Raw genomic sequence first — 56,977 nt, 5'->3', positions numbered from 1 at the left:
CAGGCCTCCTGCTCACGGTCTCCCGCTCACGGCTTCGCCGGGCGCGGCCAGTCCAGGACGGAACGCACCGTCCCCGCGAGGAGCCACTCCTTGTCCTCGGCGCCGAGCCGGTCGGTCTCCCGCAGGGCGAAGAGCTCGTCGGCCCAGCAGTGGTCGCCGCTGATCATGGTGTGGTCGCTGGCCCACATGACGCGCTCGCGGCCGAAGGCGTCCAGCACGCGCAGCAGTTTGTCGAGCGCGGGCGTGAACGGGTAGTCACCGGCGTGGAACAGCTCCGGGCCGTGCCCCCACTTGATCATGATGTTCGGCTGGTCGGACAGCCGCAGGACGTCCTCGAACTCCTCGTCGTTCACCGGCATTCCGACGTGGTCGAGGACGATCGGGGTGTCGGGATGGGCTTTCGCGTAGGGGCGCAGCAGGTGCCCGTTGCGCGCCGTCATCGCGAAGACGGGCAGGCCGTGGTCGGCGGAGGCGTCGAACACCGGCCCGTAGTCGCCCCGGGCCAGTTCCCTGACGTCCTCGTCCTCGCGTGCCACGATCCGCACCGCCCGGGCATACGGCGCGTCGGCCACCGCCCTGATACCGGCCGCGAGTTCGGGATCCCGGTGGTGGATGCGCAGCAGGTAGCAGAAGCGCTCGGGGTACCGGATCGACGCCATCTCGGCCCCGGGCGCGACGGCACGGAACGCGCGGGCCCCCGGTAGCGCGATGCCCGGCTCGCCGTGGCCGGTCCGGGCCTCGAACCCCCAGAACTCGTCGATCACCGCCGCCTGGATACCCAGGGCGTTCATGGCGGCGAGGGTCTCCTCGGCGCTCATGGTGAGGTGGAGGTGGATCTGAGCGTCGACGATGTCCATCGGCATGGGTACGTGCCTTTCGCGAACCCGGCCCGGGCCCGGGGGCGAGGTGCGGCGCCACGGTGCCGGTGTCCGCGCCGGACGTCCTCGCAGCCTCACCGTAGGGAACAACGAGGCTGGGACGACAACGACACTTCGGGAAACGGATCATGAGTCCTGATCATGTCCCGGCGGCGACCCGGCGACAGAAGACCCGTGGCCAGGAACGGGCGTGGTCCGGGGGTCCTCATCAGCCGCCCGGAGACCAGCGCGGCCGCGGCGACGGCCAGGATGACGGGAAGGACCGCGAGGCCCGAGGCGGCCGGGACATCCCACGCACCTGCTGGAGGTAGGGCGGCAGCAGGAACAGCGACCCGGTGACGCACAGGTAGAACGCGCCTGCCACCACCGCCGCGGTCCGCACGCCGGGCGTGCGCAGCAGATCCCGGTCCAGCAGGACCGCGTCCCCGCCGCGGGTGCGCCCGCGACGCCACCACAGGCAGCCGCCGGCCGCCTCGACCTCGACTGCACCGCCTCCGTCATCCCCGGAACCCACACCCTCGAACTCGTCGTCCTGACCGCGGCCGAGGACTCCCCCACCCACAGCGCGCTGCGGCAGGCCGCTTCGCAACGCCGAGTCGGCCCGCGAGAGCGGACATCGGTGGTGGGGCGGCGGTGTCAGTGGAGACGCCTAGGGTGCCTCGTACCCGAGACCAGGAGAAGGACATGCCCTTTGTCGACGACGTGGCTGCACCGGTGTCGGGCGGGTGGGAGGCATGGCTCGCCTACGCGGACGCGCTCACCGCGGCAGGTGACCCACGGGGCGAGGCGATCCGGCTGGAGCACCTCCACCGGAACGGCGGCGAGGACGTGCCGGAGCCGGCCGCCGCGTACGCCGAGGTGGAGCGTGCGCTCGGGCTCGATCCTCTGCGCGCTGACGGCTCCTGGCAGTTCACCTGGTCCCGCGGCTTCATCGACAAGGCCGTCTTCCGGCTGGTGGCGGAGACCGCGCCGCAGCGCCGGGCGATGCTGGAGCGGCTCCTCGCGGACCCGCCCCACGCCGGGGCCTTCGATCCGACCGATCCCGAGCAGTGGGAGGCGGCGCTGATCGATGTCCTGCTGTCCCACCCGGCAACCCGCCTGCTGGCCGACCTGGAACTGCACCTCACCGACTACCACCACTCCGCCGAACGCGCCGCGGCCGCCCTCTCCCGTCGACCGTGGCCCCGACTGCAGGCCCTGTATTTCGGCCACGACTTCGACACGCTCTTCGAGCTCCACGAGACCTCGACGGGAAACCGGGTCGACCCCGAGAAGTACCTGCACGATGCGGTGGTGCCCAAGGAGGTGGAGCGCGCCCTGTGGACGTCCCTGCCCGCACTGCGCACCCTGGAACTCGAAGGCGCTTTCCTGTTCGACGACGTGGAACACGACACCCTGACCCATCTGCGGACCCGGGGGGCCGTCTTCTCGGACGGTTCCCTGTTCGCGTTCTCGGCACCCGGTCTCACCTCGCTGGAGGTGGAGATCGGCCATGACGTCCACGGCACCGTGGGTACCAACGCCCAGCTGGAAGCGCTGGAGGCGTCCAGGTATCCCCGACTGAGAAGCCTCGACCTGAGCGAGGCGCACTTCGACCCTGACGAGGCCGGCGACTTCGTCGTCCTCGCGGAGAGCTCGCTGCTCCCCCAGCTCACGCACCTGGGCATCAGGGACCTGGTGATCGAGGACACGGACGACGACCGGGACCCGCTGACCGTTCTGACCGAACTGGCCCCCCGGTTCGCCCACCTCAACCTGCACGTGGAGGGCGACATCGACATCGAGGGAGCCGACGACCAGGACGTCGACCACATACTCTCCGGTCTCGGCTTGGGCGAGCACGCGGACACCGGCGACGCGGACGTTGACTGAGCGATGCGCGAGACCCGCACGCCGGGCACGGTGATGGCGTCGAGCGTGACATCGGCGGCCCTCGGCCAAGCCGTCCCGGAGTGCCGACGGAGACGTGGCCGGTCAGTCACCGATCCCGAGATGCAGGATGGTGGCCCAACTGTCGCTCACGGCCAGGGCCTTGGCCAGCGCAGTGGCGGGGGCTTCCCGTCTGAACACCGGAGGCTGGAAGAGAACGACGCGCATCAGCCCATGATGCCCGTCCGGTGCCACCGGGCTCTGACCGCATGCCGTCGAACCTTGACGGACGCGCGTTCGCTTCGTCGACCGTTGCTTCCGCCGATCTGCTAGCCTTCCGGAGGCCGTGCGAGAGAACAAGGAGGTGGTACCCGTGAACGTATCGACATGGGTGCTCTCCTCCGGGGTCACGGTCGGGCGATAGGTCGTCGTCCGGGAGCGCCGTTCCAGCGCATTCCCGAAAGGCACGACCATGAACTTCACTTCCGAACAGCGCCTCGACGACGACATCCTCGAGCGCGAGTTCACCCTCGGCGAGATCCCCGGCATCCTGTGGACGCCCGCATCCGCCTCCGCGTCCGAGCCGGTCCCGCTGATCCTGCTCGGCCACCCCCCGCTCGGCCTGCACAAGATGTACCCCCGGCTGGTCGCCCGGGCCCGACGCTGCGCGGCGGACGGCTTCGCCGCGGCCACCATCGAACTCCCCGGGAGCGGTGACCGGCCCCGCTGGGCCGCGGCCGAACAGGCCCGCGCCGACCTGCGGCAGGCCATGGCCGCCGGTGAGCCGGTCGGTGACGAGATCATCGACGCCCTCATCCTCCCGCTCGTCGACCGGGCCGTCCCGGAATGGCAGTCCGCCCTGGACTCCCTCCTCGCACTACCCGGGATCGGCGGCCCGGTCGGGTACTCGGGGGGAATCATCTCCATCGGCATCCGGCTGGCGGTGGTCGAGCCGCGCATCGTGGCCGCCGGCCTCTTCGCCGGGAGCTTCGTGCCCCGCGCCATGTTCGAGGAGGCCCGCCGGGTCACCGTTCCGCTGCACGTCCTGCTGCAGTGGGACGACGAAGGGAACGACCGGCAGGCGTCCCTGGACCTGTTCGACGCCTTCGGCTCCCAGGAGAAGACGCTGCACGCCAACATGGGCGGGCACACGGGCGTCCCGCAGTTCGCCGGGGAGGACGCGGCCGGGTTCTTCGCCCGGCACCTGCGCTGATCACGGGCCGGACCAGCGGCCGGACCAGTAGGCAGGAGGCGGTGCCGGCCGGCACACCACTCGTCAAGGACGGCCTGGGCTCTCCGTGATGGCCCCGACCGGGTGCGGTCCCGATCGGGGCCGCGCCCGGTCACCAGCCGAACCGGACCCGACTCCAGCCCGTACGAACCTGCTGTCAGCTCCGCTCGGCGGACCCCTGGGGGCCGAGGGCCCGGGCTGTATCGGCGTCAGGCCTTGCGGATCCGGTCGCCGATCTCCGGCCTCGCCTCGAATCCGGCCGCCCTGTAGGTGGCGACGCCACCGACGTTGGAGCTCGGAGTGCACACACGAACGCTCGACGAGCCCATCTCCCGCAGCGCGGCCGCCCCGGCGACGGTGATCGCCCGGCCGTACCCGCGACCGCGGTGGTCCTCGTGGACGCCCATCGGCTCGACCAGTCCCGGCTTCCCCGGGCCGGCCGACCAGACCGTCACCACCGCCGCCGGGTTGCCCTGGGCGTCGTAGGCGCCCAGGCAGCGGGCGTCGGCGGAGAACGGCCCCGCCGACATCGCGTGCCAGTACTCGCGCGTAGGCCGCGAGGTGTTGAACGCCGACCGCAGAACGTCGGCGAAGTCCTGCGCCTGCTCCGGGCCGATCGCCCTGATCCGCACGCCGGGGTCCTCCACCGCGTCCGCGAGGTCGCGGAAGAGCGGCGTCCACGGCTCGTCGACGCCCCAGCCGTCCTCGGTCAGCAGGTCGTGAAGCAGCAGGCCCAGCGGCGCCTCGACGGACACCGCTCCTTCCGGCAGCACGCCGCGCTCGGGCAGCGAGATGTCCTCGACAAGCCGCCGCGCCAGGTCCTCGTCCTGGAACGCGCCGGGAGCGACCGTCATCCGCAACACCGTCGGCGAGTCCAGCATCCCGACGGCGAGGATCCGTCCGCCCCGGCTCCAGGTCCGAACCGCCGCGGCCGTCTCAGGCGTTCCGAGCCGATGGTTCCAGCCGATGTCCCCCGGGTGCAGTTGCATCGGCGCTCCGTCGTCCTGCCACTCCCGCAGTGCGCCCATGGCCTCGCGCACCCCGCCTGCCGTCGGCGTTCCCAGCACAATCGTCATGGCCGGGATCCGACACCCCATCCCGGAGATCTGCAACCCATTAACCGGGAATCCTGCCGTTCACGGTGGCTCTCCGGTCCGGTTGCTGAGCGGTCGCGGGACGTCGCACACTGACAATAGGCACCTCCACAGGCCTGACGGCCCCCTCCGACTCTGAAACCTCACCCGCACCCGGTCTCCGGCGGACGAGACAGCGAAATGATGCGCATCACCGAGAGTTCGCGGACACCGCAGGTGAATCGCAGGAATTCAAGAAGTAGGCACCATGAAGCTGCTAGCGGAAATCGACAAGGTAGTCGCCACCGGAAAGGTGGTGGCTTCAGCGGACGACGAAGCCGTCGCGGACATCGTCATCGCCACGATCGCGGGTGGCATCTCGGCTTCGTTCTACCTGACCCGCACCCAGGCCGCTGTCATCAAGGAGCGGTTCTGGACTCCGGAGCGGATTCGCCGCACGGGGCTCCGCCCGATATCCCCTGAGGAGACCGAAAGGATTCGAGTGGAGCTGGGCGTCAGGGTCGCGAACTTCAGATGCGCCCCGATCACGTGCGCCTGCGGCCACGTCTACGACGCATTCGACTTCATTCAGCAAGGGATTCGCGAACACGGCCTCGATGTCGTCAATTCTGTGTTCTCCCTGAAGGATTCGACGTTCCTCCAGGTCAATCCGTCGTTCACCCCGATCTGCCCCGTGGACGACCAAAAGCTGAGCCGTACCCACGGCGCCGACGACGGCTTCGAATACGACTGCGACGAGTACGGCGGGTGCTGCTACCAGGAGTGACGCGAGGACGTTCCGCGAGTGTCGGCGGTCGTTCCTCCGTCACTCGGCCAGGGCCGCGCGGAGGAACGCGAGGATCTCGGCCCGGGCGGCCTCGGCCTGCGGTTCCAGGCCGGGCAGGGTGAGGAACGCGTGCTTGGCTCCCGGGTATTCGGAGAGCCGCACGGGGGTCCCTGCTTCGCGCAGCCGCTCGGCGTAGCTGCGGCCGTGGTCGGCGACCGCGTCCCGGGTGGGCACCACCACCAGCGCCGGGGCGAGCCCGCTCAGGTCGTTCGCGTGCAGCGGTGAGACCGCACCGGCGTCGGCTCCCGGCGGAACGGCGAGCCGCTGGAAGAGCCGCAGCAGCGGCAGGGCCGGGGTCGGGTTGTCCGCGTACTCGGCGATCGAGGGGTGGTCGAACATCCCCGTCCCGGTCACGTCGGCCACCGGATTGACCAGCACCTGCGCCTTGAGCTCCACGCCGGCCTCCCTGGCCCTGATCGCCGTCAAGGCGCTGATCAGCGCGCCGCAGCTCTCACCGAAGACGGCCGTGCGCGCCGGGTCGACACCCCACCGCACGGCATGCCGCACCACGTGCTCCAGCACGCCCCAGCCGTCGTCGGCGGCGTCCGCGAGCGGGCTGCCGGGGGCGAGGAGGCGGTGCTCGACCGAGACGACGAGGGCGGGCAGTGCCGCGGCGAGGTGGCTGTTGGCCCAGTCGCACTGGGTCGCCGTGCCCACGAAGCCGCCGCCGTGGACATGGACCACGAGTGGCAGGTCGGTTCGGGTGCCGGCCTCGCCCTCCCCCGTCGACTGCGGCCGGTACACCCGGACCGGGAGGTCACGGCCGGGCAGCGCCACCTGCTGCCAGGCGATCGCGGCGCCGGGATCGGGTTCCCCGAGGACGGCCCGAGCCGCGCCCGACGCCCGCCAGCGGTTCTCCGTGTCGCGGTGGGCGAGCAGTTCCTCGGTCGTGATCACCGAGTAATCCGGCTCCGACGGCCGTGTCGCGAAAGCGCTCCCACTCATGCGTCCTTCTCCCCCTCCCGGCCGGGTGCCGGGGTCTCGTTGTGGTCGGACTGTGCGTTGCACCGATTATGCACGCAGTGCGTGCAACAGCAAGTGCACAAGCAAGCGCATGAGCAAGTACAAGAGAAAGTGCATGAGCTAGGCTGACTCCGGACGAGCGACGGGAGGGCGGGATGACCGGCCGAAGGCGATGGTCGACCGAGGAGATCCTGGACACGGCGGCGGAACTGCTGCGCACGAGCGACGCCGAGTCGTTCAGCGTGCGCAAACTCGCCGCGGCCCTCGGAACCGACTCCTCCAGCCTCTACCGGCACTTCCGGAACAAGACCGAACTGCTGCGCGCGGTGGCCGACCGGATCCTGCTGGCCTCCATGGACGGCTACCGCCCCGAGGGCGACTGGAAGCAGCGCATCACCGCCCTGGCCCTGCGCCTGCGCGAGGCCTTCGGCGAGCAGCTCCAACTCGCCGCGGTGTGGGGACGCTACGGGTCCGGCGGCACCGGATCCCGCATGGTCATGGAGGAACTGCTGCAGGCCCTGCGCGCGTCCGGCCTGCCCGACGAGGAGGTCGCGGTGCGGTACCACCGCATCGTCATCCTCCTCGCCGCGCTGATCTCCTCCGAGGCCGGCATCAGCACCGTCACCCCCGAGGAGTACGAGCAGGGCATGGAGCAGTTCCGTGTCGCCGTCCTCGGCGCCGACCCCGAACGCTTCCCCGCCCTGGCCCACTTCGCCCGCGACATCCGCCCCCTCGGAGCGGACCGCCGCGCCGCATTCGAGGAGATCCTCGCCGCCCACCTCGCCCGGATCGAGGCCCTGCTCCCCTGACGTGCCGGACCGTGGGTGCCGTGCGGTCGCCGAATACGCCTGGACCCTTGCCCCCGCCGCCAACCGCACCCGAGAATTCGGCTTCCGCCTCGACGGCCTCCTCGGCCGCGACATCCACGGCATGACCGTCGGCGTCATCGGCACCGGCAAGATCGGCGAATGCTTCGCCCGCGCCGCCGTCAGCCCCTGGACTCAGCGGACCGGTCATCACGAGACAGCGAAGCGCCGGGAGAGTCGGACGCCCACCGCTTGCCAGAGACCCCTTGACCCCCAGTCAAGGGGTTCAACTACTGTCGACAGCCTGGCCCTCAAGGCCTCGGCTTTTTTGCTGCCCAACCATCCTGGGGAACAAGTGAGTTGGGACTTCTCGACGGAATCGCCGCCACACGTGGAGCTGACAGTTGCTCAATGTTTACTTCGTGCACAAGTGTCCGTTTCGGACCATCGGCACCCATAGGCGCTCATCAGGTGTGGTCCCAAAGTGGTCCCCGGGTCGACCGCCCCGCCACAGCTACTGCCTGTGATCGAGACCTGCAGACCCTTCAGCTTTGGCCCGGGGGCGGTTGAGACGCAGGACGTGGTCGGTGCCGACGAACGGGACGCCGAGGAGTTCGTGGTCCGCGTCCTGGACGCTGCCGATCGCGGCGTGCGAGATGCCCTCGTACCGCTTGCGGCCCTGCCTGCCGGTCAGATGCGGGACGGTTGCTGCCGCGTCGCCGGCGAAGGCCGTCAGGCCCGCCGCTCCGGTGCGCGCGAGGGCGTGCTGGAACCAGGAAGGCCTGGAGCCTACCGCCTGCCCCCGGCTCGTCTTCTCGCCGCTGATCGCGTCCAACGCGGTCACCTATGGCTCGTTCGGGACCGTCCTGGTCATCCAGTCGTGGCTGGTCGGCGTGGGAATCGTCGTCTTCGGCGGCGCACTGGTCGGCCGGCTGCTCCACGAGGAACTCCTCCGCGTGACACGCGCGCCGAAACGACACGACTGAGGCCCGCTCCGCCGGCGGCCGACGGCAGGCGGGGCCGCGGCGCGGTCCACCGGTCGCGGTTGATCCGCCCGGCCCATACCGTCGTGTCCGGGGCCAGGGATCGTCGGCACGGAGGTCAGGATGCGGCAGTACCGGTGGGTTCTGGAGACGCAGGACGACGACGGCCGCTGGTCCCGGCAGCGCGGCGCTCCGGTGCAGGATCCACTGGAGTACAACGGGCCGCCCCAGCGGGCGGCCAACCACCTGCGGGAGGTGTTCGTGCGTACGCTCTCCCGGCCCGCGCCCGGCCCCCGAGCGATCAGGATCCGCCTCTGGGAGGGCGCCGGTGTCGCCGGCCCGCCGCACGCCGAGGCCGAGTGGTCCCGCGAGTGACACACGCGGCCCCGCGGCCGGAGCGGGCGGCTGCCGTCCCGCCGGCTACGCGGGTACCGGCCAGGAGGCGGCCCGGCTGCGGGCGACATCCGCCCGTCGGTCCGCCTCGCCGACGGCGTCGGAGGGAGTGACGGCCGACGGCAGGAAGTCGGAACCGGACCTCGGCCGCTGTGCGCCGCCTCGCGTCTCCACGGCGAGGAGACCGCTCGCGGCCATGGTGTTCGCGGGGTCGGCGGCTTCGGCCATCAGCCGGGCGGCATCGACGGCATCCGTCTCCGGCGGGACGACCAGCAGGTTCAGCCGGCGCGGGGCGTACGAGAACACCGCGACCGTGTGCTGGTCCTGCTCGGTGGTGAACCACCCCGCGTGGACGGTGTGCCCGGCGACCGGGATGCGCCGGGGGATGACGGGCCACTGCGCGGGGTTCACGGTGATCCGGGTGATCCGGCCCCACCGCTCGTCGATTTCGGCGGCCAGGACGGGGAGTTCGAGAAGAAGATCACGCGAGCGGGGCCACCAGGCTCCGTCCAGGCGGCCGGGCCGCACGCCACCGGGCGTGAGGGAGAGCCGTGCAGTGGAATCCCGGGCGGTGGGCGTCGTCGCACGATCGAGGGTCGTGGTCATGATCCGGGACCTGTCCCCGGACCCGGGCCGAGAGGCCGGGTCCGGCCTTGCCGTTCGCCGGAGACGACGCCAGTATCCGGTGCCGGCATGCGAAGTGCCTTCGGTGATGCCCAGGCTACTCCGGGTTCGGCCCGGACCCGACAGGGCCGCGGTGGTCGGGTCCGATGCCGGGCTCGCGTCGGCCCGGAGCGGCCGGAGCGGGAGCGGTCCGGGCACGCGGCGCTGCCCGCGTCTGCCCGCGTCTGCCCGGACCGTTCAGCCGAGCAGGAGTTCCGCGGCCGGGGTGCGGTTCCCGGTCGTCGAGGCGCGGCCATGGCCGAGGTGTCGAGGCCGACCCGGGCGATGCGCCCGAGGTGGGCGCCGAGCGCGGTGACCAGGCCCGGAAGTCGGCGAGGACGTGATTCGAGCAGGGCCACCGGGCCCCGTCGAGGACGCCCGCCCGCGCCATCGTCGGCTCCAGCTCCAGGCGCGGCAGCAGCGGGACACCGGGCACGGTCCACGACACCCCGTCCTCGTCGACGGCGTCGGCGAACTCGCCGAAGCCCATGTTCGCGATCGACACGTTGATCTCGATCCCCCGAAGCTCCGCGGCAACGACCCGGATGAAGCGCCCCGGCTCGTCCCGCAGGTCCACGACGGCGACCGGCAGCCCGATCGAGCTCAGCGTCACCGTGTCCGCCAGGACGAGGAACCGGTGCTGGTGGTCGCCCGGCAGCAGATTCCTCGCCTCGGCGCAGGTCATGCCCGCGAAGCGGGGATCGTCGACAAGTTCGACGTGGGGCAGGAACCCGTCCTCGTTCGGGGCCGCCAAGGCCTCACGCGGACGCTCCCGCGACGTGGGTCCGGAGAAGTCGGTACGCACCACCAACGCGCCCTATCAATTGGGCACTTGAGTCATCCCACGACCGTACCGCGAAGCCGGCGAACCATCCCGATCACGGCGCCACCGGTTCCCTGGGGCCCGGCGATGCAGGCGGTGCACGATGCGAGGACGGCACCCATGACAACGATGGCAACGGGCTGGCGCCAAGGCCGCTCCCGCCAGAACCGGAAACGGCCTGCTACCTGCAGTTTTGCAGGTCGGGACAACCGGATTCGAACCTGCGATCCGTTGGCCGTCACCGCGCCTCGTGGGTTGTCCGGAGCAGGATCGCGCCCGTCGTCGCCCGGCAGACCCGGCCCGAGAGCATCACCGGCCTCCGCTCGGGCGAGGGCAGGAGCCTCCGGCCCCTCCCGGGGGCGCGACACCCTCCTCGGCCCTACGGTGTACGGCGTTCCACGCCGTCGAGCAGCAGGCCGAGCCCCAGCTCGAACCCGCGGTCGTCGAGGCCGGTCGCGCCGCCGCCGCGGGCGAAGGAGCCGTCCAGGGCGTCCGCGAGCGCCGGGTACTGCGGTCGGTACGCGGCCGGTGCGCGGGTGAAGCTGGCGGCGAAGGTCTCCATCGCGGAGCCGAGTACCAGGTAGTCCAGTGCCGCGGCGACCTCCGCCGCGTCCGCGGGGCCGAGGCCGGCCCGGCCGAGGAGGGCGAGCAGCGCGTCGTAGCCGCGCAGCGCGCTGGCCGCTTCGACGCGGCGGCGGGCGAGCAGGGCGACGGCGTTCGGGTGCCGCCGGAAGACCGCGCGGTAGCCGCGCGCGTACGCCGCGAGGCCGGCCCGCCAGTCGGGATCGCCCAGCGGCGCGTGGTCGATCTCGTCGTTGACCAGCTCGGAGACCGTGTCGACCAGTTCGTCCTTGCCCCGGATGTGGTTGTAGAGCGACGCCGCCTTGACCCCGAGCCGCTCCGCCAGTGCTCGCATGGTCAGGCCGTCGGCGCCGTCCTCGTCCACGACCTGGAGCGCGGCGCGCGCGATCCGCTCGCGGGTCAGCACTGCCCTGCTCGGTCGGCCCACCGAAATCCCCTCTTCCGCTCTCCGCGTCCGGGAGCTATCGTGCCAGACCGACAGCAGTTGCTAACAAAGTTAGTTTTATCAGGAGGGCGCAGCCCGTGGCCGAGAACACCCCGGCCGGCGCCGACCATGACCACGGAGGCACCCGCATGACCCGCGCATTCGACGTCGTCGAGACAGGTATCGCCGACCTGCGCGCAGCGTTGGAGAAGGGCGAGACCACCGCGGTCGCCCTGCTCGACGCCTACCTCGCCCGGATCGAGGCCTACGACCGGCCCGGCACCACCACGGCGCTCAACTCACTCGTCGTGATGAATCCGGACGCCCGCGCCGACGCCGAGGCCTCCGACGCCCGCCGCGCCCGCGGCGAGACGCTCGGCCCCCTCGACGGCATCCCCTACACCGCGAAGGACAGCTACCTCGCCAAGGGCCTGACCGCCGCCGCCGGCTCACCCGCGTTCGAACACCTCGTCGCCCAGCGCGACGCCTTCGCCATCGAGCGGCTGCGCGCCGCCGGTGCCGTGCTCATCGGCCTGACCAACATGCCCCCGATGGCGAACGGCGGCATGCAGCGCGGCGTCTACGGCCGCGCCGAGAGCCCCTACAGCGCCGACTGGCTGACCAGCGCGTACGGCTCCGGCTCGTCGAACGGCTCGGGCACCGCCACGGCGGCCTCGTTCGGCGCGTTCGGCCTCGGCGAGGAGACCTGGTCCTCGGGCCGGGCGCCCGCCTCGTACAACGCCCTGTGCGCCTACACCCCCAGCCGCGGCGTGATCTCGGTGCGCGGCAACTGGCCGCTCGTGCCGACGATGGACGTCGTGGTCCCGCACACCCGCACCATGGCCGACCTCCTCGAACTGCTCGACGTCGTCGTCGCCGACGACCCGGACACCCGCGGCGACCTGTGGCGGTCCCAGCCCTGGGTGCGACTCCCCGCACCGTCCCGGGTCCGTCCGGACTCCTACCCGGCGCTGGCCCCGGCGGACGCGGCGGCGGCGCGCGCGACGCTCGCCGGCAAGCGCGTCGGCGTGCCCGGGATGTACATCAACGCCGACCCCGACGCCGGGACCAACCCCGACGGCGGCATCGGCGGCCAGACCGGGCAGCGGATCGACACCCGCGCCTCGGTCATCGCCCTGTGGCAGGCCGCCCGCCGCGACCTGGAGGCCGCGGGCGCCGAGGTCGTCGAGGTCGACTTCCCCGTGGTGACCAACTACGAGTCCGACCGCCCCGGCGCGCCCTCGCTGCCCACCCGCGGCCTGGTCGGCCGCGACTTCCTCGCCGTCGAGATCGAGGACCTGTCCGCCTGGGCATGGGACGACTTCCTGCGCGCCAACGGCGACCCGCGGCTCGCCACCCTGACCGAGGTCGACGGCGACCGCATCTTCCCCAAGCACCAGGGCGAACTCCCCGACCGCTACGCCGGCTTCGACGACACGATCGGCGACTACCCGCGCTTCGTTCGCGAGCGCCCGTACGCGTCCTTCACCGACATGCCGCACCTCGAAGAGGGCCTGCGCGGCCTGGAGGAGACCCGCAGGATCGACCTGGAGCAGTGGATGGACGGGCTCGGCCTGGACGCCGTGGTCTTCCCCGCCGTCGCCGACGTCGGCCCGGCCGACATGGACGTGAACGAGGCCTCCGCCGACCTCGGCTGGCGCAACGGCGTGTGGGTCGCGAACGGCAATCTCGTCCCGCGCCACCTCGGCATCCCGACCGTGACCGTGCCGATGGGCACCATGACCGACATCGGCATGCCGGTGGGGCTGACCTTCGCGGGCCGCGCCTACGACGACAACCTGCTGCTCCAGCTCGCCGCCGCCTTCGAGACGACCGGGCGCCGCCGCACGGAACCGCCGCGCACCCCGCGCCTTCCGGCCGGCTGACGGACCGCCAGGGAGCCGAGGGTTCGCGGGTTCACGCCCACCCGACCGCGATTTCACAGACCGAAGAGGCCGTTTCCACCAGCAGGTGGAGGCGGCCTCTCCGGCTCTTCGCTCCATCGGCGGGTCGGTTCGGAACCTTGAGCCGAGTCGCAGGTGGTGGCGCCGTCGGCGCCCACCTCCGCACCGACGGACCCGCTTCGAGACCCCCGCCGCGGTCACCAGCCCCGCCCAGCGCCTTGAGGACTTCCAGCACACCGTCCTCGGCGACCTGCTCACGCGCTCGCTGCTGCTCGCCGCCTTCACCGTCGTCGCCGCGCTGCTCGCCTGGTGGATCGGCCGACGGTCACTGCAGCGCCTCGGCCAGGGCACGGCGACAGCCCGGCGGATCAGCGCGGCCCCGCTCACCCTGGCCCGCGGCGAGATCGAAGACCTGACACCGCACCCCGTCGACCTGGCCGAACGCGGCCGCGAACGCCCCCGTCCGGTGTTGCGGCGGGGATGTTCGCGCCGGTGTGCCGGGGGTCAGTACTGGGTGGTGACGGTGACGCCGTTGAACGCGGTCTTGCCGTAGAGGGTGATGTAGCGGTAGCCGGCGGTGGTGTTGGTGACGGTGATGCTCTGGGTGCCGGTGCTCTTGGTGGAGGAGGCGGTGTAGGCGGTGTTCGAGGCCCAGGTGTCGGCGCTGTAGTACAGGTAGGCCGTGCCGGTGCCGCCGGTGGTGGTGACGTTGAGGGTCACGGTGCCGGCGGGCATGTAGATGTACAGCTTGTCCTGCTCGCCCGCGGCGGCGGACCGGTCGGTCCGGAAGCAGTTGCGGTCCATGGCCCGCGAGTCGGCCCCGGTGCAGGCGGTGGGAGCGGCGGGGGCCGCGACCGTGACGGACTTGGCCGCGGTGGCGGTCTTCCCGTTGCTGTCGGTGACGGTCACGGTGACGGTGTAAGTACCGGGCGTGGCGTACGTCTTCCACGGAGCGGTTTCCGTGGAGGTGGTGCCGTCGCCGAAGTTCCAGGTGCGGGAGGTGATGGTGCCCTTGCCGCCGGTCACCGCGGAGCGGTCGGTCAGCTGCGCGGTCAGGCCGGTGACGGTGCTGTCGAAGGCGGCGGTCGGCGTGCCCGCGCTCAGGCACGTGTCGGTGGCGCAGGTGTCGAGCCAGGTGTTGAAGCCGGCGTCGTAGGCGGAGCCGATGCCGTTGTAGTAGGCGTAACCGCGGGCGTAGTCGCCGGTGCGGAAGTAGTGGAGCATGCCCTGGACGACGCTCGGGTACCGCTCGATCATGTGGCGGGCGGCGAGGTAGCCCCAGTGGTAGACGCGGGTGGAGTCACTGTTGAGGTAGGTGCTCTGGAGCAGGGTGCTGAGCGGGTAGGTGTGCTTGGGGGCCTGGATCACCGCGTTGGTGTCGGTGACGCCGCGGTAGGTGTAGGAGACGTACTCGGCGACGCCCTCGATCCACCACAGGTCGGGGACGCTGGTCTGCTGGGTGAAGCCGCCCTTGAGGTTGTAACGGGCGTCCAGGACGTGGGCGTACTCGTGGTTGAGGTTCCAGATCCGGGCGGTGAAGCCGTTGTCGGTGGGGTGCCGGTACATGATGGTGACGGGCTGGTTGGCCGGGTCGGTCGGTGTCCCGGTGAGGGTGATGCCGCCGTTGTTGGTGTTGGCGCCGTAGATCGCTCCGGCGTAGGTCTGGTAGTTCGCCTTGTCGGCGAACACGGCGATCTGCACGGACGACTCGTACTGGCCGGGGATGGGGCCGTTGTCGCGGACGAGGTTGTGGAAGAAGGCGTCCTCGCCCTTGAGGTCGGCGCAGACGGCGGCGAGCTCGGCCGGGGTGAGGTCCTGGGCCAGGATGGTCCGGGTGGCATCACAGGTGTGGCGGACCGGCAGCGACGCCGCGATCAGCCGCTTGTTCAGGTCGCAGATGCCGTAGGTGGAGCACTGGTCCGGGTCGAGGTAGTCGGCCATGCTCGCGGTGGAGACCCACAGCGGGGCGGTCGGGCCGGTGATCGACGATCCGTCGAGGAGTGCCTTGACCAGCGGCCGCACCTTGCCCTGGAAGGCCGGGTACTTGACGAAGCGGGTGAGCACGCGGGCGGCGTTGGCGTCCAGGACCGCGTTGTCGGTGCCGAGCAGGGCCCGGTGCTTGAGGGTGAAATCGTTCAGGGTGTCGATGATGCTCGGGTCCGCGGAGACGGCGGCGAGGAAGTCCGGGTTGTTGTCGTGGCCTCGGTCCAGCGGGGTGAAGACGCTGTTGACGAGGGTGACCATGCTCCTGGAGCCGTCGTACGAGCTGTTGTAGCCGTTCAGCACCTGCCTGTAGGTGCTGAGGTAGCGGGCCTGCAGCTTGGCGCTGTCGGTGAGGATGACGACGTCGTTCGCGACCTCGCCGTTCGCGTCGGTGACGTCGGTGAAGCGCGGGCCGGCGACGAACGCGTCGATGCCGCGCGCCACCGCGTCGGTGAGCGACTTGTCGAAGCCCGGGATGCGCTGGGGGTCGTTGGACTGCACGTAGTAGCCGGCGCGCAGGAACAGGACGAGCTGCCACGCGCTCGTCGAGTTGTCCCCGGGGTAGGTGGCGGCGGCGTCCCGGAAGGCGTCGGCGATCGTCGCCATCTGGCTCTGGCGGAACACCGCCGAGGCCTCCGAGCCGGAGGTGTAGAACAGGGAGCCGATGCACTTGGGCGCCGAAGCCTTGACGAAGGAGACGAGCGCGGCACCGGAGCGGGCGCTGAAGTCGGCCGGGGTGCACGACTGGGCGACCGGCGGGGCCGCGGACAGCGCCTGCGGTGAGGCCTTCGCCGAGGCGGTTGCGGAGGAAGCGGACTCGGGCGAGACGGGCAGCCCGAGCGGCGGGAGCTGCTCGGGCGTCAGCCGGCGGCTCTGCGGTGCGCCGTGCTCCGAGGGGTCCGTCGCGGCGGCGCCGGTGGGCGGCAGGAAGCCGGCCGGGGCCCGCTGGGTACGGGAGGCGGCCTCGGCGGTGGGGGTGGCAGCCAGGCTGGGACCGGCGGCCAGGCCGAGGAGAGCCGTGCCCGCCGCGATCGCGGCGAGCAGTCTGGGCATGCGTGAGGGCAGGCGCAACGTCGTTCCTTAGTGGGGGGAAGGCAGACGGGCGCGCAGCAGGCGGGGGAAGGGGGAGGCGGCTGGGGCGCGTCGAACGCATGCTCTCACGGCCCCTGACATGCCATCAATAGGGCGTGACATGTCACATCTCGCAATGGGGCAAGCATGGCGCTTGAGCGGAGCCACCCCGACTCGCCGACGCAGATCACGAAGTGCCTTCTCCGACGGCTGCGGCACCCCGGCGGCCAGTCCGGCCGGGATCTTTCCCCACAGCAGTCCGGTGCCCAGATGCTCGAACATTCCGAATGCGAGCACGAAGTCCACCTCGACGCGAGAGGGGGCGCCGACGTCGTCACTCGCGCGCTCCGATCTCGCTCCAGTACTGCATCCACCAACTCGGATGGGATGACCTGGGTCAGTTCACCGATATGACCGGGCGAGAACACGCTCCTCGAGTCCGGACAACAGCCCCTCAGTCTCCACGCCCGGAGCCGTCGCTGTCAGTCCGTATGGTTCCGGGTTCCCAGGCCCTGCGGCGCGTGGCTACCGTCCGGACCGTCGGAGTTCCGGCGGTCCGGACGGGCCGCCATCACGCGCCTTCAGGAGGTCACGGTGACCGCGAACAACCCCACCCGCAGGAGCATCCTCAAGTCCGCCGGCGGGCTCGGCGCCGCGCTGGCGCTCGGCGGCGCGAGCGTCCTCGCGACTGCCTCTGCCGCTCGCGCGGCCGACGACGGCTTCGGCCTGCACATCTCCGACCGCAACGAGGGCGACGCCCGGATGTGGTACTACCGCTTCCGGACCGCCGAGATCGGCTGGGAGCCGGCCGTCAACGTGCTGCTTCCCGACGACTACCACACCAGCGGCCGCACCTACCCGGTCCTCTACCTGCTGCACGGCGGCCTCCAGGACTTCATCGAGTTCGACCGCCGGGGTGTCCGCGACTGGACCATCGGCAAGCCGCTGATCGTCGTGATGCCCGACGGCGGGCAGGCCGGCTGGTACTCCAACCCGGTCAGCACCAACGTCGGCCCCCGCAACTGGGAGTCCTTCCACATCAACCAGCTGATCCCCTGGGTCGACGCCAACTTCCGCACCTTCGCCGAGCCCGAGGGCCGCGCCGTCTCCGGCTTCTCCATGGGCGGCTTCGGCGCCCTGAAGTACGCCGCCAAGTACTGGGGCCACTTCGCCTCGGTCAGCGCCCACTCCGGCCCGGCCAGCCTGCGCCTCCACAGCGGCGCGCTCGCGCACTGGGCCAACGTCTCCTCCGCCGTGCAGGACCTGGCCGGCGGCAGCATCTACGGCATGCCGCTGTGGGACCAGGCCAGGGTGACCGCCGACAACCCGGTCGAGCGCCTGGAGAGCTACCGCAACAAGCGGATCTTCCTGGTCGCCGGCACCAGCCCCGACCCGACCAACCCCTTCGACACCTTCAACGAGACCGAAGTGCTGGCCGGCCAGCGGGAGTTCCGCGCCCTGCTCGACGGCGCCGGCATCCCCTACGAGGCCCACGAGGAGTCGGGCGGCCACTTCATCCGCCCGGACATGATGCAGCGCGACATCGACGGCATCATCGGCCGCCTGCGCAAGGCGTGAGGGGCACTTCGATGGTCTCCCTCACCTCGTGGTCGGCCCGGGCCGCGGCCGCCCTGCTGCTGCCGCTCACCGTGCCGGCCGCTCCCGCCGCGGCCGCTCCCACGCTGGCCGCTCCCGCCCTGGCCGCCGGGTTCGCGGCGGCCTGCCCGGCCCGCGGTCAGATCTCCCAGCACTACTCCCAGGAGCACAACGGCATCGACATCGCCAACGACTACGGCACCCCGATCTACGCGGCCGGCGACGGCAGGGTCGTCCTCTCCGGCACGACGCCCGACTACGGCCAGTGGATCCGCATCCTGCATCCGGACGGGACCATCACCGAGTACGGGCACATGCAGCGGCGGGACGTGTTCGAGGGCGACGACGTGACGGCCGGCCAGCAGATCGCGCTGATGGGCAGCGAGGGCAACTCCACGGGCCCGCACCTGCACCTGCGGGTCTGGGCCGACCCGAACGCGTCCATGCGCACGGACCCGGAGCCCTATCTCGCGGAGCGCGGCGTCACCGTGCCCTGTGTCCCCGGAAGCGGCCCCCGCCCGGCCCCGCTGGTGTATCCGGCGGAGTCCGGCCGGGTGGTCTCGGCCCGGTCCGCGGACGGACGCCTCGAAGTGTTCGCGGCCGGCGCGAACGGCGTCTCGCACGCCTGGCAGACCGCGATCAACGGCGCCTGGTCGGAGTGGGAGGACCTCGGCGGCCCCGCCGGCGCGGAACTCGCCATCGGCCCCAACGCCGACGGCCGACTGGAGGTGTTCGCGATCAACGGCTCCACCCTCCAGCACCGCTACCAGCTCCAGCCCTCCGGCGCCTGGTCCGGCTGGGAGGACTTCGGCACCGGAGGCCACGACATCGCCGTCGGCCCCAACGCCGACGGCCGGCTCGAAGTCTTCGCCTCCGGCCCGGTCGGCGTCTTCCACCGCTACCAGACCGCACCCAACAGCGGCTGGTCCGGCTGGGAGGCCACCGGCGGAGGCCCCGCCAACAGCGAGATCGAACTCGGCAAGGCCCCCGACGGCCGACTCGAAGCCTTCGCCCTCAACGGCACCACCTTCCAGCACCAGTGGCAGACCGCCGTCAACGGCACCTGGTCCGCCTGGGACGACTTCGGCACCGGAGGCCACGACCTCACCGTCAGCCACAACCAGGACGGCCGACTCGAAGCCTTCGCCTCCGGACCCGCCGGCGTCTACCACAAGTACCAGACCGACCCCACCAGTTGGTCCGGCTGGGAAGCCACCGGCGGCCCCGCCGACTCCCGGCTCACCAGCCAGCAGACCGCGGACGGCCGGGTGGAGGTGTTCGCCATCAACGCCAGCACCGCCCAGCACATCTGGCAGACCGGCCTGAACGCCCCGTACGGCCAGTGGGACACCTTCGGCACCGGCGGCACCGAGATCGGCGCCGCCACCAACGCCGACGGCCGGATCGAGGTGTTCGGCTCCAACACCGACGGGATCCACCACAAGTGGCAGACCGGCTTCTCCACCTGGTCCGAATGGGCCTGGCTGAACACCACCCACGGACCCGCCGTCGGCCAAGGAGCCCTCACGTGACCAGAGCGCAACGCACCCTGCTGTCCACGCTCGCCGCGCTGGGCGTGACGGCGGGCCTGATGGTCGCCGCCCCCTCCGCGCCGGCCGCCACCGGCAGCGACCTGTGCGCCGAGGTCGGCTACCGGGCGGGCTTCCGGGGCGAAGCCCTGGTGACCGCGATCGCCGTCGGCCTCGCCGAGTCCAGCTGCAACCCGCTGGCCTCCAACACCCAGGGCAACACCCCGGACACCTCCACCGACCGCGGCCTGTGGGAGATCAACGACCACTGGCACAGCGAGGTCTCCGACGCGTGCGCCTACGACGCCCAGTGCAACGCCGACGCGGCCTACAAGATCTCCAACGGCGGCCTCGACTGGCACCAGTGGTCGACCTACAGCGCGGGCGCGCACCTGCGGCACATGGACGAGGCACGGGCCGCCGTGGACCGGCTCGGCCACCACGAGCCCGGCCCCGCGCCGCTGGAGTATCCGGCGGAGTCCGGCCGGGTGGTCTCGGCCCGGTCCGCGGACGGACGCCTCGAAGTGTTCGCCGCCGGCGCGAACGGCATCTCGCACGCCTGGCAGACCGCGATCAACGGCGCCTGGTCGGAGTGGGAGGACCTCAGCGGCCCCGCCGGCGCGGAACTCGCCATCGGCCCCAACGCCGACGGCCGACTGGAGGTGTTCGCCATCAACGGCTCCACCCTCCAGCACCGCTACCAGCTCCAGCCCTCCGGCGCCTGGTCCGGCTGGGAGGACTTCGGCACCGGAGGCCACGACATCGCGGTCGGCGCGAACCAGGACGGCCGACTCGAAGTCTTCGCCTCGGGCCCGGTCGGCGTCTTCCACCGCTACCAGACCGCACCCAACGGCGGCTGGTCCGGCTGGGAGGCCACCGGCGGAGGCCCCGCCAACAGCGAGATCGAACTCGGCAAGGCCCCCGACGGCCGCCTGGAAGTGTTCGCCCTCAACGGCACCACCTTCCAGCACCAGTGGCAGACCGCCGTCAACGGCACCTGGTCCGCCTGGGACGACTTCGGCACCGGCGGCCACGACCTCACCGTCAGCCACAACCAGGACGGCCGCCTCGAAGTCTTCGCCTCCGGACCCGCCGGCGTCTACCACAAGTACCAGACCGACCCCACCAGTTGGTCCGGCTGGGAAGCCACCGGCGGCCCCGCCGACTCCCGGCTGACCAGTGGACGTTCGCCGGACGGCCGGGTGGAGGTGTTCGCCATCAACGGCAGCACCGCCCAGCACATCTGGCAGACCGGCCTGAACGCCCCGTACGGCCAGTGGGACACCTTCGGCACCGGCGGCACCGAGATCGGCGCGGCGAACAACGCCGACGGCCGGATCGAGGTGTTCGGCTCCAACACCGACGGGATCCACCACAAGTGGCAGACCGGCTTCTCCACCTGGTCCGAATGGGCCTGGCTGAACACCACCCACGGACCCGCCGTCGGCTGACCACGCCGGTAACCCCCTGGAGCAACAGCGATGCACCCGATCAGCAGGCGCGGCCTGCTGCGGGCGGCCGGAGCGGGAGCACTCGTGCTCCCGCTCTCGGGCCGCACCGCCTCAGCGGCATCCACCGGCGCCGCGGAACCGCCCCACCTGTGGGTCGGCGCCGGCCCGTTCGCCCACGTCCACGACCCCTCCACCGCGCGCCGCCGCTACCTCAACGACCACACCGTGGTCCAGGCCGACGGGCGCTGGCACCTGTTCAGCATCGTCGGCGACAGCGCGCCACCCGGGCAGGCGCCCGACAGTTCGGCCGAGGTGTCGCTCGCGCACGCCTCGGCGCCCTCCCCGTCCGGGCCGTGGAGCAGCCACCCGGACGCGCTGACCGTCGACCCCTCGTACTTCGGCGAGGAGCACCTGTGGGCCCCGCACGTCGTCGAGTCGGACGGCGTCCACTGGATGTTCTACGCGGCGGGCGGGCACACCGGGGCGGCGATCAACGCCGCCACCTCCACCGACCTGTCCACCTGGACCAGGCTGCCGTCCGGGCCGCTGTTCCGCGGGACCGCCACCCGCGATCCGATGGTGCTGCGGATCGGCGACCAGTGGGTGATGTACTACACCGAGCTGTCCGCCCCCGGCGGGCACCACCAGGTCTGCTACCGGCGCTCCACCGGGCTGCTGACCTGGAGCGAGCCCGGCGTGGCCTTCGCCGACGCGGCCACCGCCGCGGACGGCGTCTCGATCACCGAGTCGCCCTTCGTGGTGGCCCGGGACGGCTGGTACTACCTGTTCCTCGGACCGCGCAACGGCTACGAGGGCACCGACGTCCTCGCCTCCCGCGACCCGTTCCGCTTCTCCCTCGACGACCGCGCCGGCCATGTGCCGGGCCACGCCGTGGAGGTGGTCACCGACGGGCAGCAGTGGTGGGCGAGCGCCGCCGGCTGGTTCCGCCGCGGCCTGTACCTGGCGCCGCTGGACTGGCGGTCCACCCCGCCGCCCTGGCAGAGCCCGGACAACCCGGTCGCCGCCCCGGACGTCCAGGGCCGGCTGAACGTGTTCGCCCTCGACGCGGCCGACCGGTCGATGCTGCGCCGTGTCCAGACCGACCCGGAATCCGACACCTGGTCGGACTGGGAGGTGTTCGGGACGCCCGCCGGCGCGGTGCCCGTGCTGGGCCGCAACGCCGACGGCCGACTGGAGGTGTTCTCGCTCGCCCCCGACGGCACCGACCTGCACCACCGCGTCCAGCGGACGGACGGCGGCTGGTCGGACTGGGAGGTCTTCGGCGGCCCGGCCGGCGCCGCCCCCGCCGTCGCCCGGAACGCCGACGGCCGGCTGGAGGTCTTCGCCCTCGCCCCCGACGGTGCCCTGATCGCCCGCCGCCGCCAGGCCTCGCCCGGCTCCACCGGCTGGGACGACTGGGACGCGGGCTTCAGCGGCCCGGTGGGCGCTCCGCCGGTCGTCGCCGCCAACGCCGACGGCCGGCTGGAGGTGTTCGTGCTCGCGCCCGGCGGCGCGGCGCTGCTGCACCGCTGGCAGACCTCGGCCGGCGGCGCCTGGTCCGCATGGGAACGCTTCGGGACGCCCGCCGGGGCCTCGCCGCGGGTGTCCCGCGACGGCACCGGGCGGCTGAACGTCACCGCGATCGCCCCCTCCGGCACGGCCGCCTTCCAGCGCCGCCAGTCGGTGCCCAGCGGCGGCTGGGACGCCTGGCAGCCGCTGCTCGGCTGGTCCACCGCGGCGCCACTGACGATCGCCGGCGCGGACGGCCGGTTGGAGGCCTTCTCCCTCTCCCCCGGCGGCGAGCGGCTGGCCCACCGCTGGCAGTCGGCGCCCGCAGGAGCCTGGGAGCCTGCGGGCGTGTTCGGCGAGGACTTCGGCGAGCCCGGCCCGGTGCTCGCCGCGCCGCCCTCGGCCGCGGCCGACTCCACCGGACGGCTGCACGTCTTCGCGGTGACCGAGGACGGCCGGCTGCGCACCCGCGTTCAGGACCGTCCCGGCGGCGGCTGGCGACCGTGGGCCGCCTTCGGCGACCGCCCGGTGGCACCGCTGCGTCCGGGGGCGCCGATGCTCTGACCGAACACCCGTGCACTCCGCTTCCACCTTGTCAAGTAGCCTGCCGCTCCGGTTTATTGTCGTACGCGAAGAGGTACCGTTCGTCCGTCCGGCAAGAGTCGGCGCGCGACACGGGGAGCGGTGCGCGGGACGGAGGAGCAGTGCGCGGGATTGTCGTCCACCTGCCGGCGGGGAACGGCGGCGACACGGTGACCTTACGACTCGGTCCGGGAGAGCGGGCGCGCTTCGGCCGCGGCTCCGCTCACAGGCCGGTGGAACTGCGCCTCGGCGACGAGTCGGTCTCCCGGCTGGCCGGTGAGATCCACGCGACCGACGACCACTGGCAGTTGAGCAACCTCAGCAACTCCCACGCCTACCTGGTGGAGAACCCGGAGGGCGCCGGCGAATACCTGCGGGTGCCGCCACGGCGGGTCGGCGCGCCGATCCCCTTCGAGTTCTCCCGGGTGGTGCTGCCCTCCCGGCGGGAAACCCCGCTGTCCTTCCAGGTGTTCGCGCCCGACCACGTCTACCTGGACCTGGACGCCCGCGGCGGCTCCTGGGAGAGCCGCACCATGACGGCGTACTCGCTGGACGAGACCGCCACCTACTTCCTGGTCCTGGTCGCGCTCTGCGAACCATGGCTGCGCGACCACTCCCTCGCCACCGTGCCCACCACCCCGCAGGTGGTCGCGCGGTTGCACGGCCACCCCTCCTGCGCCCGCCTCACCGCCCGCGCGGTCAGCTCGCACCTCGACTATCTCGCCGCCGAGAAGCTCCGCATCGACCTGCCCGACGGCGACCGCGCGGACCGCCGCGGCGGCAAACGCGAGGCCGTGGTGGGGCTCGCCCTGAAGTTCGGCATCGTCCGCGAGGAGCACCTCGTGCTCCTGCCGGACCCCGGACCCGGCCGGTCCGGACGGTAGGGAGGGCCGGCCATGCCGCAGAACCCGGCCTTCCCCGGGGACGGCGAGGAACTACTGCCGACCGGCCACCGGGTCGGAGAGTGGACCGTCACCGGGCTGATCGGTGAGGGCGGCTGGGCGACGGTATACGCCGCCCACCGGGCCGACGGCGGGGGCGGGGCGGATGACACGGTCGCCCTCAAGGTGCTGCTGACCGCCGGACTCGCGCCCCGCCAGGCCCGCCAGGTCGCCGAAGCCGCCCGGCGCGAAGCCGAGTTGGGCCGTACCGCCCCGCACCCCCGGCTGGTGCGGCTGCTCGATGCCATCGTCCTGGCCGCCCCTGACCAGCCCTCGCTCGACGGCGCGATCGTCCTGGTCATGGAACGCGCCCGGTGCACCCTGCGCGACCTGCTCGCCATCGGCATCGACGAGGCCGACGGCGCCAGGATCGTCACCGGCATCTGCGAGGGCCTGGCCCACCTGCACCGCTCCGGCTGGGTCCACACCGACCTCAAGCCGGAGAACGTCCTCATCGGCGCGGACGGAGAGGTCCGCCTCTCCGACTTCGGCCTCGCCATCGAACTCACCGGCACCCACGGCCACGGCTCCCCGATGGGCACCCCCGACTACCTCCCGCCGGAACGCTGGAAGGAACCACTCGGCGAACACGGCGTCAAAGTCCGTACCACCGCTGACATCTGGGCGCTCGGCATCGTGATCCACGAGGTCTTCGCCGCCGGCGGCCGGCCGTTCCCCGGCGCCACCTCCGCCGCCCGCTGCGCCGCCACCCAGCAGTACGCGGAAGGCCGCGCCGCCCTGCGGCTGGCCGCCGCCGTCCCCCCGTTCTGGCGCGCCCTGGCCGCCGACTGTCTCGCCCCCACCCACGCCGCCCGCGCCCCGCACACCGCCGAGAGCCTGCTCGCCCGCATCCGCGCCCACCGCCCCGGCCGGCGCGCGCGCCGCCCGACCCCTCGCCCTCGCACCGCTCTGCTGGCCCTGGCCTCCTGCGCCACGGTCGCCGTCACCGGCACTGCCCTCTGGCCGCACCCGGGACCGTCCGGACAGCCCGCCCACATCCGGGTCTTCAACACCGAACGCGGCTGTCAGGACCGCACCGACCGCGACCCCCAGTGCAGCCTCGGCCTCGCCGTCGACCCCCTGCGCCCCTACACCGCCGACAACGTCGTCCCCGTGCGGGTCTGGCACAACGACACCCTCGACGCCGACTGCCAACTCCCGACCGGCCTCCCCGTCATCAACGAGGAGGACCTCGTCTCCACCCTCTGGTACCGCATCCGCCTGCCGGGACCCACCACCGCCTGGCTCCCCGCCGTCCGCACCAGGGACCGTCCGGCGCTGCTCCGCTGCCTGTGACCGCCGCCGGCGCGGCTACCGTCCGCGCAGGGACACCCCGAAGCTCAATAGCGCCGGCTTCGGCCGCGAGGTCACCCGGGCGCTGCGCATCCTCGACCCGCCGCTGCTCTGGCGGCTGCTTCTGCGCCCCACCAAGGGGAACGCGCAGCTCGCGGAGCGTACCCTCTGCCACGATCCGGACTTCGCGACCCCCGAACGGACAGCCGCGGCACTCACTCTCGCCCGCCGCGGAGAAGTGGCCGGGGCCGGCGACGCGGGCCGGAGCGACGAGGGCCGGCGGCGGCCGGGCCGGCGGGTCGAAGCGTGCTGCGGTGCGCTCTGCCGTGTCGGCGACTCACGGCCACCGCTCGTCGCCCAGCGGCATGCCGTCGGTCCCAGGGTTGGATCTCACGCTCGTCCCCTGTCCTCCGGACGTCCCGCCGGCGCGGACAAGCCGTCGAGCTCGCGCCCGATCGCCTCCCGCAGTCCGTCGTGCTCCGGTCCGAGCGCGCTCGCGGGATCGCGCCAGTTCTCCGCGGGATACAGCCACACCGGGCGGCGGACGAGCTCCGGGCTCTCCCATTCGAACCGCGGCCACACGTGCGCGTGCAGGAAGCTGTCGGTGTTGCCGAGGATCTCCAGGTTCACGCGCCGGAACTCCGGGTCCAGCCGCCGGCAGACCCGCTCCACGGCCTCACCCAGCCGGTCCATGTCCGCCAGGAAAGCCGTTCGTTTGCCGCGCGGGAGATCGGACAGCCGCTGCACACCGGGCTCGTCCACCAGCAGGACCGAGTAGCCGGGCAGGAACTGCACGTCGCCGATCACCGCGAAGCCGGCGTCGAGCCGCCGGAGCACCGTGGGGTTCGTGCCTTTCAGCGCGCTGCCGATCCTGTCGCCCCGCCAGTCCTTCGCCATGACACCGCACCCCGTACAAGCGTGACCGGGCAGGCCCGGCCGAATGATGGTCGCCGGTCGCTCACCCGGCTCCGTGCCATGTTCGCATCCGGCCGAGGTGAACCTCGGCGTCGGCCGGGATCGGAAGGGACTCGACGCTGCTGACCGAGCGCCGGCATACGAGGGCCCGCCCCGGGGGCGCTCCCCGGGGCGGGGTGGGTCAGCTTCCGGCGGGGGCGCGGTGGCCGTGGCGGAAGAGCGGGGCGCGGGTGTCGAAGGGGACGTCCTCGCGGGAGGCGGCGACGGCGGCGTCGGAGGCGGGCAGGTCGAACGGGAGGGTCGCGGTCATCGGGGCGCGGCCGAGGGCGGCGTCCAGGACGACCTCGTCCGCGGCGCCGAACTCCCCGATCAGCAGGGCCGCGTGCGGGGCCAGCGGGGTGAGGACGGCGGGCCGTTCCAGCTGGGCGGCGAAGACCGTGGGGACGGCGGCGGCCAGGGCGGTGAGCCGCTCGACCTCGGCCGCCTCGAACTCCAGCGAACCGCTGTGGAAGTGCTGTTCGAGCATGCCCTCGCGCCGCTCGTACGGGGTGGCGAGGCGGACGACGGCAAGGTCGGCCTGCTCGGGTTGCTCGACGAGGGTGCCGTACCCGGCGGCGACCTGCGGGTCGACGCCCTCGACGTAGAGCCGGGTGGCGGCGGTGGCCGTACGCGGCTCGCCGGCCAGGTGGACCACGGAGCGGCGCTGGACCTCGCGGCCGAGCGCCCGGCCCTCCGGGGTGCCGACCAGTTCGGCGGCGGCCTCCACGTCGACGTACGGGTCGTCGAAGAGGCCGAGGCGGAACTTGTCGCGCAGGATGCGGCGGGCCGACTCGTCGAGCCGGGCCTCGGTGACGGCGCCGGAGCGGACGGCGGCCAGGATCAGCTCCGGGTCGGTCTCGCCGCCGAGCTGGTCGGCGCCCGCGTCGAGGGTGAGCACGACCTGCTCGGCGACGGACAGCTCCTCGACGCCCCAGTGCCGCGGCGGCAGGGTGACCACGCCGGGGACGCTCATGCCGGTGATGGCGTTGAAGTCGGTGCAGACCACGCCGTCGAAGCCGTAACGCCCGCGCAGCAGGCCGGTGATGACGTCCCGGTTGAAGTTGGCGCCGACCTCGGCGAGGCCGCTGCCGGAGGGGATCGCGTAGGCGGGCATGATCTGCGCGGTGCCCGCGGCGAAGGCCGCCTCGAAGGGGCGCAGGTGGGTCTCCAACTCGCCACCGGGGTAGACCAGTCGGCGCCCCGCGGCGAAGTGCGAGTCCTCGCCGCCGGCCTGCGGGCCGCCGCCGGGGAAGTGCTTGGTCATGCAGGCGACGCTGTCCGGGCCGATCCGCTCGCCCTGGAGGCCCTCGATGTAGGCGGTGATCATGCGCGAGGCGCGCTCCGGGTCCTCCCCGAAGGTGCCGCTGATCCGGGCCCAGCGGGGCTCGGTGGCGAGGTCGGCCATCGGGTGGATGGCGACCCGGATGCCGACGGCGCACAGCTCGCGGCGGATCAGGTCGGCGTAGCGGCGCACCAGTTCGGGGTCGTCGGTGGCGGCGAGGCCGATCGGCTCGGGGCCGGTGCTGAAGCCGCCGCCGGTGTGGGCGGTGGCCGGGTTGGCGGTGAAGCCGTGCCGGGGGTCGGAGGAGAGGGTGACCGGGATGCCCAGCCGGGCGGCCGCGGCGAGGTCCTGGACGTGGTTGTTCCACGCGGCCATCGCGCGCGGGTCGGGGACGGCCATCATGGCGAAGTGGGTGAGGCCGCGTTCGGTGATCAGGTCGGCGCCGGAGGGGAACGGCGGGTGCTCGCCGGGGAGCATCCGGCCGTGCAGCATCAGCGCGGCCTTCTCCTCCACGGTCATCCGGCCGAGGAGGTCCTCGACCCGCTCCTCGACGGGCAGCCGCGGGTCCTCGTAGGGCTCCATGGTGCCGTTGTGGTTGAGGTCCCGGAAGGGCGTGCCGTCGGTGTGGTGCAGCAGGGTCGTCGTCATGCCGTCACCTCGGCGGCGTTCGACACGGCGGTACGGACGGCGTTCGCGGTGCGGGCCGTGGTCGCGGCACCGGCGGCGGCCTCGGTACCCGCGGTGGCCTTGGCGTGGAAGGCGTCCAGGGTTTCCGCGGTGACCCCGCAGACGGCCAGGAAGGCGGCGGCGCCGCCGTGCTTGGTGCGGACCAGGTCGAGGAAGGCGCTCATCGCTCCGGCGGGGGCCTCCAGCAGCGGGGCGGGGACGACCAGTCGGCCGGCCTCGACCTCGTTGAGAGCGGCGCGGTTGCGGTCGGCGAGCCCGGCCCAGATCTGCTGGATCGCCTCGTTGGTGCGGGCGTAGTCGGCGACGATCTCCTCGGCGGGCACCCCGAGCAGTTCCAGCAGCAGCGCGGTGAGCAGCCCGGTGCGGTCCTTGCCTGCGGCGCAGTGCACCAGCACCCCGCCGGGGCGGGCGGTGGCCTCGACGGCGGCGGCCAGGGCCTGCGGCGCGGACTCGGCCATCAGCAGGTAGAAGGCGCCGAGGTCCGCGGCGGTGGTCATGGTCCGCATGGCCTGGGCCAGTTCGTCGTTGGTGGGCTCGATCCGGGCGGCGACGACGGCGATGCCGGCGGCCTCGGCGGCGGCCCAGTCCTCGGGGCTGCTCTCGGCCTCGCCCCGGAGGTCGACGACGGTGGTGACGCCGTGCTCGCGCAGCTGGGCGACGACGTCCGCGTCGGCGGCGGGGAAGGGCTGGGCGGAGCGGAACAGGGTGCCGGGACGGATCCAGCGGCTCGCGGGGTCGGCGAGCACGGCGGGGTCGCGGAAGTTGACCAGGGACATGCGGGGGCCTTTCGGGATGTGCGAAGGGTCTTGCGAGGGGCGTGACGAAGGGTGTGGCGAAGGGTGTGGCGAAGGGTGTGGCGAAGGCGCGCGGCAGCACCGCGCGAGGGGTGACGTGGGGGTGCGGAGGGGGGAGTTGGGCGTGCGGTGCCGTCCGGGCGGCCGGCGGCACGCCCGGGGACGGGAACGGAAGCGGTGACGGGGCTCGGGTCAGCCCGCCGCGGCGAGCACGTCCCGGTAGGCCTTGACCCAGCCGGCCAGCGTGCCGCTCTCCTGGCCGATCAGGATGTGGCGCCGCACCATGCCGCCGAACATCGCGCCGAACGCGGTCGGGCGCAGATCGGTCTCCGGGTCGGTGTCCGGGTCGGTGCCGAGCCGCTCGGTGGCGATGGTGACGGTGTGTTCGATGAAGGCGTCGATGACGACCAGGGCGTAGTTGTGGACGGAGTGCACTTCGAGCAGGCCCCTGCGCAGCCGCCGGCGGCGCTCGGTGTGCTCGACGGGCTCCTCCAGCTGTCCGCCGGTGACGGTCAGCGCGTGTTCGAGCGCGGCCCAGAGCGGGAGTTCGGCGGGGGCGGCGGCGAAGGCGTCGAGGACGACGTGACCGAAGTCCCAGCCGAACAGCAGGGCTTCCTTGGCCGGGTAGTAGCGGAAGAAGGTGCGGTGGGCGACGTCGGCGCGGCGGCAGATCTGGTCCACGGTGGTGCGTTCGTAGCCCTGCTCCTCGAAGAGGTCGAGCGCCGCGGAGCGGATGCTGTCGCGGGTGCGCGCCTTCTTGCGGTCGCGCATGCCCGGCTCCGCCGCGGTGTCCGTCCCCTGCATCGTTCTTCCGCTCCTGTTCGGTGAGTTGGGTGTCCGAGCCGGCCCGAGTCGGTTCCGAGTCGGTCTGTTCCGGTCCCGGGCGAGTGCCCGGTCCGGGCGTCGGTGGGGCCGCCGAGGGGGCGGCTGTCAGTACCGAATCACGTCCGACCGTGCTCGCTCAAGGCGGGAGCCGACTCTTCCGGGTTTCGTCATCCGAAGTTTGCACAACTGCCTTTTGGCAGTACTGCCACTTCCGAAATGGTGTGGACGTCGGCGGCCGCACTCCCCCTGGCCGCCCCGCACCCCCCGAACCGAGGAACCATGAAGCGGCACACCCACCTCCTGGTAGCCGCGGCCTGCACGGCCGCGCTCACGCTCACCGCCTGCTCCGCCTCCGACGACGCCCTGTCCGGCACCGGAGCCGCCGCCGGGAACACCGGAGCGGCGGCCGACGGGCCGGCCGTGGACGGCGGCACGCTCAAGATCGGCCTGGACCGGCCGTTCGCCAAGCTCGACCCGGCCGACGGAACGCTGATCCAGATGCCGATGATGGTCCTCGCCAACGCCCTGTACGACCCGCTGATGGTCAACGGCGACAACGGCACCGTCCAGCCGTACCTCGCCAAGTCCTTCACCCCCAACGCGGACGCCACGGTCTGGACCCTCGACCTGCGCGAGGGCGTGACGTTCAGCGACGGCAAGCCGCTCGACGCCCAGGCCGTCGCCGACCACGTCACCCGGCTCGCCAAGCCGGAGAGCAAGTGCGCCTGCGCCCTCGACGCGGCCGCCATCGGCTCCACCGCCGTCACCGGCCCGACCACCGTCGCCTTCACCCTCAAGGCGCCCGACGCCGCCTTCCCGAACCTGTTCACCCGCTCGCTCGGCTACGTCTCCGAGGCCCCGTCCGGCGACTCCCCCGCCGTCGGCTCCGGCCCGTACACGGTGGAGAGCGTGCAGCCCGGAGTCTCCGTCACCCTGACCCGCAATCCCGCGTACTGGGGCGCCAAGGGCCACGCCGACAAGCTCGTCTACCGGGTGCTGCCCGACACCGACAGCCGCTACCAGTCGCTGCGCTCCGGCGACACCGACCTGATCTGGACCGAGACGCCCAGCCAGCTCAAGCAGGCCGCCGCCGACGGGCTGCGCACCGCCACCGGGCCCGGCTCCACCAGCACCGTGCTGTTCAACACCAAGGCCGCGCCCTTCGACGACGTCCGGGTCCGCCGGGCGGTGCAGTACGCGATCGACCGCGAGGCCCTGGAGAAGGTCGTCTTCCTCGGTCAGGGTTCCGTCGCGGACGGCCCGATCGGCTCCCGCTCCCCGTACCGCACCGCCGCCGGTTACCCGGCCCACGACCCGGCCAAGTCCCGTGCCCTGCTGGCCGAGGCCGGCCACCCCGACCTCGCCTTCGAGTACCTCGTCGACAGCCGCCCCGAGGCCCAGCAGCGCGCCACCGTGCTCCAGCAGATGCTCGGCGAGGCCGGGATCAGGATGACCGTCAAGCCGCTCGACAACGCGGGCCTGGGCACCGCGATGCTCCAGCGCAAGTTCCAGGTGATGGACTTCATCACCAGCATGTTCGGCGACACCGACACCGCGCTCAGCAGCCTCTACCTGCCGAACTCGCCGTACAACTTCATGAGTTGGTCGGACCCCGAGGCCCAGAAGGCGATCACCGAGGGCCGTGCCTCGACCGACCCGGCCAAGCGCTCGGCCGCCTACGGCCAGGCTGCAGCACGGGTCGTCGGCGAGGCGCCGATGGTCTTCCTCACCGAGAACACCGTCGGCTTCCTCGGCACCGCCAAGGTCGGCGGACTGCCCGACCTGTCCAGGCGCACCGTCCTCAACGTCTCCCCCGCCACCCTGTGGGTGAAGCGGTGACCCCCGGCGCCCGGACCGCCCTGCGGTACGGCGGGCAGCTCGGCCGCGCCGCGGCCGTCCTGCTGCTGGTCACCGTCGGCGCGCTCGCCCTGCCCCACCTGATGCCCGGCTCCCCCGCCGTCGCCGCCCTCGGCCCCACCGCCACCCCCGAGCAGATCTCCGCCTACGAGGCCGGGCTCGGCCTGGACCGCAACGTGCTCGCCGCCACCTGGCAGTGGATCGGCGACGCCCTGCACGGCGACCTCGGCCACTCGCTGTCCACCGGAGCGGCCGTCACCGGAGAACTCGCCGACCGCGTCCCCGTCACCCTCGAACTCTTCCTCGCCGCCCAGCTGGTGGCGCTCTGCCTGGCCGTGCCCGTCGCCCTGCTCTCCGCCTGGCGGCCCGGCGGCACCTTCGACAGGCTCGCCACCACCGCCACCTTCGGCTGGCTCGCCGTGCCCGGCTTCGCCCTCGGCCTGCTGCTCATCTGGATCGCCGCCGTCCAGCTGCGCGTCCTGCCCGCCACCGGCTGGACCCCGTTCACCGAGAACCCGGCCGAGAACCTGCGCCACCTGGTGCTGCCCGCCCTCACCCTCGGCCTCACCGAGGCCGCCGTGTTCACCCGCACCCTGCGCGGGCAGCTGCTCGACACCCTCGACCAGCCGTACATCGCCGCCGCCCGCAGCCGCGGCATGGGCACCACCCGGCTGCTGCTGCGCCGCGCCCTGCGGCCGTCCAGCCTGCCGCTGGTGACGCTGATCGGGATCGGCATCGGGACCTCGCTGGGCGGCTCGGTGCTGGTCGAGTCGCTGTTCGCGGTGCCCGGCGTCGGCAGCCTGGTCTCCGGGGCCATCGCCGGCCGGGACTTCCCGGTCGTCCAGGCCGTGGTGGTGGTCAGCGCCGTCGCCGTGGTCGCGGCCACCTTCGCGGTCGACCTGCTGTACCGCACGATCGACCCGAGGATCGCCCATGAGCACCGCTGAGACCACCACCGTGACCGTCGAGAGCGCCGCCGGGACCGTCAAGAGCGCCACCGACACCGCCGCCACCGCCGGGACCCCCACCGCCCGCCGCCGCCCGCCGGCCGGCGTGCTCGCCGCCGCGGCCTGGCTGGCCGTGGTCGCCCTCGCCGCCCTGCTGCTGCCCCTGCTGCCCGGCTTCGACCCGCTGCACGGCGACTTCGCCCACCCCTCCGCCGCCCCCGGCCCCGGCCACTGGCTGGGCACCGACGGCTCCGGGCGGGACATCCTGCAGCGCACCGTCGCCGGCGCCCGCGCCTCCTTCACCGTCGCCGCCCTGACCGTCCTGGTCGGGCTGCTCGGCGGCGGCGCGCTCGGCCTCGCCGCCGGCTGGTTCCGCGGCCCGGTCGACAAGGCCATCGGCTTCGCGACCGACCTGCTGATGTCCGTGCCCAGCCTGATCCTGGTGATGATCGTGGTCTCGATGCGCGGCCCCGGCCTCACCGTCATCGGCGGCCTGATCGGGCTGTTCACCGTCCCGCACTTCACCCGGGTGGTGCGCGCCGTCGTGCTCTCGCTCGCCGAGCGCGGCTTCGTCCAGGCCGCCCGCATGATCGGCACCGCCCCGCTGCGCATCCTGCGCCGCGAGATCGTCCCGCACGTCCTGCCGATCGCGCTCACCTTCGCCTTCACCGCCACCACCGTCGCCATCGTCGCCGAGGGCTCGCTCAGCTTCCTCGGCTTCGGGCTGCGCCCGCCGGAGCCCTCCTGGGGCGGCATCATCGCCGAGGGCCGCACCACCCTCGGCAGCGCGCCGTGGATCTCGCTGGCACCCGCGGCGGTGCTCTGCCTGACCGTCCTCGCCCTCAACTACCTCGGGGAGCACCTGCGTTCGGGTGCTCCCGCCGCAGCCAGGCCCACCGCAGCCAAGTCCGCCGCTGCGAAGCCCACCGCCACGAAGGGAGCGCGCGGATGACCTCCGCCCCCGTCCTCGACGTCCGCTCGCTGGATACCGTCCTGCACACCCCCGACGGGCGGAGCCTGCACGTCCTGCACGGCGTCAGCCTCACCATCGCGGCCGGCGAGTGCCTCGGCGTGGTCGGCGAGTCCGGCTCCGGCAAGTCCGTGCTCGCCCGCACCGTCCTCGGCGTCGGGTCGCGCACCACCCGGGCCGTCGCCACCGGCGAGATCCGGCTGAACGGCGAGGACCTGCTCGCCGCCACCCCCGCCCGGCGCGCCGAACTGCTCGGCACCGGCATCGCCATGGTCCACCAGGATCCGATGACCTCGCTCAACCCGGTCGTCCGGATCGCCGACCAGGTCACCGAGTCGATCACCAACCGGCGCCGCCTGTCCCGGCGCGAACGGCTGCGCACCGCCGCCGAGTTGCTCGCCGCCGTCGACGTCCCCGACCCCGCCCGGCGGGCCCGCGCCCACCCGCACGAGCTCTCCGGCGGCCTGCGCCAGCGCGTCGGCATCGCCGCCGCCCTGGCCGGCGAACCCGCCCTGCTGCTCGCCGACGAACCCACCACCGCCCTCGACGTCACCGTCCAGCGCACCGTCCTCGACCTGCTCGACCAGCACCGGGTCGACCGGGGCCTGGCCACCCTGCTGATCACCCACGACATCGGCCTGCTGTACGGGCGGGCCCGCCGCATCGCCGTCATGTACGGCGGCCGGATCGTCGAGACCGGCCCCACCGAGGCCGTCACCCGGCACCCCCGGCACCCCTACACGGCGGCGCTGCTGCGCTCCGTCCCGCGGGTCACCGGCCCGCTGCGCCGCACCCTGCCCGCCATCCCCGGCTCACCGCCCGACCTCACCCGGCCCATCCCCGGCTGCCCCTTCGCGCCGCGCTGCGAGCGGGCGACGGAGCTGTGCACGACGACCCCGCCGCCCACCCGCACGGCGGCGGACGGGGCGGACGGGGCGGACGGGGCGGACGGGGCGGACGGACACACCGTCGACTGCCACTTCCCGCTCACCGCGGCCGACCCCACCGCTCCCGAGGAACTGGAGTCCGCGGCATGACCACCACCCCCGAAACCGTCGCCCCCGACACCGCCGGCGCCGGAACTGCCGACGCCGGTACGGCCGTCCTGGAGGCCACCGGCCTCGGCGTCGTCCACCGCACCCGCTCCGGCCCGCTGCACGCCGTCAGCGGCGTCGACCTGGCCCTGTATCCGCGCCGCACCCTCGCCCTGGTCGGCGAGTCCGGCTCCGGCAAGAGCAGCATCGCCAAGGCCCTGCTGCGGCTGCCCCCGCCCACCACCGGCACCGTCACCCTCGACGGCACCGACCTCGCCACGCTCTCCCCGCGGGCCCTGCGGGCGGTCCGGCCCCGTCTCCAGATGGTCTTCCAGGACCCGCTCTCCTCCCTCAACCCGCGCCGCCGGGTCCGCGACCTCGTCGCCGAACCCCTCGACGCCCACCCCGGCCCGGCCCGCGACCGCGAGGAGATCGTCACCCGGCAGCTGGAGGCCGTCGGCCTGCCGCCCGCCCTGTTCGGCGACCGCCGGCCCCACCAGCTCTCCGGCGGACAGGCCCAGCGGGTCGCCATCGCCCGGGCGCTGGCCGCCGGGCCGCGCGTCCTGATCGCCGACGAGGCGGTCTCCGCCCTCGACGTCTCGGCCCAGGCCACCGTGCTCAACCTGCTGCGCGACCTCACCGAGGAGCGCGGACTGGCCGGCCTCTTCATCTCCCACGACCTCGGCGTGGTCCGGGCGGTGAGCGACGAGGTGGCCGTGCTCCAGCTCGGCCGCATCTGCGAACGCGGCCCCACCGAGGCCGTCCTCGCCGCCCCGGCCCACCCCTACACCGCCGCCCTGCTCGCCGCCGTCCCCGAACCCGGCCGCCCGCTGCGCGACACCGGCCTGCTCCCCGCCGACCCGCCCTCCCCCCTCGCCCCGCCCAGCGGCTGCCGCTTCCGCACCCGCTGCCCGCTGGCGGACAGCCGCTGCGCCACCGAGGAGCCCCGGCCGCGGGAGGTGGCGCCCGGCCGCACGGTGGCCTGCCACCGCCCGCTGGTCGGCGCCGCGGAGGCCTGACCGGCCTGGCGTGCGGCCCGACCGCCGCCCGATCAGGCACCGGGACGGCCCCGGCCGACCCGCCCGCGACGCCGAACGGCCGACGGGTGCGAGCGCGCGGCGACGGCACTCCCCCGGAGGTGTCGCAGCCCGCACGGACGCACCGGCCCCGGTCGGCCGCCCGACAACGGCGGCGCGGCCGAACCCCTGACCGAGGCATGACGCGGCCACCGCCTTCGGCCGTTCCGCGGTCGGGGCCCGGTAGCGTCACCGGTCATGAGGATTCTGGTCACCGGCGGCGCCGGGTTCATCGGTTCGGCGGTCGTCCGGGGCCTCGTGGCGGCGGGCCACGAGGTCCGTGTCCTGGACGCGCTGCTTCCCGCCGTCCATCCCTCGGGGATGCCACCCGAGTTGCCCGCGGCGGTGGACTTCCGGCACGGGGACGTACGGGACCGGGCGACGGTCGAGCGGGCGCTGGCCGGAGTGGACGCGGTCTGCCACCAGGCGGCCATGGTCGGCTTGGGGACGGACCTCGACGACGCGCCCGCCTACGCGGGCTGCAACGATCTGGGAACGGCGGTGCTGCTCGCCGCGATGGCGCACTCGGGCGTGCGCGGCCTCGTCCTCGCCGGGTCCATGGTGGTCTACGGCGAGGGTCGCTACCGCTGCCGGCTGCACGGGGACGTCGCACCCGGTCCACGGCGCCCGGACGAACTGGACGCCGGCCGGTTCGAGCCGCCGTGCCCGCGCTGCGGTGCCGAACTCCAGCCCTGCCTGGTGACGGAGGACGCACCGACGGACCCGCGCAGCGTGTACGCGGCGACGAAGCTCGCCCAGGAGCACCTGGTCTCCGCCTGGACCCGCGCCTGTGCGGGCCGTGCCCTGACCCTGCGCTACCACAACGTCTACGGCCCCGGGATGCCGCGGGACACTCCGTACGCCGGAGTGGCGTCGCTCTTCCGCTCGGCCCTGGCCCGGGGCGAATCGCCCAGGGTGTTCGAGGACGGCGGGCAGCGCCGGGACTTCGTCCACGTGGCGGACGTCGCCGCCGCGAACCTCTCCGCGCTGGCGGCGCTCGGCGACCGCCCGCCGGGCAGTACCCGGGCCTACAACGTGGGCAGCGGCGAGGTCCGTACGGTCGGGGAGATGGCACGGGCGCTGGCCGCCGCCCACGGTGGGCCGACGCCGGTGGTGACCGGCGAGTACCGGCTCGGCGACGTCCGCCACATCACCGCGGACTCGGCCCGGATCCGGACGGAACTCACGTGGCGGGCCCGGGTCTCCTTCGCCGACGGGATGCTGGAGTTCGCCGCCGCGCCGCAGCGGGCGTGAGACCGGCGCGCGGCGTCAGCCGTGCGCGGGTGCCGCCGGATCCCGTCCGCTCCCCCGGACGGGTCGAGCCTCGCCGACGTGGCACCTCCGCAAGGCGCGGTTCGGCCTCGGCGGGCCGGGCTGCGGTTAGCGTGACCGGCGTGACTTCTCCCCTCCATCCCGTCCCCGTCGCCGATGTCGTCCTCCCCTGTCTGGACGAGTCCGCGGCCCTGCCGTGGGTGCTCGGCCGTGTCCCGGACGGCTGGCGCGCGATCGTCGTCGACAACGGTTCGCGCGACGGCTCGGCGGAGTTGGCCCGGTCGCTGGGCGCCACCGTCGTCGAGGAGCCCCGGCGCGGTTTCGGCGCCGCCTGCCACGCCGGTCTGCTCGCCGCGACCGCCGGACTGGTCTGCTTCATGGACTGCGACGGTTCGCTCGATCCGGCCCAACTGCCCCGCGTCGCCGGTCCCGTGGCGGCCGGCACGGCGGACCTCGTGCTCGGCCGCCGCCGTCCCGCGACCGCCGGCGCCTGGCCGGTGCACGCCCGGCTCGCCAACACCGTCCTCGCCCGCCGGCTGCGCGCCCTCACCGGGGCGCCGCTGCACGACCTCGGACCGATGCGGGCCGCCCGGCGGGAGCGGCTGATCGCCCTCGGGCTGGGCGACCGCCGCTCCGGCTATCCGCTCGAAATGGTGCTCGCCGCCTCGGCGGCCGGGATGCGGATCACCGAGACCGACGTCGACTACCTGCCGCGCTCCGGCCGCTCCAAGGTCACCGGGACCGTGCGCGGCACCCGTCAGGCCGTACGCGACATGCGGGCCGTGCTGGCCGCACCGCCGCCCACCCTGCTGGTCATCGCCAAGGCGCCGGTTCCGGGCCGGGTGAAGACACGTCTCACCCCGCCGTGCAGTCCGGGGCAGGCGGCGGCGCTGGCCCGGGCCGCCCTCGTCGACACCCTCGCCGCTCTCGACCGGATGCCGGCCGGCCGGCGGCTGCTCGTCCTCGACGGGGACGCCGGTCCGTGGCTGCCGCCCGGTTGGGACGTCGTCCCGCAGTGCGGCGGCGGGCTCGACGAGCGGCTCGCGGCGGCCTTCGCCCACGCTGCCCGGCGGGCTCCGGGATCACCCGCCCTGCTGGTCGGCATGGACACCCCGCAGCTGGACCCGGCCGTCCTCGCCGAGTCGCTCTCCCCGGCCCACCGCGCCGGTGCGGACGCCTGGTACGGCCCGGCGGCCGACGGCGGCTTCTGGGCCCTCGGCCTGGCCCACCCCACCGAGCGGCTGGCCCGACGCCTGCTCCGGGGGGTGCCGATGTCCACCTCCCGCACCGGCGCCGTCCTGCTCGACCGCCTCGCGGCCGAGCGCCTGACGGTCCGCCACCTCCCGGTGATGACCGACGTGGACACCATCCAGGACGCCCGCCGCGTCGCGGCCGAAGCGCCGCACACCGGGTTCGCCGTGCGCCTGCGCACGATCGACACCGCCCCGGAGTTCGCCGGATGACCGCCCCGGCCGCCGCCTGGATCGACGACCCGTTCGCCGAGGCCGTACGCGCCGGACGCGGCCCCCTGTGGCTGCGCCAGGAGGACGGCTCGCGCATCGCACTCGACGTCGAACGGTGGTGCGCCCCCGCCGCCGGAGGCGACCACAGCCTGCTGCGGCGCTGCGTGGGCCTGGCCGCCCCGGTGGTGGACCTGGGCTGCGGACCCGGCCGGCTCGTGGCCGCCCTGCTGGCCCTCGGTGTCCCGGCCCTGGGAGTCGACGTCACCGGGGCGGCGGTGGAACGGACCCGCCACCTCGGAGGCCCCGCCCTGTGCCGGTCCGTGTTCGACCGGCTGCCCGCCGAGGGCCGCTGGGGCGGTGCGCTGCTCGCGGACGGCAACCTCGGCATCGGCGGCGACCCGGCCGTGCTGCTGCGCCGCGGCGCCGAACTCCTGGCACCGGACGGCGTCCTGCTGGTCGAGGTCGAGCCGTGGGAGCTCGACGAACGGATCACCGTACGGGTCGAGGGTTCCGACGGCCGCCTCGGTCCGGCGTTCGCCTGGGCCCGGTGCGGCGCCGGGGCGGTCACCCGGCGGGCCCGCCGGGCCGGGCTCGTCGAGACCGAACGCTGGACCTCCCACGGACGGCGGTTCCTCGCCCTCCGCAAGTCCTCCGCCGGCACACTCGTATGACGGGGCGCTTCGACCCGCCCCCTCCGGGTCGGCGGTGCGCCACGCGCCTCGGAGCGTCGGCGGCCGGTCAGGCCTTCGTCGTCCCCGGCGCCGGGCCGCCCGCCGGCCGCGGCGGTACGGCGCGGGACAGCCCACGGGCCGTCGGCACCGCGAGCACACAGGCCAGCGCGACCGCGTACGAGGACCGTTGGGCGTCCGCCCCGCCGACGAGGTAGAGCGCCTGTCCGGCCGCCGGAACGGCCAGCCACTCCCACCGCCCGTCGAGCGCGACCAGGGCCACCACCAGCAGGCCGTACCAGGGGTAGCTCGGCGCGACGACCAGCAGCGCCGTTCCGGTCACCAGCAGGGCGCCGCGCCACGGACGGCCGGGATCGCCGCGCAGCAGCACCCACAGCGCCACCACCGCCAGCACCAGCACGGCCGCCCACGGGGCCCACCGGTCGGCGACGACGATCCGCAGGAGGCCGAACCGGTCGAGGTGCCCCTGCTCGTACCCCTCCTCGCGCAGGTATCCGGGCAGGTACCCCAGCACACCGGGCCCGGAGGCGACGAGGTAGGGCAGATAGACCGCCACGAACGTCCCGAGGGCCACTGCGAGCAGCAGCACGTCGGACCTGGTCGGACGCCGGGCCAGCAGCCCGGAGAGTGCTCCGGGCAGGGCGAGCGCCGGCAGCAGCTTGGTCGCGACCGCCGCGCCGAGCAGGGCGCCGCCGGCACCGGCCCGGCGACGGGCGGAGAAGCCCAGTCCGGCCACCATCAGGAGCGCACCGAGGGTGTCGACGTGCGCGTCGTTGACCGCCCACACCGTCACTCCGGGGCACCAGCCCCACAGCGCGGCGCGTCGGCCGCCCCGCCGTGCCGCCAGCAGTGCGCCGGTGGTGGCCACGGCCAGCACGGCCCCTGCGGCCTGCACACCGCGGACGCCGCCGCCGAACGGGTGCACGGCGAGGAACCACGCCTCCGCGACCGGCGGGTAGATGGTGTGCACGGCGGGCCGGTTGATCCGGGTGCAGTCGCCGTCCGCGGTCCGCCGCTCGTCCCACCCCGCGCAGCCGTCACCCGCCGGGAACAGGCCCGGATCGCGCAACCGGGCCAGCGCCGGGTCGTCCGGGGTGCGCGCGTAGGGCGAGGTGCCGGCCGCCTGGACGCGGCCGTCCCACACGTACCGGTAGGCGTCGTCGCTGGTGCGCGGTGGCGCCAACAGCCCCACGGCGGCGACGGCGACGCTCCCGGCCAGGACGAGCGGCACCACGTGACGGTCGCCCACCCCGCGGAGCAGGACGAGCGCGAGGGTGAACAGCGCCGCGTCGAGGGCGTACCAGCCGTACAGCGGCGCCCGGTCGGCGAGCGTCCCGCCGCCGGTCACGGTCAGTGCCAGGGCCGCCGTCAGCGCGGCGAGGGCGAGGACACAGGGCAGGAGGCGTCGGGTGAGCACGCGCCCACCCTGCCACCGCGGTGGCCCGTCACCGAGGACCGGCGGCGCCGCCGTTCGCGGTCCGGTCAGGCTCCGGGGACGCCCGGAAGGCCGGTGGTGAGACCGTCCAGGGCGTGCGAGCAGACGCAGTCCCGGTCGACGGGCAGCAGCTCGATCGCCTTGAACAGCACCGTGCGCAGCCGGTCGACGTTGCCCGCGAAGACCTTCAGCACCTCGGCCTGGGTGACGCCCTCGCCTGCCACGACTCCGGCGTCGTGATCGGTGACGAGCGCCAACGTGCTGTAGCAGAGGCCTAGTTCACGCGCCAGCGCGGCCTCCGGGTGCCCGGTCATGCCGACCACCGACCAGCCGTTCGCGGAGAACCAGCGGGACTCGGCGCGGGTCGAGAAGCGCGGCCCCTCGATCACCACCAGGGTGCCGCCGTCCACCGGCCCCCAGGCCGCCGCGGCGGCGGCGTCCAGGGCCGCCCGCCGCCCCGCCGGGCAGTACGGGTCGGCCATCGGCACGTGCACCACCTCGGGGACGGAGCCGTCCGGCAGCGGCCGCCCGTCGTAGAAGGTCTGCACCCGGCCCGCGGTCCGGTCCACGAACTGGTCCGGCACCAGCAGCGTGCCGGGCCCGTACTCCGGCCGCAGCCCGCCCACCGCGCACGGTCCGAACACCTGCCGCACCCCCAGCGCGTGCAGCGCCCAGAGGTTGGCCCGGTAGTCGATCCGGTGCGGCGGCAGCGTGTGCCCGCGCCCGTGCCGGGGCAGGAAGGCGACCCGGCGACCGGCCACCTCGCCCAGGAACAGCGCGTCGCTCGGCGGCCCGTACGGCGTGTCGACCCGCACCTCGGTCACCTCGTCCAGCAGCGCGTACAAGCCCGAGCCGCCGATCACACCGACCTCGGCCCGCGGCGCGTCTCCACGTGGCGTCATGTGTTCCACCTCTCTCTCGGCGAGACCGTTCCGGCCACTGCGGGAACCAGCGGGCCTCGGGTCTCGACATCCGTTCTTACGGTTCACGAACCCCGCACCACCGGTACGGGCCGGCCCGCCGCTCACCCGGGCGCGGACCGTCGGGATCGGCCGACGCGGCGGAGCTTGAGCGCGAGGGCGACGGCCGCCGCGCCGAACAGGACTCCGCTGACGGCGAGCCACCGGCCGAGGTAGACCTCCTCCGACAGCCCGGTGGCCCCCGGGTACGGCTCGGACAGGTTCAGGACGAGGGGGAACCAGACGAGCAGCAGGAGGCCGGACAGGACGACCGGTACCCGCAGGTAGTTGATCCACTCGACGGTCGGAGCCCGCTCGTGGCGGTGGCGCAGGACGGACCGGGCGGAGAGGTCGGCGAGCGAGTAGAGCGGCAGCAGGACCAGGTCGTGGACGAGGGCCCCGCCGACGAACCAGACCACCACCGCGAGGGCCCGGTCGGACACCAGCCGCTCGGCGGCGTAACCGGTGAGCGCGAACGAGGCGAGCAGCACGAGCAGGTGCATCGGCCCTGCGCCGTACCAGCGGGTGAGGCGGGCGGGTCGGGCCACGGTCACGCCCTGAAGGTGAGTCGGCCGACCCACTTGGTGTTGTTCACACCGGGGTTGGCGGGGACGATGATCCGGGCCGGGAAGCCGTGGTCGAGCGACAGGTCGACTCCGTTGACGTGCAGGGCCAGGAGGGACCGGAGGTCGCGGATCTGGTTGCCCCGCAGCAGCACCGAGGTGAAGGGGCCGGGTGGTTGGACCGACTCCACCAGCACCTCGGCCGCACCGGGCAGGCCGGCCAGGGCCGCCAGGTCGGCCAGCCGCAGTCCGCTCCACAGCTGGTCCTCGGTGGACCAGCCCTCCACGCAGGCGATCGGCAGCCGGGCCGACCGCTGCGGCATGGCCAGCAACTGCTCCCGGGTGAGGACCAACGGCCCCGCGGTGCCGTGCAGTTCGAGGCGCCAGTCGGGCCCGACGAGCTGCGGGGTGATCCCGACGGCGGCGGCGGTCTTGTTGATCTGGAAACCGTTCGGGCCCTGCTCGGGGGCCCGGTTGTGCGGCGCCAGGAGCGCGGTCGCGCGGAGGCTGCCGCCCAGGCTCTGCCCGGCCGTCACCGCGAACAGGACGAGCGAGCCGCCTCCCACCAGGGCGAGCGCACCGCGCCGGGAGGTCGTCGGCACGGCCGGCGAGGCCGCCACCAGGCCCCCGCCGTCGGAGGGCTCCGGCCCGGTCGCCGCGAGCCCGGTCCGCAGCTCCGCCAGCAGCGGACGCGACCGCAGGGCACGGCTCGCGCTGCCCAGCTTGAGGACCACGTGGACGGCGAAGGCCGCGATGAACACCCACGCACCGTAGAAGTGCAGCGGGTAGAAGGATCCCGGAAAGACGTAGTGCAGCTGGATGTTGAGGATCCCGGTCACGAACTCGAACACGGCGCCGCCGACGAGCATCAGCAGCGACAGCCGCTCCAGCACGTTCGCGGCGCTGCGGACGGGCGGCCAGGTGAAGAGCTTCGGGATCACCGACCACAGCTTGGCCAGCAGCACCGGAACCAGCACGACGCCGAGCGTCACGTGCACGCCTTGGGTGAGCCGGTACAGCCAGGACGGATCGGTGGGCCAGTCGAAGAGGTAGAAGCCCAGCAGCCCCTTCTCCGGCGTCTGGTCGTTGAGCCGGCCGAGGCCGGGGTTGTACGCGGCGTAGGACAGCGCCCCGGTCACGAACAGCACCGGGATCCCGGCGAGCAGGACGAACCCGAACACGGAGGTGAGCCACGGCCCGCGGATCGGGCTGCGCCAGAACCCCCGGCGGAACGGGCCGGGTGGAGGGGGCATCCGACCGGCCCGGGCGGCGAGGGCCGCGCCGGCCGAGGCGAGGGACCGGCCGACGGTTCGGGCCGCCCCGCGCAGCCTCCTGGCACCGCGCCCGGGCAGATCCCGCACCCTTGTGCCGCCCCGGCCCCGCGCGGGGTCCTCCCCGGGCGGTCCGCCCCCTTGTCGGGCCCCGACCACCCGTCACCTCCAGCTCCGGAACCGTCCGTGAACGGGCGGGCTCACCGGCCTCCCGTTGTGAGGAGAGACGGCGACCGCGCCCGGCCTGGGCCGCCGGAACGAGAGCCGCACCGTCGGAACCCCGCCGGACAGCAAACCAGCAGCGCACGGACTTCACCGCAAGGCCGGACACGCGGGGCGGCAACATCACCCGGGCGGAGGTATCCCGTCCCTGCCGCGGTCCCGGGTACCGAGCCGGCGGGGGCGGCCGGGGTCAGGCCTCGTCGGTGGTGGAGATGGCCAGCAGCTTCGTCACCGAGCCGTCGTCGCCGACGACGTCGCGCAGGTGCCGGAAGCCGAGCCGGTGGCTCATCGTCAGGCTCGGGGTGTTCTCGGCGCCGACCATGCCGTAGACCTCCTTGAGGCCCAGCTCGTCACCGGCGTAGCGGATCAGGCCGCGCACCGCCTCGGCGCCCAGGCCGCGGCCCCAGAACTCCGGGGCGAGCGCGGTGACCAGCTCGTGGCCGTCGACGTTCCCGGTGCGCTTGACCTCGGCGTGGCCCGCGTACGCCCCGTCCAGCCAGAGGCCCCAGATGTCGAAGAGGTTCTGCGGGTAGACGTCGGTCAGGATCGCGCGGAACAGCGTGCGGATGTCCGGCTCGGGCACGAGGTCCTGGCCCATCCAGCGGCACACGTCCGCGTTGCGCAGCAGGGAGACGAAGGCGTCCTCGTCCTCGGGCCGGTAGGGGATGAAGTCCAGGTGCTCGGTGCGCAACGGAGGGGTCATGGTGCTCTCCTCGGGTCGTGGTGGTGCGGCGGCTCGGTGGTGCGGTCGTTCAGCGGTGAAGTGGTGGAGTGGCGCGGTGGTGGGTGGCGCGGTGGCCGGGACGGGGCCGGTCGGCGCGGCGCGACCGGCGGCCCCGTCCGTGCGGCCGGTCAGGCTCCGGCGTTCTCCATGCGATCGCGCAGGCTCTTCGGGCGCATGTCGGTCCACACCTCGTCGACGTAGGCGGTGCACTCGGCCTCGGTGCCCTCGGTCCCGACGGGCTGCCAGCCGGCCGGGACGTCGAGGTCGGCGGGCCAGAGGGAGTACTGCTCCTCGTCGTTGCGCAGCACCTGGTAGCGGGTGTTCTCGTCCATGTCGGGCTCCTCTGTCGTCGGACGAACGGGTGTCGGTGGTGGTGTGCGGTCAGTGGCTTTCCCGGGCGTGCCGGGCGATCTGCCGCAGGGCGGCGGCGAAGTCCTCGGCCGCCCGGCGGACGGCCCCGGTGTCGTGCACGGCGGGCCGGTGGTGCCAGGTGAAGGCGAGGCGGCCGTGCTGGGCCGCGCCGACCACCTCCAACGGGTGGGAGCCGCCGTCCCGGGGGTCGTGGTCCTGGCCGAAGGAGCCGAGTTCGGCGCGGACCAGGCCGTCGCCGGCGGTCTCGGGCCGGGCGTCCCACTGGCCGAGGTAGTTGAAGACGACCTGGCCGTGCCCGCCGGCGGCGAGGCGCTCGCGGACCTCGGGGGTGCCGAAGGTGCGCAGGGCGCCGAAGCCCAGGCCGTTGCCGGGCACCGCGCGCAGCTGCCGGCGCACGGACTTCACCAGGGCGCGCCAGTCGCGGTCCGGATCGGGCCGGTCGGGGTCGGGGACGTGGAAGGCGACGGGGTGGACGGTGGTGAACCAGCCGACCGTGCGGGACAGGTCGACGCCCTCCAGCAGGTCCTCCCGGCCGTGTCCCTCCAGGTCCAGGGCGATCCGCTGCTGTCCGCTCCAGCGGGCCAGGGCGAGGGCGAGCGCGGCGAGCAGCACGTCGTTGACCCGGGTGCGGTAGGCGGCGGGGGCGGCGCGCAGCAGTGACTCGGTGTCCGCCTCGTCGAGTTCGACGGTGACCGCGACGCTCTCGGCGCCGTCGCTCGCGACATCGTCGTCGGCGGTGTCGTCACTCGCGGCGCCGCCCGGGTCGGCCGGGCCGCCGGGCAGGGCCGTCCGGGCGCTCACCGCCTCCTCCCAGTACGGGAGTTCGTGGTCCAGGCCGCCGTCGGCGACGTGGCCGGCGAGCCGGTGCGCCCAGTCCCGGAAGGAGGTGCCGCGCTCCCCCAGGGTGATCGCCCCGCCGCGGACGGCCTGCCGGTGGGCGCTCTCCAGGTCGTCGCGCAGCACCCGCCAGGAGACGGCGTCGACGACCAGGTGGTGGGCGACCAGGAGCAGCAGGGCGGGGTGCTCCGGGTGGCCGGTGAACAGGGCGGCGCGCAGCAGCGGGCCGTGGGCCAGGTCGAAGCCGGCGTGGAGTTCGTCGGCGGCCTTGGCCATGGCCGCGTCGGCGGCCTCGGCGCTCTGCCCGGTCAGGTCGTAGCGGATCAGGAGGTCCTCGGCGGGGGCGGGCGGCGGGTTGAACTGGTGCCAGCCGGCCTCGTCGCGGGTGAAGCGCATGCGCAGCGCGTCGTGGTGTTCCAGCAGGGCGTCGAGGGCGGCGCGCAGCGCCGTCGGGTCGGGGTCGGCGCCGAGTTCGAGCAGGGTGGACTGGTTGAAGTGGTGGTGGGCGGCGCGCGGGGTGGTCAGGAACCACTCCTGGATGGGGGTGAGCGGCAGGCCGCCGGTCACCGGGCCGTCGTCCGCGCGTTCGGTGGCGGTGCGCACGACGGTGGCGAGTTCGGCCACGGTCTGGTGGCTGAACAGGTCCCGGGTGGCCAGGTGGAGGCCGTCGCGGCGCAGCCGGGACACCACCTGCATGCTGAGGATGGAGTCGCCGCCGAGCAGGAAGAAGTTGTCGTCGGCGCCGACCTCGTCGAGGCCGAGGACGTCGGCCCAGATCCGGGCGATCCGGCGTTCGAGGTCGGTCTCCGGCGCCCGGCCCGGGCCGGCGGTGGCGTGGGCGGGCCCGGGGTCGGGCAGGGCCCGGCGGTCGAGTTTGCCGTTGGGGGTGAGCGGCAGGGCGGCCAGCGGGACGAAGGCCGCGGGGACCAGGTGGGGAGGCAGGGTTTCGGCCAGGTGGAGCCGGAGTTCGAGGGCTGGCGCGCCCGCGGTGGCGTCGGTCGGGACGACGTAGCCGACGAGCCGTCCGCCGCCGGGGCCGTCGGCGCGGACGGTGACGACGGCGTCGCGCACCAGGGGGCTGCGGCGCAGGGCGCTCTCGATCTCCCCGGGTTCGATGCGGAAGCCGCGCAGCTTGATCTGTTCGTCGGCGCGGCCGGCGAACCGGAGTTGGCCGTCGGCGTCGCGGCGGGCGAGGTCCCCGGTGCGGTACATCCGGTCGCCGGGGGCGCCGTACGGGTCGGGCAGGAAGCGCTGGGCGGTGAGGCCGGGGCGGCCGAGGTAGCCGCGGGCGAGGCCGGGGCCGGCCAGGTGGAGCTCCCCGGTGACGCCGGGCGGCACCGGCCGCAGGGCGGTGTCCAGGACGTACGCGCGGGTGGCGCCGCTGGGCCGGCCGATCGCGGGGGTGCCGGTGCCGGGGGTGAGCGGGCCGGTCCAGCTGGCGACGACGGTGGCCTCGGTGGGGCCGTAGGAGTTGATCATCCGTCGGCCGGGGGCCCAGGTGTCGACCAGGTCGGCCGGGCAGGCCTCGGCGCCGACCACCAGGGTGCGCAGGTCGGGCAGGGCGGCAGCGGTCGCGGGTTCCACGGTGGCCAGGGCCGCCGGGGGGATCAGGGTGTGGCTGATCCGGCGGGCGGCGAGGACCTCGGCGAGCCGTTCGCCGACCAGCGGTCCTTCCTCGCCGGTGACCAGGGCGGCCCCGGAGAGCAGGGAGATGCACAGTTCCAGCACGGAGGCGTCGAAGCTGGGCGAGGCGAACTGGAGTACCCGGTCGCCGGGGCCGACGGCGTACTGCTCGGCGGCGGCGGCCGCGAAGACGGCGAGGCCGGCGTGGGTCACCAGGACGCCCTTGGGGGTGCCGGTGGAGCCGGAGGTGTAGATGACGTAGGCCGGGTGGGCGGGGGTGAGGGCGGTGGTGCGGTCGGCGTCGGTGGGGGCGGTGTCCGGGCCTTCGGCGGTCCAGACCCCGTCCGGGTCGTCGAGCACCAGGTGGGCGGCGGCGTCGCGGATCATGAACGCGCGCCGGGGCGCCGGGTAGTCCGGGTCGACCGGGAGGAAGGCGCCGCCGGCCTTGGCGACGGCGAGCTGGGCGACCACCATGGCCGCCGAGCGGGGCAGTGCGAGGGCGACCAGCCGCTCGGGCCCGACGCCGCGCCGGATGAGGTGGTGGGCCAGCCGGTTGGCGGCCCGGTCCAGTTCGGCGTAGCCGAGTTCGCGCTCGCCGTCGAGCAGGGCGGGTGCGTCGGGGGTGGCGGCGGCCCGGCGCTCGAACAGCTCGGGCAGGGTGGCTTCGGGCACCGGGCGGAAGGTGCCGCCGGTCTCGGCGGGCGGCGTGTCCGGTCCGGCCAGCGGCAGCGCGCCGACGGCGCGGGCCGGGTCCTGGGCGACGGCGGTCAGCAGGGTGGCGAGCTGGCCGGCCATCCGCTCGACGGTGGCCGGGTCGAACAGGTCGGTGTTGTAGGTGAGCAGGCCGTGCAGCGCGCCGCTCCCGGTCTCGACGAACTCCAGCACCAGTTCGAAGGCCGTCCGTACGGCGTCGGGCTCGATGCCGGTCACGTCGAGGCCCGGCAGGTCGGGTTCGGCGGACGGCGCGTTCTGGAGCACCACGTGGACCTGGAAGAGCGGGCTGCGGCTGGTGTCGCGCACCGGCTGGACCTCGTCGACCACCTTCTCGAAGGGCACGTCCTGGTGGGCGAAGGCGTCCAGGACGGTCTGCCGCACCTCGCCGAGGAGGGCGTCGAAGGACTGGCCGGGTTCCACCCGGGAGCGCAGCACCAGGGTGTTGACGAAGAATCCGACCAGCTGCTGGATCTCGGGCCGGTGCCGGCCGGAGGTGATGGTGCCGACGGTGATGTCGGTGTCCCCGCAGAGCCGGGCCAGGTAGGCCTGGGACGCGGCGACCAGGGTGGTGAACAGGGTGGCGCCGCGCTCCCGGCCGACCTCGGCCAGCCGGCGGGCGGTGTCGGCGGGCAGTTCCAGGCGGACGGTGGCGGCGTTGGCGGCGTTGGCGGTGCGCACCGCGGGCCGGGGCCGGTCGGTGGGCAGCCGCGGCGGTACCACGCCGGTCAGTTGGCGCTTCCAGTACGCGAGCTGTTCCCCGCTGGGGGCCCCTTCGGTGCGCTGCCAGTGGGCGTAGTCGGCGTACTGCACCGGCAGTGGCGCCAACTCGGCTTCCGTGGAGTCGAGTTCGGCACGGTAGAGGTGGGCGAGGTCGGTGAGCAGCACGCCGGTGGACCAGCCGTCGGTGACCATGTGGTGCAGGGTCAGCGCCAGCACGTGTTCGTGGTCGGCCAGCCGGGCCAGGGTGGCGCGCAGCAGGGGTCCGCGGCGCAGGTCGAAGGGGCGGGCGCGTTCGGCGGCGAGCAGGTCGCGCAGGGCCTGCGGCCGTTCGTCGGCGGGCCGGCCGGAGAGGTCGTGCAGCGGCAGCGGGACGACGTGCGGCGGGTTGACCAGTTGGACGCCGTGGCCGTCGACGCTGTCGAAGGTGGTGCGCAGCGACTCGTGCCGGGCCGTCAGGGCGTCCAGGGCCGCGCCGAGGGCGCCGGGGTCGAGGGTGCCGCGCAGCCGCAGCGCGAGCGCGACGTTCTCGGCGACGCCGGGGGTGAACTCCTCCAGGAACCAGAGGCGTTGCTGGGCGTGGGACATCGGGGCCGCGCCCGTGCGGGGCACCGGGACGACGGGCGGGCGGGCCGGGGTGCCGGACGCCTCGGTGAGCAGCCGGGCCAGGCCGGCCGGGGTGGGGTGGTCGAAGACCGCGCGGGGGCCGAGGTCGGCGCCGAAGGCCTCGGCGAGGCGGGCGGCGAGCCGGATGCTGAGGATGGAGTCGCCGCCCAGTGCGAAGAAGTCCTCGTCCGTGCCGGGCGGGCGGATGCCGAGGACCTCGGCGAAGACCTCGGCGGTGCGGTGTTCGGCGGCGGTGCGCGGTTCGACGCGGGCGCGGCGCCCGTGGCCGGGCCGCTCCTCGGGCGCCGGGAGGGCGGCGCGGTCGACCTTGCCGTTGCGGCTCAGCGGGAGGGCGGGGAGCGGGACGACGGCGGCCGGGACGAGGTAGTCGGGCAGGGTGCGGGCGGCGAAGGCCCGCAGTTCCTCGGGGTCGACGGCGCCTACCGGGTAGGCGACCAGCCGGCGGGCGCCGGGCCGGTCCTCCCGGACGACCACGGCGACGTCGGTGACCTTCGGGTGGGCGGCGAGGGCGGCCTCCACCTCGCCGGGCTCGACCCGGAAGCCGCGGATCTTCACCTGGTCGTCGGCGCGGCCGAGGAACTCGACGGTGCCGTCGGGGCGGCGCCGGGCGAGGTCCCCGGTGCGGTACATCCGGGCACCGGGCGGGCCGGAGGGGTCGGCGAGGAAGCGGGCGGCGGTGGCGCCGGGGCGGCCGAGGTAGCCGCGGGCCAGGCCCTCGCCGGCCAGGTAGAGCTCGCCCGCGCAGCCCGGCGGGACGGGCCGCAGCCGGCCGTCCAGGACGTGCACCCGCCGGTCGTCCAGCGGGCGGCCGATCGGGACGGTGTCGGGTACGGCCGCGGCGTCCGGGAGGGCGTGGGCGGTGGCGAAGGTGGTGGTCTCGGTGGGGCCGTAGCCGTCCGTGACGGTCAGTCCGGGGCAGGCCGCCAGGACGCGGCGCACGGCGGCGGCGGGCACCACGTCGCCGCCGGTCCACAGGGCCCGCAGGCCGGTGAAGCAGTCCGGCGCGTCCTGGGCGAGCAGCCGGAACAGTCCGGCGGTGAGCCACAGCGCCGTCGGTCCGTCCGGTCCGGCGAGGCGGCGCAGCAGTGCGGCGTCCACCGGGCCGGCGGGGGCGACGAGCACGCAGCCGCCGTTCAGCAGAGGCGCCCACGCCTCGAAGGTGGCGGCGTCGAAGGCGACCGGCGAGTGCAGCAGCACCCGGGCGCAGCTGCCGTCGGTGAAGCGGCTGTCGGTGGCGAGCGAGGCCACGTCGCGGTGCCGGACGGCGACGGCCTTGGGTTCGCCGGTGGAGCCGGAGGTGTACATCACGTACGCCAGCCGGTCGGGGTCGGCGGGCGGAAGGTGCGGGGCGGCCTCACCGGTCCGTGCGGCGGCGACCTGTTCGGCGGTCAGCCGGTGGGCGGCGCCGGCCCGGTCGAGCAGGGCGCGGCGGCGCTCCTCGGGGGCGCGAAGGTCGACGGGCAGGTAGGCGCCGCCCGCCTTGAGGACGGCCAGTTGGGCGACGACGAGTTCGGTGCCGCGGTCCATCGCCAGCGCCACCCGGTCCTCGGGGGCCAGGCCGTCGGCGAGCAGCCGGGCGGCCAGCCGGTCGGACCAGTCGTCGAGCCCGCGGTACGTCAGTTCCCGCTCGCCGTCGCGCACGGCGGGGGCGTCGGGGGTGCGGCGGGCCTGCTCGGCGAAGATCCCCAGCGGGCTGCGCGGCACCGGCGGGCGGGCGGTGGCGTGCCAGGCGGCCAGCAGTTCGCGGTCGGCCGCGGTGAGCGGGTCCAGCGCGGCGAGGTCGCCGTCCAGGCCGTCGGCGAGGGCGGTCAGCAGCAGGGCGAGGCGGTCGGCGGCGTCCCGGACGGTGCCGTCGTCGAACAGGGCGGGGTCGTAGGCCAGGTCGAAGGCGAGCTGCCCGCTGAGGTGGGCGCGCAGGCACCAGGGGAAGGTGGTGGCGTCGTCGGCGCGCACCTCGACCACCCGCACGCCGGTGCGGTCCGCGGCCGACTCGTCGACGGGGTAGTTCTCGAACACCAGCATGCTGTCGAACAGCGGTTCCCCGGCGGGCAGTTCGCTCAGCGCCTGGATCCGGGGCAGCGCCAGGTGGTCGTGGCGGCGGCCGTCGCTCTGCCGGTCCTGGAGGTCCCGCAGCCAGGGCAGCACGCCGCCGGTCGCGGGCGGCCGGACCCGGGCCGGCACGGTGTTGATGAACAGGCCGATCATCGTCTCGACGCCGGGCAGTTCGGCCGGCCGCCCGGAGACGGTGGTGCCGAAGACGACGTCCGCGGTGCCGCCGTAGCGGGCCAGCAGCAGCGCCCAGGCCCCCTCGACCACGGTGTTGACGGTCAGTCCGGCGGCGGCGGCGTTCTCCCGCAGCCGGGCGGAGAGCGCCTCGTCGAGGGCGCGGTGGACGGCGGCGGTGGCCCGGGCCCGGTGCGCTCCGGCGGGCCGGCGGTCGTAGGGCAGCGCGGTCCGTTCGGTGAACCCGGCCAGGGCGCCGCTCCAGTGGTCCTCGGCGGCCTGTTCGTCCTGCTCGCGCAGCCAGGCCAGGAAGTCCGCGAACGGGCGCCGGACCGGGCGGGGCGCCTGCGGTCCGCCGGTGAGCGCCGCGTACTCCTCGCACACCTCGGTGAGCAGCTGTCCGGTGCTCCAGCCGTCCAGGATCACGTGGTGGGTGGACCAGAGCAGCAGCACCTCCTCGCCGGGCAGCGCGGCCAGGGCCAGCCGGCTGAGCGGCGCGGTGCCCAGGTCCAGCCCGGCGGCCCGCTCCTCGGCGAGCAGCCGTTCGGTCCCCTGGGCGCGCTGTTCGGCCGTCAGCGCGCGCCAGTCCAGGTGGCGGACGGGCAGGGCGGCTCGGCGCGCGACCAGCTGGACGGGGTGCGGCAGGCCGCGCCAGTGCACGGAGGTGCGCAGCGCCGGGGTGCGGTCGGCGACCTGCTGCCAGGCCGCGGCGAAGGCCGCCGGGTCGGCGACGCCGGCCAGCCGTACGGCGATCCGGTCCACGTAGGCGCCGTCCTCGTCGACCAGGCCGTGGAAGAGCATGCCGGACTGCAGGGGGGTGAGCGGCAGCACGTCCTCGGTGTCGCGGCCGTCGCCGACCAGGGTGTCCAGCCGCTCCTGGTCGAGGCCGGCCAGCGGGAAGTCGGACGGGGTGCGGCCGCCGGCGCCGGGGCTCGCGCAGTGCTCGGCCAGCTCGCGCAGCGCCTGGAGGGTCTGCTCGGCGAGGGCGCGGACGGTGGCCTCGTCGTAGCGGGCCGCGGGGTAGGTCCAGCCCAGTTCGAGCCGGCCGTCCTGGACCGCCCCGATGACGTCCAGCAGGTGGGGGCGGGGCTCGTCGGGGTCGGTGTCCCGTCCGGCCGGGGGCAGCGAGCCGCGCAGCAGCCCGTCGGCGGCGGCGCTGCGGCTGTCCCACTGGCCGTGGTAGTTGAAGCCGATCAGCGGCGCGGCCGCGTCGGCCGGCAGGGCGGACGGGTGCAGGTGGCGCAGGGCGCCGTGGCTGAGTCCGCGCAGCGGGACGGCGCGCAGCTGCTCCTTGACCGAGCGCAGGGTGTCGTGCCAGCCGGCCCCGGGGTCGACGTGCAGGGCGAGCGGGAACTCGGCGGTGAACCAGCCGACCGTCCGGGAGAGGTCCTGGTCGGCGAAGAGGTCCTCGCGGCCGTGGCCCTCCACCCCGATCAGTACGCAGTCGCGGCCGCACCAGCGGGCCAGGGTGCGGCCCAGCGCGCTGAGCAGGACGTCGTTGACCTGGGTGCGGTAGACCTCCGGGACGTGCCGCAGCAGCGCCTCGGTGGTCCGCTCGTCCAGGGTGACGGTGACGGTGGCGGCGGTGCCGTGGGTGTTGGGGCCGGGCCGCCCCTCGGGCAGCCCGGCCGGGGCCTCGCCGGTGCGGGTCCAGTACGCGCTGTCGCCGTCCAGGGCGCCGGAGCGGGTGTGCCGCTCCAGCCGGGCGGCCCAGCGGGTGCAGGAGGTGCCCGGCTCGGGCAGCCGGACGGGTGCGCCGGTGCGGGCGGCGCGGTAGGCCGCTTCGAGGTCGGCGAGCAGGATGCGCCAGGAGACGCCGTCGACGGCCAGGTGGTGGATGGTCAGGACGAGCTGGCCGGCCCGGTCGGCGCCGTCGTCGAAGAACAGGGCGCGCAGCATCCGGCCCTCGACCGGGTCGAGGGAGCGCTGCGCCTCGTCGGCGGCGCGCTGCACCTGCGCTTCCGCCGTGGCCGGGTGGTGGGTGAAGACCCCGTCCGGTGCCTGCTCCAGGACCTCCTGGTGCCAGCCGGTTCCGCCCCGGCGGAAGCGGGTGCGCAGCGCCGGGTGGTGCTCCGCCAGGGCGAGCACCGCGGTCCGCAGGGCGGCCGGGTCGGTGCCCGGGGCCAGGGCCAGCCGCTGGGTCATGGTGAAGCGCAGCGCCTCGCCCTCCCGGCGGCCGTCGAGGTACCAGTGCTGGATCGGGGTGAGCGGCGCCTCGGCGGGCTCGGCCTCGTCCGCCTCCGCCCGTACCGACGACTCACCGGCGCACAGGGCGAGTTCGGCGACGTTCTGGTAGCGGAAGACGTCCTTGGTGGTGAGGGCGAGGCCGGCGGCGCGGGCCCGGGAGACGATCTGGATGCTGAGGATGGAGTCGCCGCCGAGGGCGAAGAAGTTGTCCCGGGCGCCGACCCGTTCCACGCCCAGCACCTCGGCCCAGATCGCGGCGAGCCGCTGCTCGGTGCCGGGGCGCGGGGCGACGTACGGGGTGGTGCGGTCCGGCTGGGCGGGCGGGGCGGGCAGGGCCCGCCGGTCGGTCTTGCCGCTGACGGTGCGCGGGACGCGGGCCAGCGGGACGAACGCGGTGGGCACCAGGTGGTCGGGCAGGGTGCGGCGCAGCCAGGCCCGCAGTTCCTCGGCGGGCGGCACCCGGTCGCCGGCCGGCACCGGGTAGCCGACCAGCAGGGTCCGGCCGCCCTGTTCGCGGGCGGCGACGGCGCAGTCCGCGAGGTCGGGGTGGGTCAGCAGGGCGGCCTCCACCTCGCCGGGCTCGATCCGGAAGCCGCGGATCTTGACCTGCTCGTCGGCCCGGCCGAGGAACTCCAGCTGTCCTTCGGCGTCCCAGCGGGCCAGGTCGCCGGTGCGGTACATCCGGGTGCCGGGGGCGCCGAACGGGTCGGCGAGGAAGCGGCCGGCGGTCAGCCCGGGCCGGTTCAGGTAGCCGCGGGCGACCTGTTCCCCGGCCAGGTACAGCTCCCCGGGCATCCCCGGCGGCACCGGGCGCAGCGCGCCGTCGAGCACGTGGGCGGTGACGCCGCGGCCCGGCCGGCCGATCACCGGGCGCCCGGGGTGGTCCGCGCAGCGGGCGTAGGCGGCGTCGACGGTGCACTCGGTGGGCCCGTACAGGTTGTAGGTGCTGATGCCGTACTCGGCCTGGGCCGCGCACAGGTCCCGCCAGGTGGCGGCGGGGATCGCCTCGCCGCCGAGCTGCAGCAGCCGGGGGTGGTGGGGGGCGGGGGCGAACAGTCCGGCGGTGGTGAGTTCGCGCAGCAGGGAGGGGGTGACGTTGACGACGTCGAGCCGCTGGTCGACGATCCGGGCGAGGAAGGCCTGCGGGTCCAGCCGGACGTCCTCGTCGATCAGGTGGAGTTCCTGGCCGGAGACCAGCAGCAGCGGGCCCTCCCAGCTGGTGTCGAAGGAGAGGGAGGCGCTGAGGGCGACCTTCAGCCGGCTGCCGTCGGCGGTGTGCGGGGCGAGCATCCCCTCCCGGTGGTCGCGGCAGAGGTTGACCAGCTGGCGGTGCTCGACGACCACGCCCTTGGGACGGCCGGTGGAGCCGGAGGTGTGGATCAGGTAGGCGGCGTGCCCGGGCAGCAGCGGGGCGGTCCGTTCGGCGTCGGTGAGGTCGTGGCCGGGCAGGGCCTCCCACGGCACCTCCCGCAGGGTGTGCTCGGTCAGCACCGTGCGCGGCCGGGTGTCGTCGAGCAGCAGGGCGGCCCGCTCCTCGGGCAGGTCCGGGTCGACGAACTGGAGGACGGCGCCGGCCTTGAGCACCGCGAACAGCGCCACCAGCAGGTCGGAGGTGCGCGGCAGCCGGACGGCGACCACCTGCTCGGGGCCGGCGCCGAGGGCGGCCAGGTGGCGGGCGAGGCGGTTGGCCCGGGTGTTGAGCGCGGCGAAGTCCAGGGTGGCGTCGCGGGCGACCAGCGCGGTGGCGTCCGGGGTGCGGGCGGCCTGCTCCTCGAACAGGGCGGTGAAGGTGGTGTCGGGCCCGGGCAGCGGCTCGCCGCGCCCCTGCCGCAGGACCCGCTCCCGCTCCTGCCCGGTCATCAGCGGCAGCGCCCCGACGGCCGTGTCGGGCGCGTCGGCGGCGGCCGCCAGCAGGGTGGTCAGCCGGTCGGCGAGCTGCCGGGCGGTGCGGGCGTCGAAGAGCCCGGTGCTGTACTCCAGGTAGCCGGTCAGGCCGCCGTCGTGCTCGGCGAAGTCGAAGGAGAGGTCGAAGGTGGCGTTGCGGACGGGCGGCGTGAGGGGTTCCACCGTCAGGCCGGGCAGCCGGGGCGCCTCGGCGCCGAGGTTGTGCAGCGCCACCATCACCTGGAACAGCGGGGTGCGGCTGGTGTCGCGCTCCGGCTGGAGGACGTCCACCAGCCGTTCGAAGGGCACCTCCTGGTGGGCCATGGCGTCCAGGACGGTGGCCTGCGCGGCGGTCAGCAGCTCGTGGAAGGACAGCTCGGGGCGGATGTCGCCGCGCAGCACCAGGGTGTTGACGAACATGCCGACCACGTCGTGGAGTTCGCCCTGTTCGCGGCCAGAGGTGACGGTGCCGACGGCGATGTCCGTCTGCCCGGTCCAGCGGGCCAGCAGCACCTGGCAGGCGGCCAGCAGGACGGTGTAGAGGGTGCCGTCGGCCGCCCGGCCGCGCTCGCGCAGCCGGGCGGTCAGCTCGGCGGGCAGGGTGAAGGTGACCAGCGCGCCCTCCCGGGTGCGCACCGCCGGGCGCGGCCGGTCGGTGGGCAGCTCCAGCGGGGCCAGGCCGTCCAGGGTCCGGCGCCAGTGGTCGAGGTCGGCCTCGGCGGCGGCGGTGCGGGTGCGCTGCCAGGCCGCGTAGTCGGTGTACCGGACGGGCGGCTCGGGCAGCCGCGGGCGGCGGCCTTCGAGGGCGGCGGCGTACAGCTCGCCGAGGTCGCGGCCGAGCACGCCCATCGACCAGCCGTCGGTGGCGATGTGGTGCACCGCCAGGGCGAGGACGTGCTCGTCGGCGGCGGTGCGCAGCAGGCGGGCGCGCAGCACCGGGCCGGCTTCGAGGTCGAAGGGGGTGGCGGCGATCCGCTCCAGGCGGGCGTCCAGGTCGGCCGGCGGGACGTCCTCGCGGGGCAGTTCGACGGGGTGGGGCGGGCGCACCACCTGCCGGGCCCGGCCGTCCCGTTCGGCGTAGGTGGTCCGCAGTGCCTCGTGCCGCTCGACCAGGGCGTCCAGGGCGCCGCCGAGCGCGGCCCGGTCGAGGGCGCCGCGCAGCCGCAGGACGGACAGCGAGGTGTACTCGGTGCTGCCGGGCTCGAAGCGGTCGAGGAACCAGAGCCGCTGCTGGGCGTAGGAGAGCGGCGGTTCGCTGCCCGGGTCGGCGGCGGGAACGACGGCCGGGACGGCGGTCCGCGCGGCGCCCGGGCCCGGCTCGCCGAGCGCCCCGGCGAGGTCGGCGAGCACGGGGTGGGTGAACAGCAGCCGGGGC

At 74.2% G+C, this 56,977-nt stretch carries 43 protein-coding genes and 4 pseudogenes (1 of these 47 running past the window's edge); 24 read left to right on the top strand and 23 right to left on the bottom strand.

All coding sequences use genetic code 11. From position 1 onward, the window contains the following. Positions 1 to 26 precede the first annotated feature (26 nt). Both ACGFSC_RS04810 and ACGFSC_RS04805 read right to left on the bottom strand, forming a co-directional pair. Complete coding sequence (locus ACGFSC_RS04810; RefSeq protein ID WP_359897879.1) at positions 27 to 863, bottom strand: amidohydrolase family protein; 837 nt, start codon at positions 861 to 863, stop codon at positions 27 to 29. Between the two features lie 223 nt (positions 864 to 1,086). After that, complete coding sequence (locus tag ACGFSC_RS04805) at positions 1,087 to 1,392, bottom strand: hypothetical protein (protein ID WP_359897880.1); 306 nt, start codon at positions 1,390 to 1,392, stop codon at positions 1,087 to 1,089. A gap of 170 nt (positions 1,393 to 1,562) precedes the next feature. Between ACGFSC_RS04805 and ACGFSC_RS04800 the strand changes: the two genes are divergently transcribed. Next, a complete protein-coding gene (locus ACGFSC_RS04800; protein WP_359897881.1) occupies positions 1,563 to 2,750 on the top strand; it encodes a hypothetical protein in 1,188 nt (395 codons plus the stop codon). A 102-nt stretch (positions 2,751 to 2,852) separates the two neighbouring features. Here the strand turns inward: ACGFSC_RS04800 and ACGFSC_RS04795 are convergent, their stop codons facing one another. Then, on the bottom strand, positions 2,853 to 2,975 hold the full coding sequence (locus ACGFSC_RS04795; RefSeq protein ID WP_359897882.1) for a hypothetical protein: 123 nt from the start codon (positions 2,973 to 2,975) through the stop codon (positions 2,853 to 2,855). 244 nt (positions 2,976 to 3,219) lie between these two features. On the opposite strand from ACGFSC_RS04795, the gene ACGFSC_RS04790 reads away from it, so the two are divergent. Continuing rightward, a complete protein-coding gene (locus ACGFSC_RS04790) occupies positions 3,220 to 3,960 on the top strand; it encodes an alpha/beta hydrolase (protein WP_359897883.1) in 741 nt (246 codons plus the stop codon). Between the two features lie 227 nt (positions 3,961 to 4,187). On the opposite strand, the gene ACGFSC_RS04785 is transcribed toward ACGFSC_RS04790, so the two are convergent. Continuing rightward, positions 4,188 to 5,054 carry a GNAT family N-acetyltransferase gene (locus ACGFSC_RS04785; protein ID WP_359897884.1) on the bottom strand — a complete coding sequence of 289 codons (867 nt, stop codon included), beginning with the start codon at positions 5,052 to 5,054 and terminating at the stop codon, positions 4,188 to 4,190. A gap of 265 nt (positions 5,055 to 5,319) precedes the next feature. Here ACGFSC_RS04785 and ACGFSC_RS04780 point away from each other — a divergent pair, with 265 nt between their 5' ends. Then, entirely contained in the window at positions 5,320 to 5,838 is a 519-nt protein-coding gene (locus tag ACGFSC_RS04780; protein WP_359897885.1) for a hypothetical protein, read from the top strand. A 39-nt stretch (positions 5,839 to 5,877) separates the two neighbouring features. Here the strand turns inward: ACGFSC_RS04780 and ACGFSC_RS04775 are convergent, their stop codons facing one another. Beyond that, complete coding sequence (locus ACGFSC_RS04775; RefSeq protein WP_359897886.1) at positions 5,878 to 6,843, bottom strand: alpha/beta hydrolase; 966 nt, start codon at positions 6,841 to 6,843, stop codon at positions 5,878 to 5,880. A 173-nt stretch (positions 6,844 to 7,016) separates the two neighbouring features. Between ACGFSC_RS04775 and ACGFSC_RS04770 the strand changes: the two genes are divergently transcribed. Beyond that, positions 7,017 to 7,670 (top strand): TetR/AcrR family transcriptional regulator, encoded by a 654-nt coding sequence (locus ACGFSC_RS04770; RefSeq protein WP_359897887.1) that lies wholly within the window; start codon positions 7,017 to 7,019, stop codon positions 7,668 to 7,670. Positions 7,671 to 7,692: 22 nt separating this feature from the next. Then, positions 7,693 to 8,127 (top strand): annotated as a pseudogene (locus ACGFSC_RS04765) (NAD(P)-dependent oxidoreductase); the annotation flags it as partial. 54 nt (positions 8,128 to 8,181) lie between these two features. On the opposite strand, the gene ACGFSC_RS04760 reads toward ACGFSC_RS04765, so the two are convergent. Next, positions 8,182 to 8,511 (bottom strand): hypothetical protein, encoded by a 330-nt coding sequence (locus tag ACGFSC_RS04760; protein WP_359897905.1) that lies wholly within the window; start codon positions 8,509 to 8,511, stop codon positions 8,182 to 8,184. On the opposite strand from ACGFSC_RS04760, the pseudogene ACGFSC_RS04755 reads away from it, so the two are divergent. Next, a pseudogene (locus tag ACGFSC_RS04755) lies at positions 8,471 to 8,653 on the top strand (ribonuclease BN); the annotation flags it as partial. The gene ACGFSC_RS04760 and the pseudogene ACGFSC_RS04755 sit on opposite strands and share 41 nt — an antisense overlap. Before the next feature lie 120 nt (positions 8,654 to 8,773). Then, complete coding sequence (locus ACGFSC_RS04750; RefSeq protein ID WP_359897889.1) at positions 8,774 to 9,025, top strand: hypothetical protein; 252 nt, start codon at positions 8,774 to 8,776, stop codon at positions 9,023 to 9,025. A gap of 45 nt (positions 9,026 to 9,070) precedes the next feature. Here ACGFSC_RS04750 and ACGFSC_RS04745 read toward each other — a convergent pair whose 3' ends face one another. The 4 genes and pseudogenes from ACGFSC_RS04745 to ACGFSC_RS04730 all read right to left on the bottom strand — a co-directional run. Next, positions 9,071 to 9,649, bottom strand: coding sequence for a DUF5994 family protein (locus ACGFSC_RS04745; RefSeq protein ID WP_359897891.1), 579 nt, complete (start codon positions 9,647 to 9,649; stop codon positions 9,071 to 9,073). A 115-nt stretch (positions 9,650 to 9,764) separates the two neighbouring features. Then, a complete protein-coding gene (locus ACGFSC_RS04740) occupies positions 9,765 to 10,511 on the bottom strand; it encodes a DUF6924 domain-containing protein (RefSeq protein WP_392862598.1) in 747 nt (248 codons plus the stop codon). A 397-nt stretch (positions 10,512 to 10,908) separates the two neighbouring features. Next, complete coding sequence (locus tag ACGFSC_RS04735) at positions 10,909 to 11,538, bottom strand: TetR/AcrR family transcriptional regulator C-terminal domain-containing protein (protein ID WP_359897893.1); 630 nt, start codon at positions 11,536 to 11,538, stop codon at positions 10,909 to 10,911. Further along, positions 11,511 to 11,696 (bottom strand): annotated as a pseudogene (locus tag ACGFSC_RS04730) (hypothetical protein); the annotation flags it as partial. The pseudogene ACGFSC_RS04730 and the gene ACGFSC_RS04735, both read right to left, overlap by 28 nt. Here ACGFSC_RS04730 and ACGFSC_RS04725 point away from each other — a divergent pair. Together ACGFSC_RS04725 and ACGFSC_RS04720 are read left to right on the top strand one after the other, a co-directional pair. Next, the gene (locus ACGFSC_RS04725; RefSeq protein WP_359897894.1) at positions 11,685 to 13,421 is read left to right on the top strand and encodes an amidase; all 1,737 of its coding nucleotides are present in this window, start codon (positions 11,685 to 11,687) and stop codon (positions 13,419 to 13,421) included. The pseudogene ACGFSC_RS04730 and the gene ACGFSC_RS04725 sit on opposite strands and share 12 nt — an antisense overlap. Positions 13,422 to 13,506: 85 nt before the next feature. Beyond that, positions 13,507 to 13,992, top strand: coding sequence for a hypothetical protein (locus ACGFSC_RS04720; protein ID WP_359897895.1), 486 nt, complete (start codon positions 13,507 to 13,509; stop codon positions 13,990 to 13,992). On the opposite strand, the gene ACGFSC_RS04715 is transcribed toward ACGFSC_RS04720, so the two are convergent. Beyond that, on the bottom strand, positions 13,944 to 16,475 hold the full coding sequence (locus ACGFSC_RS04715; RefSeq protein ID WP_359897896.1) for a collagenase: 2,532 nt from the start codon (positions 16,473 to 16,475) through the stop codon (positions 13,944 to 13,946). The two genes, ACGFSC_RS04720 and ACGFSC_RS04715, sit on opposite strands and share 49 nt — an antisense overlap. Positions 16,476 to 16,502: 27 nt before the next feature. Then, positions 16,503 to 16,775, bottom strand: a complete 273-nt coding sequence (locus ACGFSC_RS04710) for a hypothetical protein (RefSeq protein WP_359897902.1) — start codon at positions 16,773 to 16,775, stop codon at positions 16,503 to 16,505. A 312-nt stretch (positions 16,776 to 17,087) separates the two neighbouring features. Here ACGFSC_RS04710 and ACGFSC_RS04705 point away from each other — a divergent pair, with 312 nt between their 5' ends. The 6 genes from ACGFSC_RS04705 (at position 17,088) to ACGFSC_RS04680 (ending at position 25,397) form a co-directional block, all read left to right on the top strand. Then, positions 17,088 to 18,071: an esterase family protein gene (locus ACGFSC_RS04705; protein ID WP_359897897.1), complete on the top strand. Its 984-nt coding sequence runs from the start codon at positions 17,088 to 17,090 to the stop codon at positions 18,069 to 18,071. Between the two features lie 11 nt (positions 18,072 to 18,082). Continuing rightward, a complete protein-coding gene (locus tag ACGFSC_RS04700; protein WP_359897898.1) occupies positions 18,083 to 19,621 on the top strand; it encodes a peptidoglycan DD-metalloendopeptidase family protein in 1,539 nt (512 codons plus the stop codon). Positions 19,622 to 19,680: 59 nt separating this feature from the next. Then, entirely contained in the window at positions 19,681 to 21,069 is a 1,389-nt protein-coding gene (locus tag ACGFSC_RS04695) for a hypothetical protein (RefSeq protein ID WP_359897903.1), read from the top strand. 30 nt (positions 21,070 to 21,099) lie between these two features. Next, a complete protein-coding gene (locus tag ACGFSC_RS04690) occupies positions 21,100 to 23,142 on the top strand; it encodes a glycosyl hydrolase family 32 (protein ID WP_392862435.1) in 2,043 nt (680 codons plus the stop codon). A 140-nt stretch (positions 23,143 to 23,282) separates the two neighbouring features. Continuing rightward, positions 23,283 to 24,044, top strand: coding sequence for a serine/threonine protein kinase (locus ACGFSC_RS04685; protein WP_359903834.1), 762 nt, complete (start codon positions 23,283 to 23,285; stop codon positions 24,042 to 24,044). Between the two features lie 12 nt (positions 24,045 to 24,056). Further along, positions 24,057 to 25,397, top strand: coding sequence for a serine/threonine-protein kinase (locus ACGFSC_RS04680; RefSeq protein WP_359903837.1), 1,341 nt, complete (start codon positions 24,057 to 24,059; stop codon positions 25,395 to 25,397). A 387-nt stretch (positions 25,398 to 25,784) separates the two neighbouring features. Here ACGFSC_RS04680 and ACGFSC_RS04675 read toward each other — a convergent pair whose 3' ends face one another. From ACGFSC_RS04675 to ACGFSC_RS04660, 4 genes are all read right to left on the bottom strand, one after another. Continuing rightward, positions 25,785 to 26,291, bottom strand: a complete 507-nt coding sequence (locus ACGFSC_RS04675) for a diadenosine tetraphosphate hydrolase (protein WP_359903839.1) — start codon at positions 26,289 to 26,291, stop codon at positions 25,785 to 25,787. A gap of 199 nt (positions 26,292 to 26,490) precedes the next feature. Beyond that, a complete protein-coding gene (locus tag ACGFSC_RS04670) occupies positions 26,491 to 28,278 on the bottom strand; it encodes a glycoside hydrolase family 3 N-terminal domain-containing protein (protein ID WP_359903842.1) in 1,788 nt (595 codons plus the stop codon). Further along, positions 28,275 to 29,093: a tyrosine-protein phosphatase gene (locus ACGFSC_RS04665; RefSeq protein ID WP_359903845.1), complete on the bottom strand. Its 819-nt coding sequence runs from the start codon at positions 29,091 to 29,093 to the stop codon at positions 28,275 to 28,277. Before ACGFSC_RS04665 ends, ACGFSC_RS04670 begins: the two co-directional genes overlap by 4 nt. 210 nt (positions 29,094 to 29,303) lie before the next feature. After that, the gene (locus tag ACGFSC_RS04660) at positions 29,304 to 29,915 is read right to left on the bottom strand and encodes a TetR family transcriptional regulator (protein ID WP_359903848.1); all 612 of its coding nucleotides are present in this window, start codon (positions 29,913 to 29,915) and stop codon (positions 29,304 to 29,306) included. Positions 29,916 to 30,215: 300 nt separating this feature from the next. Here ACGFSC_RS04660 and ACGFSC_RS04655 point away from each other — a divergent pair, with 300 nt between their 5' ends. From ACGFSC_RS04655 to ACGFSC_RS04615, 9 genes and pseudogenes are all read left to right on the top strand, one after another. Beyond that, positions 30,216 to 31,775, top strand: coding sequence for an ABC transporter substrate-binding protein (locus tag ACGFSC_RS04655; protein WP_359903851.1), 1,560 nt, complete (start codon positions 30,216 to 30,218; stop codon positions 31,773 to 31,775). Then, positions 31,772 to 32,740, top strand: coding sequence for an ABC transporter permease (locus tag ACGFSC_RS04650; RefSeq protein WP_359903854.1), 969 nt, complete (start codon positions 31,772 to 31,774; stop codon positions 32,738 to 32,740). The genes ACGFSC_RS04655 and ACGFSC_RS04650 overlap by 4 nt, the downstream gene beginning before the upstream one ends. Beyond that, positions 32,727 to 33,692, top strand: a complete 966-nt coding sequence (locus ACGFSC_RS04645; RefSeq protein ID WP_359903857.1) for an ABC transporter permease — start codon at positions 32,727 to 32,729, stop codon at positions 33,690 to 33,692. Before ACGFSC_RS04650 ends, ACGFSC_RS04645 begins: the two co-directional genes overlap by 14 nt. Beyond that, positions 33,689 to 34,747, top strand: a complete 1,059-nt coding sequence (locus ACGFSC_RS04640; protein ID WP_359903859.1) for an ABC transporter ATP-binding protein — start codon at positions 33,689 to 33,691, stop codon at positions 34,745 to 34,747. Before ACGFSC_RS04645 ends, ACGFSC_RS04640 begins: the two co-directional genes overlap by 4 nt. Then, entirely contained in the window at positions 34,744 to 35,763 is a 1,020-nt protein-coding gene (locus ACGFSC_RS04635; RefSeq protein WP_359903862.1) for an ABC transporter ATP-binding protein, read from the top strand. Before ACGFSC_RS04640 ends, ACGFSC_RS04635 begins: the two co-directional genes overlap by 4 nt. A 255-nt stretch (positions 35,764 to 36,018) precedes the next feature. Next, positions 36,019 to 37,074, top strand: a complete 1,056-nt coding sequence (locus tag ACGFSC_RS04630; RefSeq protein WP_359903865.1) for an NAD-dependent epimerase/dehydratase family protein — start codon at positions 36,019 to 36,021, stop codon at positions 37,072 to 37,074. A 131-nt stretch (positions 37,075 to 37,205) separates the two neighbouring features. Beyond that, positions 37,206 to 37,928, top strand: a pseudogene (locus tag ACGFSC_RS04625) (glycosyltransferase family 2 protein); the annotation flags it as partial. A 99-nt stretch (positions 37,929 to 38,027) separates the two neighbouring features. Beyond that, the gene (locus ACGFSC_RS04620) at positions 38,028 to 38,555 is read left to right on the top strand and encodes a DUF2064 domain-containing protein (RefSeq protein WP_359903915.1); all 528 of its coding nucleotides are present in this window, start codon (positions 38,028 to 38,030) and stop codon (positions 38,553 to 38,555) included. Then, entirely contained in the window at positions 38,552 to 39,226 is a 675-nt protein-coding gene (locus tag ACGFSC_RS04615) for an SAM-dependent methyltransferase (protein WP_359903868.1), read from the top strand. Before ACGFSC_RS04620 ends, ACGFSC_RS04615 begins: the two co-directional genes overlap by 4 nt. 67 nt (positions 39,227 to 39,293) lie before the next feature. Here ACGFSC_RS04615 and ACGFSC_RS04610 read toward each other — a convergent pair whose 3' ends face one another. From ACGFSC_RS04610 to ACGFSC_RS04580, 7 genes are all read right to left on the bottom strand, one after another. Beyond that, positions 39,294 to 40,661: a hypothetical protein gene (locus tag ACGFSC_RS04610; protein WP_359903871.1), complete on the bottom strand. Its 1,368-nt coding sequence runs from the start codon at positions 40,659 to 40,661 to the stop codon at positions 39,294 to 39,296. A gap of 65 nt (positions 40,662 to 40,726) precedes the next feature. Then, entirely contained in the window at positions 40,727 to 41,581 is an 855-nt protein-coding gene (locus ACGFSC_RS04605) for an S-methyl-5'-thioadenosine phosphorylase (protein WP_359903873.1), read from the bottom strand. Positions 41,582 to 41,703: 122 nt separating this feature from the next. Continuing rightward, positions 41,704 to 42,141, bottom strand: coding sequence for a hypothetical protein (locus ACGFSC_RS04600; protein WP_380351073.1), 438 nt, complete (start codon positions 42,139 to 42,141; stop codon positions 41,704 to 41,706). 47 nt (positions 42,142 to 42,188) lie between these two features. After that, complete coding sequence (locus ACGFSC_RS04595) at positions 42,189 to 43,454, bottom strand: molybdopterin-dependent oxidoreductase (RefSeq protein WP_359903879.1); 1,266 nt, start codon at positions 43,452 to 43,454, stop codon at positions 42,189 to 42,191. 430 nt (positions 43,455 to 43,884) lie between these two features. Then, positions 43,885 to 44,397: a GNAT family N-acetyltransferase gene (locus ACGFSC_RS04590; protein WP_359903882.1), complete on the bottom strand. Its 513-nt coding sequence runs from the start codon at positions 44,395 to 44,397 to the stop codon at positions 43,885 to 43,887. A gap of 149 nt (positions 44,398 to 44,546) precedes the next feature. Further along, positions 44,547 to 44,750 (bottom strand): MbtH family NRPS accessory protein, encoded by a 204-nt coding sequence (locus ACGFSC_RS04585; RefSeq protein WP_359903885.1) that lies wholly within the window; start codon positions 44,748 to 44,750, stop codon positions 44,547 to 44,549. Positions 44,751 to 44,799: 49 nt separating this feature from the next. Further along, positions 44,800 to 56,977, bottom strand: partial view of a non-ribosomal peptide synthase/polyketide synthase gene (locus ACGFSC_RS04580; RefSeq protein WP_359903888.1) — the 3' portion only. The gene runs 7,790 nt beyond the window's last position; the window shows 12,178 of its 19,968 coding nt (coding positions 7,791–19,968); its start codon lies beyond the right edge, outside the window — the gene reads right to left on this strand; the stop codon is at positions 44,800 to 44,802.

The organism is Kitasatospora sp. NPDC048715, assembly GCF_043198905.1.
GTDB lineage: Bacteria > Actinomycetota > Actinomycetes > Streptomycetales > Streptomycetaceae > Kitasatospora > Kitasatospora lactacystinica.
This window is presented reverse-complemented; position numbering and strand designations above follow the sequence as displayed.

Bases quoted from the DNA above. Each gene is read 5' to 3' on its own strand.
- ACGFSC_RS04770 (WP_359897887.1), top strand. From the start codon at position 7,017: ATGACCGGCCGAAGGCGATGGTCGACCGAGGAGATCCTGGACACGGCG.
- ACGFSC_RS04640 (WP_359903859.1), top strand. From the start codon at position 33,689: ATGACCTCCGCCCCCGTCCTCGACGTCCGCTCGCTGGATACCGTCCTG.
- ACGFSC_RS04660 (WP_359903848.1), bottom strand. From the start codon at position 29,915: ATGCAGGGGACGGACACCGCGGCGGAGCCGGGCATGCGCGACCGCAAG.
- ACGFSC_RS04790 (WP_359897883.1), top strand. From the start codon at position 3,220: ATGAACTTCACTTCCGAACAGCGCCTCGACGACGACATCCTCGAGCGC.
- ACGFSC_RS04620 (WP_359903915.1), top strand. From the start codon at position 38,028: ATGCCGGCCGGCCGGCGGCTGCTCGTCCTCGACGGGGACGCCGGTCCG.
- ACGFSC_RS04665 (WP_359903845.1), bottom strand. From the start codon at position 29,093: ATGTCCCTGGTCAACTTCCGCGACCCCGCCGTGCTCGCCGACCCCGCG.
- ACGFSC_RS04645 (WP_359903857.1), top strand. From the start codon at position 32,727: ATGAGCACCGCTGAGACCACCACCGTGACCGTCGAGAGCGCCGCCGGG.
- ACGFSC_RS04810 (WP_359897879.1), bottom strand. From the start codon at position 863: ATGCCGATGGACATCGTCGACGCTCAGATCCACCTCCACCTCACCATG.
- ACGFSC_RS04725 (WP_359897894.1), top strand. From the start codon at position 11,685: ATGACCCGCGCATTCGACGTCGTCGAGACAGGTATCGCCGACCTGCGC.
- ACGFSC_RS04700 (WP_359897898.1), top strand. From the start codon at position 18,083: ATGGTCTCCCTCACCTCGTGGTCGGCCCGGGCCGCGGCCGCCCTGCTG.
- ACGFSC_RS04690 (WP_392862435.1), top strand. From the start codon at position 21,100: ATGCACCCGATCAGCAGGCGCGGCCTGCTGCGGGCGGCCGGAGCGGGA.
- ACGFSC_RS04595 (WP_359903879.1), bottom strand. From the start codon at position 43,454: ATGCCCCCTCCACCCGGCCCGTTCCGCCGGGGGTTCTGGCGCAGCCCG.
- ACGFSC_RS04655 (WP_359903851.1), top strand. From the start codon at position 30,216: ATGAAGCGGCACACCCACCTCCTGGTAGCCGCGGCCTGCACGGCCGCG.
- ACGFSC_RS04635 (WP_359903862.1), top strand. From the start codon at position 34,744: ATGACCACCACCCCCGAAACCGTCGCCCCCGACACCGCCGGCGCCGGA.
- ACGFSC_RS04675 (WP_359903839.1), bottom strand. From the start codon at position 26,291: ATGGCGAAGGACTGGCGGGGCGACAGGATCGGCAGCGCGCTGAAAGGC.
- ACGFSC_RS04590 (WP_359903882.1), bottom strand. From the start codon at position 44,397: ATGACCCCTCCGTTGCGCACCGAGCACCTGGACTTCATCCCCTACCGG.
- ACGFSC_RS04605 (WP_359903873.1), bottom strand. From the start codon at position 41,581: ATGACGCCACGTGGAGACGCGCCGCGGGCCGAGGTCGGTGTGATCGGC.
- ACGFSC_RS04775 (WP_359897886.1), bottom strand. From the start codon at position 6,843: ATGAGTGGGAGCGCTTTCGCGACACGGCCGTCGGAGCCGGATTACTCG.
- ACGFSC_RS04695 (WP_359897903.1), top strand. From the start codon at position 19,681: ATGGTCGCCGCCCCCTCCGCGCCGGCCGCCACCGGCAGCGACCTGTGC.
- ACGFSC_RS04715 (WP_359897896.1), bottom strand. From the start codon at position 16,475: ATGCCCAGACTGCTCGCCGCGATCGCGGCGGGCACGGCTCTCCTCGGC.
- ACGFSC_RS04630 (WP_359903865.1), top strand. From the start codon at position 36,019: ATGAGGATTCTGGTCACCGGCGGCGCCGGGTTCATCGGTTCGGCGGTC.
- ACGFSC_RS04750 (WP_359897889.1), top strand. From the start codon at position 8,774: ATGCGGCAGTACCGGTGGGTTCTGGAGACGCAGGACGACGACGGCCGC.
- ACGFSC_RS04680 (WP_359903837.1), top strand. From the start codon at position 24,057: ATGCCGCAGAACCCGGCCTTCCCCGGGGACGGCGAGGAACTACTGCCG.
- ACGFSC_RS04600 (WP_380351073.1), bottom strand. From the start codon at position 42,141: ATGCACCTGCTCGTGCTGCTCGCCTCGTTCGCGCTCACCGGTTACGCC.
- ACGFSC_RS04585 (WP_359903885.1), bottom strand. From the start codon at position 44,750: ATGGACGAGAACACCCGCTACCAGGTGCTGCGCAACGACGAGGAGCAG.
- ACGFSC_RS04745 (WP_359897891.1), bottom strand. From the start codon at position 9,649: ATGACCACGACCCTCGATCGTGCGACGACGCCCACCGCCCGGGATTCC.
- ACGFSC_RS04780 (WP_359897885.1), top strand. From the start codon at position 5,320: ATGAAGCTGCTAGCGGAAATCGACAAGGTAGTCGCCACCGGAAAGGTG.
- ACGFSC_RS04785 (WP_359897884.1), bottom strand. From the start codon at position 5,054: ATGACGATTGTGCTGGGAACGCCGACGGCAGGCGGGGTGCGCGAGGCC.
- ACGFSC_RS04795 (WP_359897882.1), bottom strand. From the start codon at position 2,975: ATGCGCGTCGTTCTCTTCCAGCCTCCGGTGTTCAGACGGGAAGCCCCC.
- ACGFSC_RS04615 (WP_359903868.1), top strand. From the start codon at position 38,552: ATGACCGCCCCGGCCGCCGCCTGGATCGACGACCCGTTCGCCGAGGCC.
- ACGFSC_RS04670 (WP_359903842.1), bottom strand. From the start codon at position 28,278: ATGACGACGACCCTGCTGCACCACACCGACGGCACGCCCTTCCGGGAC.
- ACGFSC_RS04710 (WP_359897902.1), bottom strand. From the start codon at position 16,775: ATGTTCGAGCATCTGGGCACCGGACTGCTGTGGGGAAAGATCCCGGCC.
- ACGFSC_RS04800 (WP_359897881.1), top strand. From the start codon at position 1,563: ATGCCCTTTGTCGACGACGTGGCTGCACCGGTGTCGGGCGGGTGGGAG.